Source organism: Enterobacter sp. 3U4 (genome assembly GCF_057224565.1).
Genome location: NZ_CP136665.1, coordinates 2006465 through 2062543, shown reverse-complemented (window position 1 = coordinate 2062543; position 56079 = coordinate 2006465). Strand labels below are relative to the sequence as shown.

Annotated in this window: 57 protein-coding genes, 1 other RNA gene and 1 other annotated feature (2 of these 59 only partly in view); of the genes, 32 read left to right on the top strand and 26 right to left on the bottom strand. The window is 56.6% G+C overall.

The window, feature by feature from the left end:
* The 4 genes from astB to ves all read left to right on the top strand — a co-directional run.
* Positions 1–807, top strand: partial view of an N-succinylarginine dihydrolase gene (astB, locus tag RVY89_RS09755; protein WP_484827664.1) — the 3' portion only. 519 nt of this gene lie to the left of the window's left edge; only the last 807 of its 1326 coding nucleotides appear in the window; its start codon lies beyond the left edge, outside the window; it ends in the stop codon at positions 805–807.
* Between the two features lie 10 nt (positions 808–817).
* Positions 818–1783, top strand: coding sequence for a succinylglutamate desuccinylase (gene astE, locus RVY89_RS09750; RefSeq protein WP_484827663.1), 966 nt, complete (start codon positions 818–820; stop codon positions 1781–1783).
* 338 nt (positions 1784–2121) lie between these two features.
* Positions 2122–2616, top strand: coding sequence for an ATP-independent periplasmic protein-refolding chaperone Spy (gene spy / locus RVY89_RS09745; protein WP_023311279.1), 495 nt, complete (start codon positions 2122–2124; stop codon positions 2614–2616).
* Between the two features lie 297 nt (positions 2617–2913).
* A complete protein-coding gene (ves, locus tag RVY89_RS09740) occupies positions 2914–3471 on the top strand; it encodes an environmental stress-induced protein Ves (protein WP_371897696.1) in 558 nt (185 codons plus the stop codon).
* On the opposite strand, the gene cho is transcribed toward ves, so the two are convergent.
* Positions 3449–4327: an excinuclease Cho gene (gene cho, locus RVY89_RS09735; protein WP_484827662.1), complete on the bottom strand. Its 879-nt coding sequence runs from the start codon at positions 4325–4327 to the stop codon at positions 3449–3451. The two genes, ves and cho, sit on opposite strands and share 23 nt — an antisense overlap.
* Positions 4328–4508: 181 nt before the next feature.
* Positions 4509–5336: an ammonia-dependent NAD(+) synthetase gene (nadE, locus tag RVY89_RS09730; RefSeq protein ID WP_484827661.1), complete on the bottom strand. Its 828-nt coding sequence runs from the start codon at positions 5334–5336 to the stop codon at positions 4509–4511.
* 232 nt (positions 5337–5568) lie between these two features.
* Between nadE and osmE the strand changes: the two genes are divergently transcribed.
* The 7 genes from osmE to chbG all read left to right on the top strand — a co-directional run bounded on the left by osmE (position 5569) and on the right by chbG (position 11419).
* On the top strand, positions 5569–5913 hold the full coding sequence (gene osmE / locus RVY89_RS09725; RefSeq protein WP_014069881.1) for an osmotically-inducible lipoprotein OsmE: 345 nt from the start codon (positions 5569–5571) through the stop codon (positions 5911–5913).
* 281 nt (positions 5914–6194) lie between these two features.
* A complete protein-coding gene (gene chbB, locus RVY89_RS09720; protein WP_008500676.1) occupies positions 6195–6512 on the top strand; it encodes a PTS N,N'-diacetylchitobiose transporter subunit IIB in 318 nt (105 codons plus the stop codon).
* Positions 6513–6591: 79 nt separating this feature from the next.
* Positions 6592–7950, top strand: a complete 1359-nt coding sequence (chbC, locus tag RVY89_RS09715) for a PTS N,N'-diacetylchitobiose transporter subunit IIC (RefSeq protein WP_371897691.1) — start codon at positions 6592–6594, stop codon at positions 7948–7950.
* A gap of 47 nt (positions 7951–7997) precedes the next feature.
* Positions 7998–8345, top strand: a complete 348-nt coding sequence (gene chbA, locus RVY89_RS09710; RefSeq protein WP_023335359.1) for a PTS N,N'-diacetylchitobiose transporter subunit IIA — start codon at positions 7998–8000, stop codon at positions 8343–8345.
* 29 nt (positions 8346–8374) lie between these two features.
* Complete coding sequence (chbR, locus tag RVY89_RS09705) at positions 8375–9193, top strand: transcriptional regulator ChbR (protein ID WP_029740446.1); 819 nt, start codon at positions 8375–8377, stop codon at positions 9191–9193.
* A gap of 109 nt (positions 9194–9302) precedes the next feature.
* Positions 9303–10658: a 6-phospho-beta-glucosidase gene (locus RVY89_RS09700; RefSeq protein WP_484827660.1), complete on the top strand. Its 1356-nt coding sequence runs from the start codon at positions 9303–9305 to the stop codon at positions 10656–10658.
* An 11-nt stretch (positions 10659–10669) separates the two neighbouring features.
* The gene (chbG, locus tag RVY89_RS09695) at positions 10670–11419 is read left to right on the top strand and encodes a chitin disaccharide deacetylase (protein ID WP_484827659.1); all 750 of its coding nucleotides are present in this window, start codon (positions 10670–10672) and stop codon (positions 11417–11419) included.
* Positions 11420–11542: 123 nt separating this feature from the next.
* On the opposite strand, the gene katE is transcribed toward chbG, so the two are convergent.
* Positions 11543–13792, bottom strand: coding sequence for a catalase HPII (gene katE / locus RVY89_RS09690; protein ID WP_484827658.1), 2250 nt, complete (start codon positions 13790–13792; stop codon positions 11543–11545).
* A 203-nt stretch (positions 13793–13995) separates the two neighbouring features.
* On the opposite strand from katE, the gene cedA reads away from it, so the two are divergent.
* Positions 13996–14235 carry a cell division activator CedA gene (gene cedA, locus RVY89_RS09685; RefSeq protein WP_008500668.1) on the top strand — a complete coding sequence of 80 codons (240 nt, stop codon included), beginning with the start codon at positions 13996–13998 and terminating at the stop codon, positions 14233–14235.
* A gap of 48 nt (positions 14236–14283) precedes the next feature.
* On the opposite strand, the gene RVY89_RS09680 is transcribed toward cedA, so the two are convergent.
* The 3 genes from RVY89_RS09680 to hxpB form a co-directional block, all read right to left on the bottom strand.
* Positions 14284–15675 (bottom strand): L-cystine transporter, encoded by a 1392-nt coding sequence (locus RVY89_RS09680; protein ID WP_045336125.1) that lies wholly within the window; start codon positions 15673–15675, stop codon positions 14284–14286.
* Positions 15676–15802: 127 nt separating this feature from the next.
* Positions 15803–16393, bottom strand: coding sequence for a metal-dependent hydrolase (locus RVY89_RS09675; protein ID WP_014883483.1), 591 nt, complete (start codon positions 16391–16393; stop codon positions 15803–15805).
* A 101-nt stretch (positions 16394–16494) separates the two neighbouring features.
* The gene (gene hxpB / locus RVY89_RS09670) at positions 16495–17166 is read right to left on the bottom strand and encodes a hexitol phosphatase HxpB (RefSeq protein ID WP_484827657.1); all 672 of its coding nucleotides are present in this window, start codon (positions 17164–17166) and stop codon (positions 16495–16497) included.
* A gap of 147 nt (positions 17167–17313) precedes the next feature.
* On the opposite strand from hxpB, the gene RVY89_RS09665 reads away from it, so the two are divergent.
* Entirely contained in the window at positions 17314–17850 is a 537-nt protein-coding gene (locus RVY89_RS09665; protein WP_484827656.1) for a YniB family protein, read from the top strand.
* 36 nt (positions 17851–17886) lie between these two features.
* Here the strand turns inward: RVY89_RS09665 and RVY89_RS09660 are convergent, their stop codons facing one another.
* The 3 genes from RVY89_RS09660 to pfkB all read right to left on the bottom strand — a co-directional run bounded on the left by RVY89_RS09660 (position 17887) and on the right by pfkB (position 20182).
* Positions 17887–18747, bottom strand: a complete 861-nt coding sequence (locus tag RVY89_RS09660; protein WP_484827655.1) for a fructosamine kinase family protein — start codon at positions 18745–18747, stop codon at positions 17887–17889.
* 105 nt (positions 18748–18852) lie between these two features.
* Positions 18853–19143 carry a type V toxin-antitoxin system endoribonuclease antitoxin GhoS gene (gene ghoS, locus RVY89_RS09655; RefSeq protein WP_484827654.1) on the bottom strand — a complete coding sequence of 97 codons (291 nt, stop codon included), beginning with the start codon at positions 19141–19143 and terminating at the stop codon, positions 18853–18855.
* Positions 19144–19249: 106 nt separating this feature from the next.
* Positions 19250–20182, bottom strand: coding sequence for a 6-phosphofructokinase II (gene pfkB, locus RVY89_RS09650; RefSeq protein WP_484827925.1), 933 nt, complete (start codon positions 20180–20182; stop codon positions 19250–19252).
* A gap of 295 nt (positions 20183–20477) precedes the next feature.
* Here pfkB and RVY89_RS09645 point away from each other — a divergent pair, with 295 nt between their 5' ends.
* Complete coding sequence (locus RVY89_RS09645; RefSeq protein ID WP_032639869.1) at positions 20478–21236, top strand: DUF481 domain-containing protein; 759 nt, start codon at positions 20478–20480, stop codon at positions 21234–21236.
* A gap of 80 nt (positions 21237–21316) precedes the next feature.
* Here RVY89_RS09645 and yniD read toward each other — a convergent pair whose 3' ends face one another.
* Positions 21317–21424 (bottom strand): small membrane protein YniD, encoded by a 108-nt coding sequence (gene yniD, locus RVY89_RS09640; RefSeq protein WP_008500658.1) that lies wholly within the window; start codon positions 21422–21424, stop codon positions 21317–21319.
* Positions 21425–21521: 97 nt separating this feature from the next.
* Positions 21522–21614 carry a stress response membrane protein YncL gene (yncL, locus tag RVY89_RS09635; RefSeq protein WP_071886547.1) on the bottom strand — a complete coding sequence of 31 codons (93 nt, stop codon included), beginning with the start codon at positions 21612–21614 and terminating at the stop codon, positions 21522–21524.
* A gap of 322 nt (positions 21615–21936) precedes the next feature.
* On the opposite strand from yncL, the gene thrS reads away from it, so the two are divergent.
* From thrS to selO, 14 genes are all read left to right on the top strand, one after another.
* Positions 21937–23865: a threonine--tRNA ligase gene (thrS, locus tag RVY89_RS09630; protein ID WP_484827653.1), complete on the top strand. Its 1929-nt coding sequence runs from the start codon at positions 21937–21939 to the stop codon at positions 23863–23865.
* A gap of 3 nt (positions 23866–23868) precedes the next feature.
* Positions 23869–24411 (top strand): translation initiation factor IF-3, encoded by a 543-nt coding sequence (infC, locus tag RVY89_RS09625; RefSeq protein WP_014069901.1) that lies wholly within the window; start codon positions 23869–23871, stop codon positions 24409–24411.
* Between the two features lie 97 nt (positions 24412–24508).
* Positions 24509–24706: a 50S ribosomal protein L35 gene (gene rpmI, locus RVY89_RS09620; protein ID WP_003030583.1), complete on the top strand. Its 198-nt coding sequence runs from the start codon at positions 24509–24511 to the stop codon at positions 24704–24706.
* A 51-nt stretch (positions 24707–24757) separates the two neighbouring features.
* Positions 24758–25114 (top strand): 50S ribosomal protein L20, encoded by a 357-nt coding sequence (rplT, locus tag RVY89_RS09615; RefSeq protein WP_000124850.1) that lies wholly within the window; start codon positions 24758–24760, stop codon positions 25112–25114.
* Positions 25115–25231: 117 nt separating this feature from the next.
* Positions 25232–25356 (top strand) — a sequence feature (Phe leader region).
* Positions 25237–25281 carry a pheST operon leader peptide PheM gene (gene pheM / locus RVY89_RS09610; protein ID WP_001386830.1) on the top strand — a complete coding sequence of 15 codons (45 nt, stop codon included), beginning with the start codon at positions 25237–25239 and terminating at the stop codon, positions 25279–25281. Its footprint overlaps the feature before it by 45 nt.
* A gap of 62 nt (positions 25357–25418) precedes the next feature.
* Positions 25419–26402: a phenylalanine--tRNA ligase subunit alpha gene (pheS, locus tag RVY89_RS09605; protein ID WP_020884406.1), complete on the top strand. Its 984-nt coding sequence runs from the start codon at positions 25419–25421 to the stop codon at positions 26400–26402.
* A 15-nt stretch (positions 26403–26417) separates the two neighbouring features.
* On the top strand, positions 26418–28805 hold the full coding sequence (pheT, locus tag RVY89_RS09600) for a phenylalanine--tRNA ligase subunit beta (protein ID WP_484827652.1): 2388 nt from the start codon (positions 26418–26420) through the stop codon (positions 28803–28805).
* 4 nt (positions 28806–28809) lie between these two features.
* Positions 28810–29109: an integration host factor subunit alpha gene (ihfA, locus tag RVY89_RS09595; RefSeq protein ID WP_003857805.1), complete on the top strand. Its 300-nt coding sequence runs from the start codon at positions 28810–28812 to the stop codon at positions 29107–29109.
* Between the two features lie 103 nt (positions 29110–29212).
* The gene (gene btuC / locus RVY89_RS09590; protein WP_484827651.1) at positions 29213–30193 is read left to right on the top strand and encodes a vitamin B12 ABC transporter permease BtuC; all 981 of its coding nucleotides are present in this window, start codon (positions 29213–29215) and stop codon (positions 30191–30193) included.
* Positions 30194–30215: 22 nt separating this feature from the next.
* Complete coding sequence (locus RVY89_RS09585) at positions 30216–30767, top strand: glutathione peroxidase (protein ID WP_371897680.1); 552 nt, start codon at positions 30216–30218, stop codon at positions 30765–30767.
* Complete coding sequence (gene btuD, locus RVY89_RS09580) at positions 30767–31522, top strand: vitamin B12 ABC transporter ATP-binding protein BtuD (protein ID WP_484827650.1); 756 nt, start codon at positions 30767–30769, stop codon at positions 31520–31522. Before RVY89_RS09585 ends, btuD begins: the two co-directional genes overlap by 1 nt.
* Before the next feature lie 74 nt (positions 31523–31596).
* Positions 31597–32061, top strand: a complete 465-nt coding sequence (locus tag RVY89_RS09575; RefSeq protein WP_028017229.1) for an NlpC/P60 family protein — start codon at positions 31597–31599, stop codon at positions 32059–32061.
* 294 nt (positions 32062–32355) lie between these two features.
* Positions 32356–33072 carry an EAL domain-containing protein gene (locus tag RVY89_RS09570; RefSeq protein WP_484827649.1) on the top strand — a complete coding sequence of 239 codons (717 nt, stop codon included), beginning with the start codon at positions 32356–32358 and terminating at the stop codon, positions 33070–33072.
* Between the two features lie 61 nt (positions 33073–33133).
* A complete protein-coding gene (gene selO / locus RVY89_RS09565) occupies positions 33134–34576 on the top strand; it encodes a protein adenylyltransferase SelO (RefSeq protein WP_484827648.1) in 1443 nt (480 codons plus the stop codon).
* A gap of 42 nt (positions 34577–34618) precedes the next feature.
* On the opposite strand, the gene RVY89_RS09560 is transcribed toward selO, so the two are convergent.
* From RVY89_RS09560 to RVY89_RS09540, 5 genes are read right to left on the bottom strand one after another with little or no spacing between them, the layout of a single operon-like run.
* The gene (locus tag RVY89_RS09560; RefSeq protein WP_484827647.1) at positions 34619–35389 is read right to left on the bottom strand and encodes a 3-hydroxybutyrate dehydrogenase; all 771 of its coding nucleotides are present in this window, start codon (positions 35387–35389) and stop codon (positions 34619–34621) included.
* Positions 35390–35399: 10 nt separating this feature from the next.
* Positions 35400–36791, bottom strand: a complete 1392-nt coding sequence (locus tag RVY89_RS09555; RefSeq protein ID WP_484827646.1) for a GntP family permease — start codon at positions 36789–36791, stop codon at positions 35400–35402.
* A 44-nt stretch (positions 36792–36835) separates the two neighbouring features.
* On the bottom strand, positions 36836–38017 hold the full coding sequence (locus RVY89_RS09550; RefSeq protein ID WP_484827645.1) for an acetyl-CoA C-acetyltransferase: 1182 nt from the start codon (positions 38015–38017) through the stop codon (positions 36836–36838).
* Between the two features lie 9 nt (positions 38018–38026).
* Complete coding sequence (locus RVY89_RS09545) at positions 38027–38683, bottom strand: CoA transferase subunit B (RefSeq protein WP_484827644.1); 657 nt, start codon at positions 38681–38683, stop codon at positions 38027–38029.
* Positions 38684–38685: 2 nt separating this feature from the next.
* Entirely contained in the window at positions 38686–39393 is a 708-nt protein-coding gene (locus RVY89_RS09540) for a CoA transferase subunit A (RefSeq protein WP_484827643.1), read from the bottom strand.
* 141 nt (positions 39394–39534) lie between these two features.
* Here RVY89_RS09540 and RVY89_RS09535 point away from each other — a divergent pair, with 141 nt between their 5' ends.
* Positions 39535–40479, top strand: a complete 945-nt coding sequence (locus tag RVY89_RS09535; protein ID WP_484827642.1) for a LysR family transcriptional regulator — start codon at positions 39535–39537, stop codon at positions 40477–40479.
* Here RVY89_RS09535 and RVY89_RS09530 read toward each other — a convergent pair.
* The 8 genes from RVY89_RS09530 to ppsR all read right to left on the bottom strand — a co-directional run bounded on the left by RVY89_RS09530 (position 40425) and on the right by ppsR (position 48542).
* Positions 40425–41204, bottom strand: a complete 780-nt coding sequence (locus tag RVY89_RS09530; RefSeq protein ID WP_484827641.1) for a heme ABC transporter ATP-binding protein — start codon at positions 41202–41204, stop codon at positions 40425–40427. The two genes, RVY89_RS09535 and RVY89_RS09530, sit on opposite strands and share 55 nt — an antisense overlap.
* Positions 41197–42189: a FecCD family ABC transporter permease gene (locus RVY89_RS09525; protein WP_484827640.1), complete on the bottom strand. Its 993-nt coding sequence runs from the start codon at positions 42187–42189 to the stop codon at positions 41197–41199. Before RVY89_RS09525 ends, RVY89_RS09530 begins: the two co-directional genes overlap by 8 nt.
* On the bottom strand, positions 42189–43010 hold the full coding sequence (locus RVY89_RS09520) for a heme/hemin ABC transporter substrate-binding protein (RefSeq protein WP_484827639.1): 822 nt from the start codon (positions 43008–43010) through the stop codon (positions 42189–42191). Before RVY89_RS09520 ends, RVY89_RS09525 begins: the two co-directional genes overlap by 1 nt.
* Positions 43007–44035 (bottom strand): hematinate-forming heme oxygenase ChuS, encoded by a 1029-nt coding sequence (gene chuS, locus RVY89_RS09515; protein ID WP_484827638.1) that lies wholly within the window; start codon positions 44033–44035, stop codon positions 43007–43009. Before chuS ends, RVY89_RS09520 begins: the two co-directional genes overlap by 4 nt.
* Before the next feature lie 35 nt (positions 44036–44070).
* Complete coding sequence (locus tag RVY89_RS09510) at positions 44071–46053, bottom strand: TonB-dependent hemoglobin/transferrin/lactoferrin family receptor (RefSeq protein ID WP_484827637.1); 1983 nt, start codon at positions 46051–46053, stop codon at positions 44071–44073.
* Between the two features lie 77 nt (positions 46054–46130).
* Positions 46131–46313: a hemin uptake protein HemP gene (gene hemP, locus RVY89_RS09505; protein ID WP_252031239.1), complete on the bottom strand. Its 183-nt coding sequence runs from the start codon at positions 46311–46313 to the stop codon at positions 46131–46133.
* Positions 46314–46509: 196 nt separating this feature from the next.
* Complete coding sequence (gene aroH, locus RVY89_RS09500) at positions 46510–47556, bottom strand: 3-deoxy-7-phosphoheptulonate synthase AroH (protein WP_126786165.1); 1047 nt, start codon at positions 47554–47556, stop codon at positions 46510–46512.
* A gap of 152 nt (positions 47557–47708) precedes the next feature.
* Entirely contained in the window at positions 47709–48542 is an 834-nt protein-coding gene (gene ppsR / locus RVY89_RS09495; RefSeq protein ID WP_023311315.1) for a posphoenolpyruvate synthetase regulatory kinase/phosphorylase PpsR, read from the bottom strand.
* A gap of 335 nt (positions 48543–48877) precedes the next feature.
* On the opposite strand from ppsR, the gene ppsA reads away from it, so the two are divergent.
* The 3 genes from ppsA (at position 48878) to RVY89_RS09480 (ending at position 55269) form a co-directional block, all read left to right on the top strand.
* Positions 48878–51256, top strand: coding sequence for a phosphoenolpyruvate synthase (ppsA, locus tag RVY89_RS09490; protein WP_420278147.1), 2379 nt, complete (start codon positions 48878–48880; stop codon positions 51254–51256).
* 233 nt (positions 51257–51489) lie between these two features.
* Positions 51490–52890 carry an MFS transporter gene (locus RVY89_RS09485; protein WP_484827636.1) on the top strand — a complete coding sequence of 467 codons (1401 nt, stop codon included), beginning with the start codon at positions 51490–51492 and terminating at the stop codon, positions 52888–52890.
* 3 nt (positions 52891–52893) lie between these two features.
* The gene (locus RVY89_RS09480; protein ID WP_484827635.1) at positions 52894–55269 is read left to right on the top strand and encodes a glycoside hydrolase family 3 N-terminal domain-containing protein; all 2376 of its coding nucleotides are present in this window, start codon (positions 52894–52896) and stop codon (positions 55267–55269) included.
* Positions 55270–55274: 5 nt separating this feature from the next.
* On the opposite strand, the gene rprA is transcribed toward RVY89_RS09480, so the two are convergent.
* Together rprA and ydiK are read right to left on the bottom strand one after the other, a co-directional pair.
* Positions 55275–55382: antisense sRNA RprA (gene rprA, locus RVY89_RS09475), an RNA gene on the bottom strand.
* A 209-nt stretch (positions 55383–55591) separates the two neighbouring features.
* Positions 55592–56079: the final stretch of an AI-2E family transporter YdiK gene (gene ydiK, locus RVY89_RS09470; protein WP_045910283.1), read on the bottom strand. 628 nt of this gene lie beyond the right edge of the window; the window shows 488 of its 1116 coding nt (coding positions 629–1116); its start codon lies beyond the right edge, outside the window — the gene reads right to left on this strand; its stop codon occupies positions 55592–55594.

Genomic DNA, 56079 nt, shown 5'->3' with positions numbered 1-56079 from the left:
GAAGGCGCGGCCAACCATAACCGCCTGGGGGGCGATTATGGCGACCCGGGCCTGCAGCTGTTTATCTACGGGCGAGAAGAGGGGGGCCACGCCGCGCCAACCCGCTATCCTGCGCGTCAGACGCTGGCGGCCAGCCAGGCGGTTGCCCGCCTGAACCAGGTCAATCCTTCCCAGGTGATTTTTGCCCAGCAAAACCCGCATGTGATCGACCAGGGCGTGTTCCACAACGACGTGATTGCCGTTTCCAACCGCCAGGTGCTGTTCTGCCACGAGCAGGCGTTTGCCCATCAGGAGAAGCTGCTCGCCACGCTGCATGAACGCGTGCGCGGCTTCACGCCAATTCAGGTGCCAACGGAGGCGGTGAGTGTGCAGGATGCGGTCGAAACGTATCTGTTCAATAGCCAGCTGCTGAGCCGCGATGACGGCAGCATGATGCTGGTTCTGCCGCAGGAGTCCCGGGATCATCAGGGCGTGTGGCGCTACCTGACCGAGCTGGTGAAGGCCGATAACCCGATTGACGAACTGCGCGTGTTTGACCTGCGCGAAAGCATGGCCAACGGCGGCGGTCCCGCCTGTTTGCGTCTGCGCGTGGTCTTGACCCAGGACGAAATGCAGGCGGTGAACCCGGCGGTCATGATGAACGATACGCTCTTTACGCGGCTGAATGAATGGGTCGATCGCTACTATCGCGATCGTCTGACGCAGGCGGATCTGGTTGACCCTCAGCTTCTGCGTGAAGGACGCGAGGCGCTGGACGCGTTATCGACAATCCTGCAGCTGGGATCGGTTTATCCGTTCCAGCGCTAAAGGAGTGGATATGGAAAATTTACTGGCGCTGACCCTGGCCGATGAAACGCCGGAACAGAAAGAGGGGGATGGCCCCTCATTTCGCTGGCGGTGGCTGGGGCGCGGGGTGCTTGAGCTGACGCCGACAGCAAAGAGCGATCTCTCGCTGCTACTTTCAACGGGCATTCACGGGAATGAAACCGCACCCGTTGAGATTGTCGATCTGCTGCTGCGTGCGCTGTACCGCAATGAGATCGCCCTGAAGTGCCGCGTGCTGGTGGTGCTCGGCAATCCCCCTGCGCTGGCGCAAAACAAACGGTATCTGGTGAGCGACATTAACCGCATGTTCGGCGGCCGCTGGTCGCAGTTTCCGCAGAGTGACGAAACGGCGCGGGCAGCGTGGCTGGAGAAAGTGGTGACCGCGTTTTTTGCCGCTGCGGGACCGGCGCGCTGGCATCTGGATCTGCATACGGCCATCCGCGCGTCCTACCATGTCCGCTTCGGCGTTCTGCCGCAGCGCAATCAGCCGTGGGAGGAAGATTTCCTGAGCTGGCTGGGTGACGCCGGGCTGGAGGCGCTGGTGTTTCACCAGTCGCCGGGCGGAACCTTTACGCACTTTACCTGTGAGCACTTTGGTGCGTTGTCCTGTACGCTGGAGCTGGGGAAAGCGCTGCCGTTTGGGCAAAACGATTTATCCCGCTTTGCACCCACTCATCTCGCCCTGCGGGCGCTGCTGGGCGGGTCGGCTCCCGAGCCTGCGCATCAGCCCGTCGAGCGGTATCGGGTCGTACAGCAAATCACGCGCCGCAGCGATGCCTTCCTGCTCCATATGGCCGCGCATACCCTGAATTTCACCCCGTTCCGCAAAGGGGCGCTGCTGGCCGAGGATGGTGAGGAGCGTTACGAGGTGCAGAAATCCACCGAGTATGTTTTATTCCCTAACCCCACGGTCGCGTTTGGCCTGCGGGCCGGTCTGATGCTGGAAAAAATATCCTGAACCTTTCCCCTCTCTTCATACGGGAGGGGAAGTCAAATACCTTTTCTTAACGATTAAAGCACCTGCACCTGTTTTGCAGAATATTCCTGGTGAATTGCTTTATTATTGTTCTTCACTCCGTTATACTTTTTCTAAATCGCTTTAAAATCATCACATTGAATATTTTTCGTTGCAACTCTCCACGCTTTATCCTTATTTCCTCCACATTTGGCGAAAATTTGTTTTTTACACTTTCATTGTTTTACCGTTGCTCTGACTAATTGACGATAAACCCCGTAAAGTTAATCTCGTCAACACGGCATAGCGCCGAAGAATAACTGAAAGAAAGGAAATAAATTATGCGTAAGTTTACTGCACTGTTTGTTGCTTCTACCCTGGCTCTGGGCGCTACCAGCATGGCGTTCGCCGCAGATACTGCGACCACTACGACTGCCGCGCCTGCTGAAGGCAAAATGATGATGCATCATAAAGGTCCGGGTATGCACAACGAGATGATGATGTTTAAGGATCTCAACCTGACGGATGCGCAGAAGCAGCAGATCCGCGATATCCGTAAAGGCGAACGCGACCAGATGAAACGTCCTCCGCTTGAAGAGCGTCGTGCGATGCATGACATCATCGCCAGCGACAGCTTCGATAAGGCGAAAGCCGAAGCGCAGATCGACAAAATGGCCGAGCAGCACAAAGCCCGCATGCTGGCTCACATGGAAACCCAGAACAAGATCTACAACATTCTGACCCCGGAACAGAAAAAGCAATTTAATGCGAATTTTGAGAAGCGTCTGACAGAACGTCCGGCGATGGAAGGTAAAATGCCAGCACCAACCGAATAATCGGTTCACACTCTTAAGACCGCCGGGATCCTGTCCACAAAAGCGCAAACGCTGTGGACAGGACCGGCGGTTTTTCTTTCCTGCCCTCTTGTCTGCCGCCGCCAGCGCGGTATGCTCCTGTAGTCGCATCAGAGAATGTTTGTAGAGTCATGGCGTTAGCATTTTTATTAACGTTGCGCTAAGGCCTGCTCGCTCTGCTGCCGATACTGTGTCTGTGAATACCTAACGATAACAAACAAGACAGCAACGATAGCGATATCCTTGCCCTGGCACGGGTTGTGCCATTCAGGAGTGGTGATGGAGTTCTTTGATATCCGTAAGATGCCGGTCAGCCTGTGGCGCAATGGTGCGGGCGAAACGCGTGAGATTTGCTGTTTCCCTCCCGCAACGCGTGATTTTCACTGGCGTGCCAGTATCGCGACTATCGCCAGCAACGGCGAATTCTCCTCTTTCCCCGGCGTCGATCGGGTGATTACCTTGCTGGAAGGAGGGGAGGTGACGCTGGATGCCGGTCAGGCGTTCATCCATACCCTAAAGCACCATCAGCCCTACAGTTTTGCCGGCGATTTACCGGTGAAAGCGCTGCTGTCCGATGGACGGATGGCGATGGACTTCAACATCATGACCCGGCGCGACTGCTGCAAGGCGAAGGTACGGGTTGCTGACCGTACTTTTACCACCTTTGGTTCAAGCGGGGGCGTGGTATTTGTGTTAAGCGGCGCGTGGCAGCTGGGTGATAAATTGCTGACGGCCAATCAGGGTGCCAGCTGGCAGGAGGGAACCCATACTCTGCGTCTGCTGGAGACGCAGGGCACCTTATTGTTCAGCGAAATCACGTGGCTGCCAGGTCATTGAGAACAATGATCTCAAACTTACCGGCTAATACCGGTTTACAGAGAATTTTATAGCCATCGTGGTCAAATCCGGCGGGCGTGCGCAGCAGGGTTGCCGCGTCGTTGATGTCATCGACAGCGCCCAGCCAGAGCCAGTTATTGACGATGTGATACTGGGTCATTGCCTCGCCCACTTCTTTTAGCGCAACGGCGCTTTCCCAGGGCCAGCAGTTAACGCTGATGGCCGCCAGACCGGAGAGGAGCCGGACGTGATGCGCCTCAGCGCTCTCTTTCCCACAGCAGGCACCGGCACAGCGCTTCAGCGCGGATCGAAAACAGGCGCGTCCGCGGGTGGTCGCCTCCAGACCCAAAAGGCTGTAGCAAAGCTGGAGCTCGTCCGCCAGCGTCTGCAGCGCCTGGAGCGCGGCACGTTTATTGGCGAACAGTCCGTAGAGATTCGGAGCATGAGAAAAATCGACGTCGCGCGCGTAGACGACCTGCGGCTTGCCCTCGTTGATCTGCAGGGAGCAGAGCTGACGGTTGCGGCGCAGGCGCTTGTTGAACAGCGGCTGCTGCTCTTTAATCAAACGCGCTTCCAGCAATAGCGCGCCCATTTCTCCGGCCGTCTGGAACCAGGTAATGCGTCGCGACTGGCGCAGCATGGCGGCCTCGTCCGGGGTGCGAAGATGGGATAACACCCGACTGCGAATGTTAACGCTCTTGCCGATGTAAAGCGGCAGGGTGTCGCTCTCACCGTGAAAAATGTACACGCCCGGCTGTTTAGGCAATGCTTCTAGCCAGGGGCGAAGGTGCTCGGGATATTCGTAGATAGCCGCCGCTTCAAACTCAAGACGCGGGGCAGATTGACGCCTGCTCACATACTGCTCCATATACTGTTCAGGTATACAGTGTAGCAGGAGTGTGGTGGTTAAAAAAGAGCCGGGTGGTGGATACACCTTACCCGGCCATGACGTGCGGCCTGATGCCCTCACCCCAACCCTCTCCCACGGGAGAGGGCGCAAACACTAAAAACGGTAGCCTGGGGTTACCGTTTTGCTTTTATTTCTTCCAGAAGTCGTCAAACACCGTAATTGGCGTGTGGCGCTTGTGCTCGGTTTTCAGATACCAGCCTTCGATGATCTTCGCGGTGCCTTCATCCAGCTTTTTGCCTTCCAGATAATCATCAATGTTGTCATAGGTGACGCCAAGGGCCGCTTCATCCGGCATGGAAGGGCGATCGTCTTCAAGGTCCGCCGTTGGCGCTTTCTTATAAAGATGCTCAGGACAGCCCAGCGCGGCAAGCAGCTGCTTACCCTGACGCTTGTTCAGGCGGAAGATCGGGTTAATGTCGGTGCCGCCGTCGCCATATTTGGTGAAGAAGCCGGTGATCGCTTCGGCCGCATGGTCGGTGCCGACCACGACGCCTTTGGTCATCCCGGCGATGCTGTACTGCGCTTTCATGCGCTCGCGTGCCTTTTCATTGCCGCGAACGAAATCGCTCAGCTCAATGCCCGCTTCGCGTAACGCCTGCTCGCTTGCCAGCACCGAGCCTTTAATATTCACGGTCAGCACGCGGTCAGGCTGAATGAAGGCAATGGCATCCTGGCAATCCTGCTCGTCTGCCTGTACGCCGTAAGGAAGGCGCACAGCGATAAACTGCAGCGTCTCGTCGCCCGTCTCTTCGCGAAGCTCTGAAATCGCCATCTGGCAGAGTTTACCGGTCAGGGTAGAGTCCTGACCGCCGCTGATGCCCAGCACCAGGGATTTCAGGAAAGCGTTCTTTTTTAAGTACGATTTTAAAAAATCCACGCTGCGGCGGATCTCTTCATGTGCATCTACCGTAGGCTTCGCGCCCAGTGCCTGAATAATCTCTTGTTGCAGAGCCATCACGCCCTCCATATGCAGTACAGAAACAGAATGTGTTAACTGTTAAAACTAACCCTTTGGGCGAGAAACGACAAGGATCACAGTTTCGAGTGCGCTAATTTGCGCCGTTTTAGCAGCTTATCGTTGTTTTATTAGAATTTTCCGAAATTCGTCTGGCGTAACTCACAAAGTTGAACAATAGTACTTTTTATCCCATGCTTAGATAACACGCTGATAAACAAGAGGACGGAATATGAACAAGAACGTAGCAGGAATTCTTAGCGCAGCGGCGGTACTGACTATGCTGGCAGGGTGTACGGCTTACGATCGCACCAAGGATCAGTTTACGCAGCCCGTAGTAAAAGACGTTAAAAAGGGGATGACCCGTTCGCAGGTGGCTGCGATTGCCGGTAAACCTTCTTCTGAAATCACCATGATTCACGCGAAAGGGACCTGCCAGACCTATATTCTGGGTCAACGTGATGGTAAGGCGGAAACCTACTTTGTCGCCCTGGATGATACCGGTCATGTGATCAACTCCGGCTATCAGACCTGTGCTGAATACGACACCGATCCGCAGGCACCTAAGGCGCAATAACCCTCTTTGCCTGAGAATGTTAACAAACCGGCCCGTGGGCCGGTTTTTTTATGCATCAGAAAATCTTATTTCTTTGCGCGAATTATTTGCCCGAAATGTGAAGGGAGTCAACAAGCCAGGTCAATGAGAGACAATTTGTGTCTATCCAGAATTATCCCCTGTCTGTACCATTGCGTATACTCACTCCAACGATAAACAACAGTACGCAAGCTACCTGTCTGCCGGGACAGCGAGTCGAGTGATAGCGCGATGGCAGGTAGTCATACAAGAGGGAAATCACGATGGAAAAGAAACATATCTACCTGTTCTGCTCAGCGGGCATGTCTACGTCGCTTCTGGTATCAAAGATGCGTGCGCAGGCTGAAAAGTATGAAGTCCCTGTGGTGATTGAAGCGTTTCCCGAGACGCTGGCGGGCGAAAAAGGCCAGACAGCCGATGTCGTTTTACTGGGGCCGCAAATTGCCTATATGTTGCCCGAAATTCAACGACTGTTACCGAATAAACCGGTCGAAGTGATTGACTCGGGACTGTACGGCAAAATTGATGGTTTAGGTGTTCTTAAAGCTGCTGTGGCAGCAATTAAAAAAGCTGCTAATTAATTTTTATTTTTCCCGTCAAAGAGTTATTTCACACACAATACGCCGTAACATGCGTTACGGCATTTAAGGGTATTTTCCTATGAGTAAAGTCATCGCTTCACTTGAAAAGGTACTCCTTCCTTTTGCTGTTAAAATAGGAAAGCAGCCTCACGTTAACGCCATCAAAAACGGCTTTATTAAATTAATGCCGTTGACGCTGGCCGGGGCCATGTTCGTTTTAATTAACAACGTTTTTCTGAGCTTTGGTGAAGGTTCCTTCTTTTATTCATTAGGAATTCGGTTAGACGCTTCCACTATTGAAACCCTTAATGGTTTTAAAGCCATCGGCGGCAACGTCTATAACGGTACGTTGGGGATTATGTCGCTGATGGCGCCTTTCTTTATTGGGATGGCGCTGGCAGAAGAGCGAAAAGTAGATCCGCTGGCTGCCGGGTTATTATCCGTCGCTGCCTTTATGACCGTAACGCCTTACAGCGTGGGTGAAGCCTATGCCGTTGGCGCCAACTGGCTGGGCGGGGCCAACATCATCTCCGGTATTGTTATCGGTCTGGTGGTGGCAGAAATGTTCACCTTTATTATCCGTCGCAACTGGGTGATCCGCCTGCCGGATAGCGTACCGGCTTCCGTATCCCGTTCATTTTCCGCGTTGATTCCAGGCTTCATTATTCTCTCCATCATGGGGATTATCGCCTGGGCGCTCTCCCACTGGGGCACAAACTTCCACCAGATCATCATGGACTCTATCTCTACGCCGCTGGCGTCGATGGGTGGCGTGGTCGGTTGGGCGTATGTGATTTTCACCTCTCTGCTGTGGTTCTTTGGCGTGCATGGTTCACTGGCACTGGCCGCGCTGGACAGCGGAATTATGACCCCATGGGCACTGGAAAACGTTGCGCTTTACCAGCAGTACGGCTCCGTTGACGCGGCGCTGGCAGCGGGTAAAACCTTCCATGTGTGGGCGAAGCCGATGCTTGACTCCTATATCTTCCTGGGCGGTACCGGGGCGACCTTGGGTCTGATCATCGCGGTCTTTATTGTCTCTCGTCGTGCTGACTACCGTCAGGTCGCGAAGCTGGCGCTGCCATCAGGCATCTTCCAGATTAACGAACCGATTCTTTTCGGTCTGCCAATCATCATGAACCCGGTAATGTTCATTCCGTTCATCCTGATTCAGCCGCTGCTGGCCGCCATTACCCTGACGGCGTATTACCTGGGCATCATTCCACCGGTCACCAACATTGCACCGTGGACCATGCCGGCGGGTCTGGGCGCCTTCTTCAACACCAACGGGAGCGTCGCGGCCTTCCTGCTGGCGATATTCAACCTCGGGGTTGCCACCCTGCTGTACATGCCGTTCGTGGCGATTGCGAACAAAGCCGCCACCATCATTGATGAAGAAGAGAGCGAAGAGGATATCGCCCTCTCACTGAAATTCTAAGATTGACCGGCGCGGGGAAGCCCGCGCCAGCCACAAGGAGCTTAAACATGTTAGATTTGGATAGTATTGTCGCAGACGAAGCCGTCGAGAACGATCTCGAAGAAGTGGTGATGGGGCTTATCATCAACTCCGGACAGGCCCGCAGTCTGGCCTATGCCGCACTGAAGCAGGCCAAGCAGGGGGATTTCGCCGCCGCGAAAACCATGATGGAACAGTCCCGCACGGCGCTGAACGAAGCGCATCTGGTGCAGACAAAGCTGATTGAAAGCGATCAGGGCGAAGGGAAGATGAAGGTCAGCCTGGTGCTGGTTCACGCACAGGATCACCTGATGACCTCGATGCTGGCGCGTGAGCTGGTGGCGGAGCTCATTGAGCTTCACGAGAAGATGCAGTAAGTCAGACTGAGTAGCAGGAGGTCAGCACGATGGAAATTAAAACCGCACTTGAACAGCAGCTGTTTAATGGCAAAAATTTTCACGTGGTTATCTACAACAAGACGGAGAGCGCCAGCGGTCTGCACCAGCATGACTACTACGAGTTCACGATTGTTCTGACCGGCCGCTACTACCAGGAGATTAACGGTAAGCGCGTCCTGCTTGAACGAGGGGATTTCGTCTTCCTGCCGATGGGGTCTTATCACCAGAGCTTTTACGAATTTGGTGCCACCCGCATTCTGAACGTGGGCGTCAGCAGACGTTTCTTCGAGAAGCATTATCTGCCGCTGGTGCCGTTCTGCTTTGTGGCCTCCCAGGTCTATCGGGTCAAAAACGAGTTCATGACCTGGATTGAAACGGTTATCGCCTCGCTTAACTTCCGCGACAATGAATTTGATGAGTTTATTGAAACGGTGACCTTCTACGTGATGAACCGACTGCGCCACCATCGTGAAGAGCAGCAGGTGACGGATGATATTCCGCAATGGCTGCGCAGCACCGTTGAGCTGATGCACGATAAGGGCCAGTTCAGCGAAAATGCGCTGGAAAATATGGTCTCCCTGTCGGGCAAATCCCAGGAATATCTGACCCGTGCGACGCAGCGTTATTATCGTAAAACGCCCGTGCAAATTATTAATGAAATCCGCATTAATTTTGCTAAAAAACAGCTGGAAATTACCAACTATTCTGTCACCGATATTGCTTACGAGTCAGGATACAGCAGTCCCAGCCTGTTTATTAAAACCTTTAAGAAATTGACGTCATTCACACCGAACAGTTACCGGAAAAATTTGACGGTAATTAATTAACTTTCGGCGGATTACCCGCCACGAATATTGCTTTAATGGCTTGCCCAAATAGCGGGAAGAGTACGCTATACCTTGCAGGCGATTAACCTGATACGCTAAGGGAGATATTATGCAGAAGAAATTAAAAGTCGTAACCATTGGTGGCGGCAGCAGCTATACCCCGGAATTACTGGAAGGTTTTCTGAAACGTTACCATGAATTACCGGTCAGCGAATTATGGCTGGTAGACGTTGAGGAAGGTCAGGAAAAGCTGAATATTATTTTCGACCTGTGCAAGCGCATGGTAGAGAAAGCCGGCGTGCCTCTGACCGTGCATAAAACCCTGGACCGTCGTCTGGCGCTGAAAGATGCGGATTTCGTCACCACCCAGCTGCGCGTTGGCCAGCTGAAAGCGCGCGAGCTGGACGAGCGTATTCCACTGAGCCACGGCTATCTCGGGCAGGAGACCAACGGCGCGGGCGGCCTGTTTAAAGGCCTGCGTACCATCCCGGTCATTTTCGACATCGTCAAGGACGTGCAGGAGATCTGCCCGAACGCGTGGGTGATTAACTTCACCAACCCGGCCGGCATGGTCACTGAAGCGGTCTATCGTCATACCGGCTTCAAACGCTTTATAGGCGTCTGCAACATTCCGATCGGCATGAAGATGTTTATCCGCGACGTGCTGGCGCTGACCGACAGCGACGATCTCTCCATCGATCTGTTCGGCCTGAACCACATGGTGTTCATTAAAGACGTTATCGTGAACGGAAAATCGCGCTTTGCCGAACTGCTGGACGGCGTGGCTTCCGGCCGCCTGACCGCGGCATCGGTAAAAAACATCTTTGACCTGCCGTTCAGCGAAGGGCTGATCCGCTCGCTGAACCTGCTGCCTTGCTCGTACCTGCTTTACTACTTCAAGCAGAAAGAGATGCTGGCCATCGAAATGGGCGAGTATTATAAGGGCGGCGCACGCGCGCAGATCGTTCAGAAGGTCGAGAAGCAGCTGTTCGATTTGTATAAAGATCCGAACCTGAACGTCAAACCGAAAGAGCTGGAGCAGCGCGGCGGGGCCTACTACTCCGACGCGGCGTGTGAAGTGATAAACGCCATCTACAACGACAAGCAGGCGGAGCATTATGTCAACGTGCCGCATCACGGCCATATCGACAATATCCCGGCTGACTGGGCGGTTGAGATGACCTGCATCCTGGGACGCGATGGCGCTAAACCGCATCCACGCATCACCCACTTCGATGACAAGGTCATGGGCCTGATCCACACCATCAAAGGCTTTGAAGTGGCGGCAAGCAACGCGGCGCTGAGCGGCGAGCTCAATGACGTGCTGCTGGCGCTGAACCTCAGCCCGCTGGTGCATTCTGACCGCGACGCGGAGCAGCTGGCCAGCGAGATGATCCTGGCGCATGAAAAATGGTTGCCAAACTTTGCCGCCACGATCGAGAAGCTGAAGTTCAAACAGCAATAAGAGGACGCACAATGGAAAACCTGCTGATCGTTAATGCTGATGATTTTGGCCTCTCGAAAGGTCAGAACTACGGCATTATTGAAGCCTGTCGCCGGGGGGTTGTGACCTCTACAACGGCACTGGTTAATGGTGAGGCGGTTGAACACGCGGCGCAGCTGAGCCGCGAGGTGCCGGAGCTGGGCGTCGGCATGCATTTTGTGCTGACGCTCGGGGTGCCGCTTTCGCCAATGCCGGGCCTGACGCGCGATGGCCAGCTGGGGAAATGGATTTGGGAACTGGCGGAGCAGGGGGCTCTGTCGCTCGAAGAGATTGTCCGCGAGCTGGACTGTCAGTTCAACCGCTTCGTTGATGTGTTTGGTAGGGCGCCGACGCACATCGACAGCCATCACCACGTGCATATGATCCCGGCGATTTTCCCGATTGTCGCCGGATTTGCACAGCGCAAAGGCGTGGCGATGCGCGTGGATCGCGAGGTGCGCGGATTACCGGACTGCGCTGTCACCACCTCAGAGGGGTTCAGCAGCGCGTTTTACGGCGACGAGATCGACGATGCGCTGTTCCTGAAGGTGCTGGATGATTCTGCCGCGCGGGGGGAACGGTCGCTGGAGGTCATGGCGCATCCTGCCTTTGTCGATAACACCGTGCGTAAAAGCGCCTACTGCTGGCCGCGTCTTGCGGAGCTGGATGTCCTGACGTCGCCGTCGCTGAAATACGCGATTGCCGAGCGTGGGTATCGGTTGGGGACGTTCGGGGATCTGTAAGAGGTGCCGGGTGGCGAGGTAAAAGCAAAACGGTAACCTGGGTTACCGTTTTAATTGTTTTCTCCCTCTCCCGTGGGAGAGGGGCGGGGTGAGGGCATCAGGCCGCACAACCGGGAATGGATTTTACGCCGGAATCTGGTCAATCTTGCTGCTTCGCGACCACACGCGGTGCGCGGCGAGCAAATCAAACAGCTTCGTCATAAAGGCATCGTCAACGTTATCGCCCTCGACAATGCCGTCCTCACCCTGATCTGCCACCTTCAGCTGCGCTTTGAACTGCCGCGCGTCGCCGGAAAGCGCGATCGGCTTCAGGTGCTTATAGGCCTCCAGCAGATAATAGACGGCGTCGCCGTTGGTCAGCAGGCTGGCAATATCCCCGCCCGGCACGATCGCCGCATCGACGGTCAGCGATGGCGCACCGGCAAAGGTCGCCGCGACCGGCAGCACAGAACCATCGTCGGCCGTCACTTCACCCATGCGGGAATAGAGCAGTTTGGCATGCACGCCCTGGGTTTTCAGCGCCTGCATAATCCCCAGCACGTCGCTGGCGCGGGTTTTGTCGTTCAGCAGAATGGCGACCACGCGGCCTTTAATCGAGCCGCCCGGCACGGCATAAAGGCTTAGCGAAGGATCTTTCTTCACGCCGTTAACCTCTTTCGGCGGAGCAAGGTTGCGTTGCTCGTCGGTCAGCGTAATGCCCAGGTTATCCGCAACGCTCTGGGCAAGCTGAATATCAATATGCGCCAGCTGATCGACCACGCGCTCGCGGATGTAGGTGCGCACCACTTTACTCAGCTCAAAGCTGAAGCCGCCGATAATGTGCTGTTGCTCAATCGGCGTCTGGCTGTTCCAGAACAGGCGAGGGTGAGCGTAATACTCGCCAAACGACGGGCTGCGCTCGCGAATTTTGTTGCCGTCGACACGCTCCTGATACGATTCGAATCCACCGCGTTTCGGCCCGGGAGGGGTTTCACGCGGCCAGTTATCGTTGATGGAGTTCGGCTCATAGTTCGCCGGGTTGGTATCAATATCCTGACGATGCATCCCGTCGCGCTGGAAATTATGGTACGGGCAGGTTGGGCGGTTAATCGGAATTTCGTGGAAGTTCGGCCCGCCGAGTCGGCTGATCTGCGTATCGGTATAGGAGAACAGGCGTCCCTGCAGGAGCGGATCGTTGGTAAAGTCCAGCCCCGGCACGATATGGCCCGGGTGGAACGCGGCCTGCTCGTTTTCGGCAAAGAAATTATCCGGGTTGCGGTTGAGCACCATTTTACCCACCAGCTGCACCGGCACCAGCTCCTCCGGGATCAGCTTCGTCGGGTCAAGCAGGTCGAAATCGAACTTAAATTCGTCCTCTTCAGGAATAAGCTGCAGGCCCAGTTCGTATTCCGGGAAGTCGCCCGCTTCAATGGACTCCCACAGCTCGCGGCGATGGAAGTCCGGATCGCGCCCGGTCAGCTTCTGCGCCTCGTCCCACACCAGCGAGGCTTTACCCGCGACAGGCTTCCAGTGGAAGCGGACAAACGTGGCTTTACCTTCGGCGTTGATCAGCCGGAAGGTGTGGATGCCAAACCCTTCCATGGTGCGGTAGCTGCGCGGAATGCCGCGGTCTGACATCGCCCACATCACGTTGTGTAAGGTTTCAGGCTGCAGGGAAACATAGTCCCAGAAGGTGTCGTGCGCACTTTGTCCCTGCGGTATGGCCCAGTGGGGCTCCGGTTTTACCGCATGGACAAAGTCAGGAAATTTATGCGCGTCCTGAATGAAGAACACCGGGGTGTTGTTACCTACCAAATCGAAAATACCCTCTTCGGTATAAAACTTGGTGGCAAAGCCGCGGATATCACGGACGGTATCTGCCGAGCCCGCGCCGCCCTGCACGGTGGAGAAACGCACAAACACCGGGGTGATTTTATCCGGGTCGGAGAGGAAATCCGCTTTGGTGATCGCTTTCAGGCTCTTGTAGGGCTGGAAGTAGCCGTGCGCGGCGGAACCGCGCGCGTGGACGATGCGTTCCGGTATTCTTTCGTGGTCAAAATGGGTGATTTTTTCCCGCAGGATAAAGTCTTCCAGCAGGGTTGGCCCGCGCGCGCCTGCGCGAAGTGAGTTTTGATCGTCAGCAATGCGCACGCCCTGATTGGTGGTGAGCGCAAAACCTTCGCCACCTTTACGGTGTGGCTCAAGAGATTTCAGCTTCTCGTTTCCCGTGTCCGGCGATTTCATGCTTCCCGGTGCGGTAGGCTGTTCGCCCGGTGCGGAAGGGCCAGGGGAGGGGCGGTGAGAGCCGTCGGCAGGGGCGAGAGAGTCCATGCCCGGTTGAGATTCCTCAGTGCCATGAATCGGTGATTGATGTGTTTTATCTTTGTTCGACATTGCACGCTTCTCCTTTATCCATTGCTAAAAACCCTATTAAGGATAGAACAATGTCGCGAGATGGCTCGCGAACTAAGAGTTTTCACATGCCGTGATTAGCGAAAGGAGCCATCTCACCCACTCGGAGCGCGACGGAAGGCCGCAGGATCGGCTATCATAGAATTTTCCTGCTTCAAGAATTTGCTTTAGTGAACCAGTCGCTTATGAAACCTCTTCGTCAACAAAACCGCCAGGTTATTAGCTATGTGCCCCGCGTCGAGCCCGCGCCGCCTGACCATGCCCTGAAAGTGGAGGGCTTTCGCGATGTGTGGCAGCTGCGGGGGAAATACGTGGCCTTTGTGCTGATCGGTGAGCATTTCCGTCGCTCTCCCACCTTTACGGTGCCGGAGTCCGCACAGCGGTGGGCGATGCAGATCCGCCAGGATGAAGAGGTTGAAGAATAACAGCCATAAAAAAACCGCCATCAGGCGGTTTTTTTATTTCTAACGTAATTAGCGGTGCGCCAGCTCGGCGTCGTCTTCACTTTCCAGAATCGCTTTGTCGGTCTGCTTCAGCCACTGGCTGGTCAGCGTACCGGCGGTCATGGAGCCGCTCACGTTCAGCGCGGTACGACCCATGTCGATCAGCGGTTCAACAGAGATTAGCAGCGCGACCAGCGTCACGGGCAGACCCAGCGCAGGCAGCACAATCAGCGCGGCGAAGGTTGCGCCGCCGCCAACGCCCGCAACGCCTGCGGAGCTTACGGTGACAATCCCGACCAGCGTGGCGATCCAGACCGGATCCAGCGGGTTGATACCCACCGTCGGCGCGACCATTACGGCCAGCATCGCCGGGTACAGACCCGCACAGCCGTTCTGACCAATGGTGGCACCAAAGGAGGCAGAGAAGCTGGCGATAGATTCCGGCACGCCCAGACGACGGGTTTGCGCTTCCACGTTCAGCGGAATAGACGCGGCGCTGGAGCGGCTGGTGAAGGCAAAGGTCAGCACCGGCCAGACCTTACGGAAGTATTTCAGCGGGCTGACGCCGTTCACGCCCAGCAGGATGCCGTGCACCACGAACATAATGCCCAGGCCCAGATAAGAGGCGACAACGAAGCTGCCCAGCTTAATGATGTCCTGCAGGTTTGAGCCGGCAACCACTTTGGTCATCAGCGCCAGCACGCCGTAAGGGGTGAGCTGCATAACCAGACGAACCAGCTTCATCACCCAGCTTTGCAGGGTGTCAATCGCGGTCAGCACGCGTTCGCCTTTTGGCGCGTCGTCTTTTAGCAGCTTCAGCGCCGCTACGCCCAGGAACGCGGCGAAAATAACCACGCTGATGATCGAGGTTGGGCTCGCGCCGGTCAGGTCAGCAAACGGGTTCTTCGGAATGAAGGAGAGCACCATCTGCGGCACGGTCAGGTCAGCCACTTTACCGACGTAGTTGGTCTGAATCGCGGTCAGACGCGCCGTTTCTGCGGTCCCCTGAACCAGACCTTCTGCGGTCAGGCCAAACAGGTTAGTGACCAGCACACCCACCAGCGCGGCAATTAGCGTGGTGAACAGCAGCGTACCAATGGTCAGGAAACTGATTTTTCCCAACTGGGTCGCGTTATGCAGGCGGGCCACGGCGCTCAGAATAGAGGCGAACACCAGCGGCATAACGATCATCTGCAGCAGCTGGACATAGCCGTTACCGACAATGTTGAACCACTGAATGGAATCTTTCAGAACTGGATTATCGGAGCCATAAATTGCCTGTAATGCCAGACCGAATACAACACCCATGGCCAGACCAACCAGCACCTTTTTCGCCAGGCTCCACTGTTTGTGGCGCGCCTGCGCGAGAAGCAATAGCAATACAGCGAACACAACGACGTTCGCGATGAGTGGAAAATTCATCCCCGTTCTCCTGATTTATTATCGGGTCGGTTTTTACCGATCCTGTTGGCGGAAGGTTAGCAGAAGTGTGATGTAGCGCTTATATCCAAATGGAATGGTTTATGACAAACGGGATAATTTTGTTGGTTTACTGTTCAATCTGGTGATGAATAAAGCGATTGAACTGAAATTGCAGCGAATTAATCATCTGAGAAGACCACCGGACTGCACTGTTTTCGGGCAACGTTTGCGGCATCCAGACGGCGTAAGCAAACAGCGCCATGCACAAGACGCGCTCAAGCTGGTTACCTTTCTGCGGTGCGAGGATAGGAAAACGGAAGCGCCAGCGGCAGGGCCACAGCAGCGGTACGCCCGCGGGCGTCAGCATATCGGCCAGAATATGGCTTAAATAGCCCAGCACCATCCCCTGAATGGCATCAGCGGGGACGATCCAGCTTTCGGGCACTTTTAAATAGAAAAGCGTCAGCAGGCCAAACACGGCCAGCAGGCTGTGCGTAAACCCACGGTGGCCGAACGCGCGGGCGATAGGTTTCGACACCCACTTCAGGCGTTGTCCGAGGAAGGACTTAGGGTGATCGATGTCCGGCAGCAGGCAGGTCAGTACGGCGGAAGGGACGATATGCCACCAGTCCCCCTGTGCCAGCACGGGGGTGAGTTCAGCGTTTTTGGCAAATACTGCGCACGCGATAGAAAAAAGCAGGTGGCCTTCCGCCGTCATGATAAAACCCACAAAACTGTCAATTCATACAGTATAGGGTTTTTATACAGTAGGCGGAAGAGGTGACGGTGTAACTGTTTGTCACAAACCGGAGGAGGGCGTTAGCCGCCCTGCAGGTGGTGCGCCGTAAGTTCTGCCAGTGACTGTAACTTCACATCGGCAAGCGCAAACCGGGGGTCGTGGCGGCCTTCTTCCGCAGGCACCACAATGGAGCGCATCCGCGCGGCTTTAGAGGCCACCATGCCGTTAACGGAATCTTCCAGCGCAACGCAGTTGAGGGGATCCAGGCCGAGCTTAGCGGCACAGTCCAGATAGACCTGCGGGTGCGGCTTGCTGTAAGGCAATTTCTCAGCGGATGCCAGCGCGTCGAAACTGTCGCGCAGTTCAAACATGACGAGCACTTTTTCCAGCATATGCAGCGGTGACGCCGAGGCCAGGCCGACCTTCAGCCCCTGGGCTTTACACAGCGCGACGGCCTCACGTACGCCGGGCAGCAGCGGCTTGCTCTCTTCAACCAGCGAAATGGCGCGGCTGATAATGCGCGCGGTCACTTCATCACGACCCGGTCCAGCCCACGGCTGTTGGGCAAACCACAGGTCAACCACCATATCGATGCGCAGGCCCAGCGTATCGGGAAGTTCATTACGGCGGCTGATATCCACGCCCAGGCTGGCCATGACGTCCAGTTCAGCGCGATCCCACAACGGTTCGGAATCGATCAGTAATCCATCCATGTCAAAAATTGCGGCAAGAATTTGGCGCGGTGTCGACATCACAACGTCTCCTTATCCAGGTGTTCGACAGACGATACGTGCTAAGCACAATCTGCAATTTAGCATATTGCTTTCAAAGATCGGGCGAAATTGATGACCAGCAGGTAGACTTAGGCACAAATAACGCGTCTTTATGAAGAGGAACTGATGACGTATCAACAAGCTGGACGCATTGCGGTCTTAAAACGTATTGCTGGCTGGGTGATTTTTATTCCTGCCGTCATCTCTACGCTGATTTCTGTACTCAAATTTATGTACGATCACAGCGAGAAAGAGCCGGGTATCAATGCGGTAATGCTTGATTTTGCGCATGTGATGATTGAGATGATGCGTTTCAATACGCCATTTTTGAATGTATTCTGGTTTAACTCACCCACCCCGGATTTTCATCAACACCTGAATATCGGCTTTTGGGTGATATACGCCCTGATCTTTGTCGCGCTGGCGCTGCAGGCCTCTGGCGCGCGAATGAGCCGTCAGACGCGCTTTTTACGCGAAGGCGTTGAGGATCAGTTGATTCTGGAGCAGGCTAAAGGCCCGGAAGGCATGAGCCGGGAGCAGATTGAATCCCGCATTGTTGTGCCGCGTCACACCATATTCCTGCAAATTTTCCCGCTCTATATTCTTCCCGTGATTATCATTGTGGCGGGATACTTCTTCTTCTCACTGCTCGGTTTTCTGTAAGCGATACGGGTGGCGGCATAGCCACCCGTTCTCTTCTCACGCGGCAAGCATGCGCTCAAGCGCCCGCTGCGCGTTAACCAGATGTTCCCCGCCAAAAAGAATGGCACGGTTCATCAGCGTATAAAGCTGATACACCGGCTGGCGGTCGAGGAAACCGGGAGGCAGGGGAGAAACAGACTGGTATCCGTCGTATATCTGCGGTGGCTGCTCAGGATGAAGCGGCAGCATCGCAAGATCGCACTCTCGGTCACCCCAGTAGCAGGCCGGGTCGAAGATGTAGGGGCCGTTGGGACCGAGCGCGCAGTTATCGGACCACAAATCGCCGTGAAGCAGAGACGCCTGAGGCTGGTGGGATGCCAGACGCTGTTGAACGTGCTCGACGATGGCATCAATATTGCCAAATTCCAGCCCTTTCTCGGCGGCCAGCTCTAGCTGCCAGCCAATGCGCTGCTCGGCAAAAAACGTCGACCAGCGACGCTGCCAGGCATTGGGCTGTGGCGTGGTGGAGAGATCGTTGTCAAAATCGAGACCAAACTGCGGCTGGTCGCTCCATTGATGCAGGCGCGCTAACTGTTGGCCGAGAATGAATGCATTATGGGCATCCAGCGGCCGGGCGGGGAGATACTCCATCACCAGGAAGCTGTAGTCGCGGTCGCTACCGACGGCCAGCACCTGCGGGACCGTCACCGTTTTACTGCGCGACAACAGCTCAAGCTGATCGGCTTCGGCGGTAAATATTGAAAGCAGCTCTCGCTCATCGCACTTAACGAAAAGATCGCGTCCTGCGTAGCGTAAATGCCACGCGGCGTGGATCTCTCCGCCTGGCAGTTCGTTACGCAGTTCAATTTCACCTTCACCCAGCTGCTCACGTAAAAGATGACTGATAGCCTGCCACATGTTGTCTCTCCCATGTTGTCTGCCAGATCATAAAGTTAGCGCAAAACTGCGGTAAAAAAATACGAACTAACGCACACCTGAGCGGTTTAAATTCATGCAGCGCACTTATTGTTCTTTTTGCCGCCAGCTTTCCCAGGTATCCACGTCAATTTCAGCAGGCTTGTCGGTCACGCTCTCTACCAGACTGGCGGCCAGCGCATGAACCTCTTCCTTGCTCAGGGCGCCGATCAGACCAAATGCCAGAGTGCCTAAATCATGAATGTTGCCCTCGTCATCCGTCAGCGTGAGGAGAAAATTAGCCCGGGTGAAAGCATTGTTGAGCTCATTCAGCTCGGTCAGCGATGCCTCATGAAGGTTGATGGTCACGACGTAGCGTGTGATGTCACCACTGCTCATAATTCACCTCATTGTTATCATGGAAGTTTTCTTAGCATAGTCGATAGTTTGCGTTTGGCGACTCGGTGATGACATTCCCCTCCGTAAAAACGAAGGGGAACAGGGGTTAATTTCGGGACAGGTAATCGACGATTTTTTGCGTATCGGCAAGTGAACAGAGACGCGTGCCCTGGTTGATGGTGGCGGCGCTACCCGCCGCCACGCCGTAGCGCGTCATCTCCAGCAGTGACGCTCCCTGCGCCAGTTTTAGCGTCATCGCGCCCACCATGCTATCACCCGCGCCAACCGTGCTCTGGCTCTTCATCGGCGGCGGGACAACCTGAACGGACGACGATTCATCGACTGCCAGCGCCCCCTGAGGGCCAAGGGATACGACTATGCGCCGCGCTTTGCCGCTGCGTACCAGCTCCTGCGCGGCGGTGCGAACATCATCAGGCTGCGTCAGTTCGCGGTTGACCAGCGCGCTTAGCTCTTTCTGGTTGGGTTTGACCAGCTCAAGATTGCCCGGCACCAGGGCCGCCTGCAGGGCCTCGCCGCTGCTGTCGACAATGCAGCGGATGCCGCGCTGCTGTGCCGCCTGAATCAGCGCCGTTAATTTTTCCGTGCTGACGCCGGGCGGCAGACTGCCGCTTACCACCAGCAGCGCGCCACTTTCTATCGTCAGCACTTTCTCTTCAAGCTGACGAAACTCGTCATCGCTGAGCTTCGCCCCCGGCATGACAAAACGGTACTGCTCGCCGCTGGATCCCACGTGGACATGCAGGTTTTGCCGCGTCCAGTCTTTGGCCTCGACGGTCTCTACGGCCACCTGTTCATCTGCCAGCAGAGAGACCAGGTGTTCACCGGTGGCACCGCCAATGGGGAAAATGGCCGTGGCTTTGCCGCCGAGGTGGGTAATAGCGCGCGCCACGTTGATCCCGCCGCCGCCGGGCTCAAAGACCGGGGCGCTACAGCGCAATTTACCTTCCGGGTAAATCTGCGGCGTCTGGGTGGCGGAATCCAGGGAAGGGGAGAGCGTCAGGGTATAGATAGAAACCATCATTACCTCCTTTTAGCATGGGTTCTTATTAGTCTGGCACCATTTGTCAGGAAGGCAATGTAAATAACAGTATGATTTTAAATATGAATACTGACAAAAAGTGAGGCGGGGGATATATAAAATAAAACGCTTTTTGAGATCGTTCTTATTCAAAAAATGAAATAAGAAAACATTGCTATGTTATTTGCGGCTTTTTATAATTTGTTACCTTTCTCTGGACGCCTTGTCATTGATCCTCAAGAAAGATTCCGGGACCGTGTGGTCTCTTTTTTTGTTGTACGGACTCCTTAATAAAATGAAGCTTTTAAAGACAGTGCCCGCTGCACTGATGCTGGCGGGTGGCGTGTTTGCGGCTATGAACGCGACCGCTGATGATTCCGTTTTTACTGTCATGGACGATCCTTCCTCCGCGAAAAAACCGTTTGAAGGTAACCTGAACGCCGGATATCTGGCACAATCCGGTAACACGAAAAGCTCTTCTCTGACGGCGGACAGTACGCTCACCTGGTACGGAAATACCACCGCCTGGTCGCTGTGGGGTAATGCCAGCAACACTTCCGCTAATGACGAACGTTCTTCCGAGAAATATGCGGTAGGCGGACGTAGCCGTTACAACATGACCGACTATGACTATTTGTTTGGACAGGCAAGCTGGTTAACCGACCGTTACAACGGTTATCGCCAGCGCGACGTGTTCACCGCCGGTTATGGTCGCCAGTTCCTGAACGGTCCGGTGCACAGCCTCCGTTTTGAATTCGGTCCGGGTGTGCGTTATGACGAGTACACCAATGGCGATACCAAAACCCAACCGCTCGGTTACGCTTCCGGTACTTATGCCTGGCAGATGACTGACAACACCAAATTTACCCAGGGTGTTTCTGTATTTGGTGCCGACGACACGACGCTGAACTCTGAAACGGCGCTGAACGTGGCTATCAACGAACACTTTGGTCTGAAAGTCGCCTACAACGTGACCTGGAACTCTTCACCACCAGAATCTGCGCCGGATCATACCGACCGCAGAACCACGGTTTCACTGGGTTATAGAATGTAATAAAAGCGGGCCGACATTATCATCGGCCCGCTTATTGTCTGTGGCTTTTTGACGTCCCTTCTGAAGACTTGTTTTCGCCCCTAGCCCCAAATCATTGCCGCCCAACGGAGTAGCAGCATTGCGCCGCAGATGGCAATCAGCACCAGCACCATTTTCCAGTGTTTTACGGCAAATCGTTTTGTCGGCATAACCTAATCCTTATTGGTTGATATCCCCAGTCTACCAAACAGGGCCGAAATATGCCCCTTTTCAGGATCGATTAGGTTATGCCAGCGCAGGGGCGGTTCAGAACCAGTGGAATCGTTCGGCGAGAATCAACAATAAACCTGTGGCGGAAAGGACATTCAATATCACAACCGTTCTGCTGGATACGTTCATGGTATGCACCTTTGGGTTTAAAGACCTGTTCAAGAGTAGCCCAGCATCTTCGAAATGCGAGCGCAGGGGAGAAGCAACCTGCAAATTCGTATGAAAGTGCCAGCCCATCAATCTGGCCGCAGAGGGTGCAATCTCCTTTGCGTTAGTGTTAACATTACGTCGCTTGCCGTAAATCCGAATTAATCTGAATTCGGCAGGTGAATGATGACGAACCAATTTGACGATTGTTGGTCAGATGGTGTCGTAATCTATTGTCAAATCACGATTATTTTCTTTGTATATGCTCTTATGTGTGGGGCATCACTGCAAATAAGGATATAAAATGCCTGTAATTACTCTTCCTGATGGCAGCCAACGCCATTTCGACCGTGCTGTTAGCCCAATGGATGTTGCCCTGGACATTGGTCCTGGTCTCGCGAAAGCGACTATCGCTGGCCGCGTTAACGGTGAGCTGGTGGATGCTTCCGATCTGATCGAAAACGATGCGACGCTTGCAATCATCACCGCGAAAGACGAAGAAGGTCTGGAGATCATTCGTCACTCCTGCGCGCACCTGTTAGGCCATGCCATCAAACAGCTGTGGCCAAACACCAAAATGGCGATCGGTCCGGTTATCGACAACGGTTTCTACTACGACGTTGACCTTGACCACACCCTGACTCAGGAAGATATCGACGCGCTCGAAAAACGTATGCACGAGCTCGCCGAAACGAACTATGACGTCATCAAGAAGAAAGTCAGCTGGCACGAAGCGCGTGAAACCTTCGTGAAGCGCGGCGAGAGCTACAAGGTCTCTATTCTTGACGAAAATATTTCCCATGATGACAAGCCTGGCTTGTACCATCACGAAGAATACGTCGACATGTGCCGTGGACCGCACGTGCCGAACATGCGCTTCTGTCATCACTTTAAGCTGATGAAGATCGCGGGCGCCTACTGGCGTGGCGACAGCAACAACAAAATGTTGCAGCGTATTTATGGTACCGCATGGGCCGATAAAAAAGCCCTGAACGCGTACCTGCTGCGCCTGGAAGAAGCGGCGAAGCGCGATCACCGTAAAATCGGTAAGCAGCTTGACCTGTACCACATGCAGGAAGAAGCGCCGGGTATGGTGTTCTGGCATAACGACGGGTGGACTATCTTCCGTGAACTGGAAACTTTCGTACGCTCCAAGCTGAAAGAGTACCAGTATCAGGAAGTGAAAGGCCCGTTCATGATGGACCGTGTGCTGTGGGAAAAAACCGGCCACTGGGACAACTACAAAGATGCGATGTTCACCACCTCGTCTGAGAACCGTGAATATTGCATCAAGCCAATGAACTGCCCGGGCCACGTTCAGATCTTCAACCAGGGTCTGAAATCCTACCGCGACCTGCCGCTGCGTATGGCGGAGTTCGGTAGCTGCCACCGTAACGAACCATCAGGTGCGCTGCACGGTCTGATGCGTGTTCGTGGCTTTACTCAGGATGATGCACATATTTTCTGTACTGAAGAGCAGGTCCGTGACGAAGTTAACGCCTGTATTCGTATGGTCTACGATATGTACAGCACCTTTGGCTTCGAGAAGATCGTGGTCAAACTCTCAACGCGTCCGGAAAAACGTATCGGTAGCGATGAGACCTGGGATCGCGCAGAAGCGGATCTCGCCGTGGCGCTGGAAGAGAACGGCATTCCGTTCGAATACCAGCTGGGCGAGGGCGCATTCTACGGTCCGAAAATTGAATTTACCCTGTATGACTGCCTCGATCGCGCATGGCAGTGCGGTACTGTACAGCTGGACTTCTCTCTGCCGCAGCGTTTAAGCGCCTCTTATGTTGGCGAAGACAACGAGCGTCAGGTACCGGTAATGATTCACCGCGCAATTCTTGGTTCACTGGAGCGCTTCATCGGCATCCTGACCGAAGAGTTCGCCGGCTTCTTCCCAACCTGGCTTGCGCCAGTGCAGGTCGTGGTGATGAACATTACCGATTCTCAGGCAGATTACGTTAAAGAATTGACGCAGAAACTACAAAATGCGGGCATTCGCGTAAAAGCAGACTTGAGAAATGAGAAGATTGGCTTTAAAATCCGCGAGCACACTTTACGTCGTGTCCCGTATATGTTGGTCTGTGGTGATAAAGAGGTGGAAGCAGGCAAAGTTGCCGTTCGCACCCGCCGTGGTAAAGACCTGGGCAGCCTGGACGTAAGTGAAGTGATTGAGAAGCTGCAACAAGAGATTCGCAGCCGCAGTCTTCAACAACTGGAGGAATAAGGTATTAAAGGCGGAAAACGAGTTCAAACGGCACGTCCGAATCGTATCAATGGCGAGATTCGCGCCCAGGAAGTTCGCTTAACAGATCTTGAAGGTGAACCACTGGGGATTGTGAGTCTGAGAGAAGCGATCGAAAAAGCTGAAGAAGCTGGAGTAGATTTAGTTGAAATCAGCCCTAACGCCGAACCGCCAGTTTGTCGTATCATGGACTACGGCAAGTTCCTTTATGAAAAGAGTAAGTCTTCTAAGGAACAGAAGAAGAAGCAAAAAGTTATCCAGGTTAAGGAAATCAAGTTCCGTCCTGGTACCGACGATGGCGATTATCAGGTAAAACTCCGCAGCCTGATTCGCTTTCTGGAAGATGGCGATAAGGCCAAGATCACACTGCGTTTCCGCGGTCGTGAGATGGCCCACCAACAGATTGGTATGGAAGTGCTTAACCGCGTCCGTGACGATCTGAGTGAACTGGCAGTAGTCGAATCCTTCCCTACGAAGATCGAAGGCCGCCAGATGATCATGGTGCTCGCTCCTAAGAAGAAACAGTAAGGCCTTCAAGCAGCAAAATCTGTGGAGCCTTCGGGTTTCATAGGTTTTGTTCGCCTATGTTTCGTTTATTTAACAATGCGAAGTGGAAGTTATTAAGATGCCAAAAATTAAGACCGTACGCGGTGCTGCTAAGCGCTTCAAAAAAACCGGTGGTGGTGGATTTAAGCGTAAGCACGCAAACCTGCGTCATATTCTGACCAAAAAATCTACTAAGCGTAAACGTCACCTGCGTCCAAAAGGCCTCGTTTCTAAAGGCGATCTGGGTCTGGTTATCGCGTGCCTGCCGTACGCATAAGCCGTTAACGTTTAATTTTTTTACTAAGAATATAGATACAGGAGAGCACACATGGCTCGCGTAAAACGTGGTGTAATTGCACGTGCACGTCACAAGAAAATTTTGAAACAAGCTAAAGGCTACTACGGTGCGCGTTCACGCGTTTACCGCGTTGCCTTCCAGGCTGTTATCAAAGCAGGTCAGTACGCTTACCGTGACCGTCGTCAGCGTAAGCGTCAGTTCCGTCAACTGTGGATTGCGCGTATCAACGCAGCAGCACGTCAGAACGGTATTTCTTACAGCAAATTCATCAACGGCCTGAAAAAAGCCTCTGTTGAAATCGACCGTAAGATCCTGGCTGACATCGCAGTATTCGACAAAGTAGCGTTCACCGCTCTGGTCGAAAAAGCGAAAGCAGCACTGGCATAAGCCAGTTGAGAGAGGGGGCCTGGCTCCCTCTTTTCATATAACCCTGTAAGAAGATTGACATTTACCCGTGCAGGCTTTTCAATAAGGTCTCAACGGTTTTTACCCAACAAGGTAACGCAAGCATGAATGCTGCTATTTTCCGCTTCTTCTTTTACTTTAGCACCTGACTTCAGGAGGCTAGCGCGTGAAAGATGAAACGAAAAACAGCGCCAGATAAGCCTCCCGATGGAGGCTTTTTTTGTGCCTGAATTTGAGAGAATAACTCCACCAAATCGGTGTCTGCACCGACATAATGAGGAAAATCATGTCACATCTCGCAGAGCTGGTTGCCAGTGCAACAGCCGCCATTAATCAGGCCTCAGATGTTGCCGCGTTAGACAATGTCCGCGTCGAATATCTTGGGAAGAAAGGGCACCTGACCCTTCAAATGACAACCCTGCGTGAGCTGCCGCCAGAAGAGCGCCCGGCAGCGGGGGCGGTGATTAACGAAGCCAAAGAGCAGGTACAGCAGGCGCTGAACGCACGCAAAGCCGAGCTGGAAAGCGCGGTGCTGAATGCGCGTCTGGCCGCGGAGACGATCGACGTTTCTCTGCCGGGTCGCCGCATCGAAAACGGCGGTCTGCACCCGGTTACCCGTACCATCGATCGCATTGAAAGTTTCTTCGGTGAGCTCGGCTTTACCGTGGCGACTGGCCCGGAAATCGAAGATGATTACCATAACTTCGACGCCCTGAACATTCCTGGCCATCATCCGGCACGCGCTGACCACGACACTTTCTGGTTCGACGCTACGCGTCTGCTGCGTACCCAGACCTCCGGCGTTCAGATCCGTACCATGAAGGAGCAGGAGCCACCAATTCGTATTATCGCGCCGGGCCGCGTCTATCGTAACGACTACGATCAGACCCACACCCCAATGTTCCACCAGATGGAAGGCCTGATTGTTGATAAAAACATCAGCTTCACCAACCTGAAGGGCACGCTGCACGATTTCCTGAACAACTTCTTTGAGGAAGATCTGCAGGTTCGTTTCCGTCCGTCCTACTTCCCGTTCACCGAACCGTCTGCGGAAGTTGACGTGATGGGCAAAAACGGCAAGTGGCTGGAAGTGCTGGGCTGCGGCATGGTGCATCCAAACGTGCTGCGCAACGTGGGTATCGATCCGGAAGTTTACTCCGGCTTTGCCTTCGGTATGGGCATGGAGCGTCTGACCATGCTGCGCTACGGCGTAACCGACTTACGTGCATTCTTCGAAAACGATCTGCGTTTCCTCAAACAGTTTAAATAAGGGCAGGACAGAACAATGAAATTCAGTGAACTGTGGTTACGCGAGTGGGTGAACACCACGCTGGACAGCGACGCGCTTTCTAACCAGATCACCATGGCGGGTCTGGAAGTGGACGGCGTTGAGCCGGTTTCCGGTGCATTCAACGGCGTGGTCGTCGGCGAAGTGGTAGAGTGCGGCCAGCACCCTAACGCTGACAAACTGCGCGTGACAAAAGTAAACGTGGGCGGTGACCGTCTGCTGGATATCGTCTGCGGCGCGCCAAACTGCCGTCAGGGCCTGAAGGTGGCCGTGGCGACCGTCGGTGCAGTGCTGCCGGGCGATTTCAAAATCAAAGCGGCTAAGCTGCGCGGCGAGCCGTCTGAAGGCATGCTGTGCTCCTTCTCCGAGCTGGGTATTTCCGATGACCACAACGGCATCATTGAGCTGCCGCTGGACGCGCCAGTCGGCACCGATATCCGTGAATACCTGAAGCTTGACGACAACACCATCGAAATCAGCGTCACGCCAAACCGTGCTGACTGCTTAGGGATCATCGGCGTGGCGCGCGACGTGGCCGTGTTGAACCAGACCGAACTGAACGCGCCGGACATTGCGCCGGTTGAAGCGACCATCAGTGACGTGCTGCCTATTCAGGTTGACGCTGCGGATGCTTGCCCGCGCTACCTCGGTCGCGTGGTGAAAGGCATCAACGTGAAAGCGCCAACCCCGCTGTGGATGAAAGAGAAGCTGCGCCGCTGCGGTATCCGCTCTATCGACGCCGTGGTTGACGTGACTAACTACGTTCTGCTGGAGCTGGGCCAGCCAATGCACGCGTTCGATAAAGATCGTATCGACGGCGGCATCGTTGTGCGCATGGCGAAAGAGGGCGAAACCCTGGTTCTGCTGGACGGCAGTGAAGCGAAACTGAACGCCGATACCCTGGTGATTGCTGACCACAGCAAAGCGCTGGCTATGGGCGGTATCTTCGGGGGCGAGCATTCAGGCGTAAACGACGAGACGCAAAATGTCCTGCTGGAATGCGCATTCTTCAGCCCGCTCTCCATTACCGGTCGCGCACGCCGTCACGGCCTGCATACCGATGCCTCTCACCGCTACGAGCGCGGCGTTGACCCGGCGCTGCAGTACAAAGCGATGGAACGTGCTACCCGCCTGCTGATCGACATCTGCGGCGGTGAAGCGGGCCCGGTTATCGACGTCACCAACGACGCGACGCTGCCGAAGCGTGCGACCATCACCCTGCGCCGCAGCAAGCTGGATCGCCTGATTGGTCACCACGTTGCCGATGCGCAGGTGACCGACATCCTGAAGCGTCTGGGCTGTGAAGTGACCGAAGGCCAGGACGAGTGGAAAGCCGTTGCGCCATCATGGCGTTTCGACATGGAAATTGAAGAAGATCTGGTGGAAGAAGTGGCCCGCGTTTACGGCTACAACAATATCCCTGACGAGCCTGTCCAGGCAGGTCTGGTGATGGGCACCCACCGTGAAGCCGACCTGTCCCTGAAGCGTGTGAAAACCATGCTGAACGACAAAGGCTACCAGGAAGTGATCACCTACAGCTTTGTTGATCCAAAACTGCAGCAGCTGATCCACCCGGGCCAGGAAGCGCTGATCCTGCCAAGCCCAATCTCCAGCGAAATGTCCGCGATGCGTCTGTCCCTGTGGACGGGCCTGCTGGGCACTGTCGTTTATAACCAGAATCGCCAGCAAAACCGCGTGCGAATTTTCGAAAGCGGTTTGCGCTTTGTACCGGATAATCAGGCAAATTTAGGCATCCGTCAGGATCTCATGCTGGCTGGCGCCATCAGCGGCAACCGCTATGAAGAGCACTGGGACCTGGCAAAAGGCACGGTTGATTTCTACGATATGAAGGGCGATCTGGAAGCGATTCTGGATCTGACCGGTAAATTATCTGAAATTGAATTCCGCGCAGAAGCCATCCCGGCACTGCATCCGGGCCAGAGCGCAGCTATCTATTTAGACGGCAAACGCGTTGGTTTTATTGGGGTTGTTCACCCTGAGCTGGAGCGTAAGCTGGACCTGAACGGCCGTACCATCGTGTTCGAGCTGGAATGGAGCCCGGTGGCTGACCGCGTTATTCCCCAGGCTCAGGACGTCTCCCGCTTCCCGGCAAACCGCCGTGATATCGCGGTTGTAGTCGCGGAAAATGTGCCTGCAGCAGATATTTTGGCCGAATGTAAGAAAGTTGGCGTAAATCAGGTAGTTGGCGTAAACTTATTTGACGTGTACCGCGGCAAGGGCGTAGCAGAAGGTTTCAAGAGCCTCGCTATTAGCCTTATCCTTCAGGATACCAGCCGTACACTCGAAGAAGAGGAGATTGCCGCTACCGTCGCCAAATGTGTAGAGGCATTAAAAGAGCGATTCCAGGCATCATTGAGGGATTGAACCTATGGCGCTTACAAAAGCTGAAATGTCAGAATATCTGTTTGATAAGCTTGGGCTTAGCAAACGGGATGCCAAAGAGCTGGTAGAGCTGTTTTTCGAAGAGATCCGTCGTGCTCTGGAAAATGGTGAGCAGGTAAAACTCTCCGGTTTTGGCAATTTTGATTTGCGAGACAAAAACCAACGTCCGGGCCGCAACCCGAAGACGGGGGAAGATATTCCCATTACAGCCCGCCGCGTGGTGACCTTCAGACCCGGCCAGAAGTTAAAAAGCCGTGTCGAAAACGCAACGCCCAAAGCAGAGTAATATGAACTAACTAAAAAGGCCGCCCACGCGGCCTTTTTTCTTTGCGCTCTCCGGCAAACCCGCCGTAAAATCAATTACATCTCACGCTACTAAAACCTAACACATGCTTGATTATGCCCATCACCAGCACCGTTCCGATAAGCGTCGCCTGCTTTTGCTGGTGCTGCTGCTCATTGTCGCCGCGGGCGTGAGCCTCTGCGCGGGAGACCGATGGATTGGGCCTGAAAGCTGGTGGGGTCCGGACGGGCAGCTCTTCGTCTGGCAAATTCGCCTGCCGCGCACCGTTGCGGTGGTTCTGGTGGGCGCCGCGCTGGCGCTGTGCGGCACCATAATGCAGGCATTGTTTGATAACCCGCTGGCGGAGCCTGGGCTGCTCGGCGTGTCGAACGGAGCTGGCGTAGGCCTGATTGCGGCGGTGATGCTGGGCGGGGGAGAACTCACCGGATGGAGTATTAGCCTGAGTGCGATTCTCGGCGCATTACTGATAACGCTCATCCTGCTTCGTTTTGCCAGAAGGCACTTATCGACCAGTCGTCTGCTGCTTGCCGGCGTGGCGCTGGGGATCATCTGTAGCGCGTTGATGACCTGGGCGGTCTACTTTTCAACATCCTTTGACCTGCGACAGCTCATGTACTGGATGATGGGCGGCTTTGGCGGCGTTGACTGGCACCAGGGCTGGCTGATGGCGCTGCTGGTACCGGTCATCGTGTGGGCCGCCCTGCAGGCGCAGCCGCTGAATATGCTCGCGCTGGGTGAAACCTCTGCCCGCCAGCTGGGCATGCCGATTGGGTTCTGGCGTAATGTGCTGGTAATTGCCATTGGCTGGCTGGTCGGCGTCAGCGTGGCCCTGGCGGGTGCGATTGGCTTTATTGGCCTGGTGATTCCACACATGCTCCGTCTGTACGGCCTCACGGACCATCGAACCTTGCTTCCGGCCTCGGCGATTGCCGGAGCAGTCACGCTGCTGGTGGCTGACATCATCGCCCGGCTTGCCCTGACGGCTGCAGAGCTGCCCATCGGCGTGGTGACCGCCACGCTGGGCGCGCCGGTCTTTATCTGGCTACTATTAAAAGCTGGACGTTAAATCGACAATCTGAGGAAATGCTATGCAGTCAGATATCCTGAATACTGAAGTGACCACCATTGACGGCGAGAAAACCACGCTGGAAGGCTACAGAGGCAACGTGTTGCTGATCGTCAACGTGGCATCCAAATGTGGCCTGACGCCGCAGTACGAGCAGCTGGAAAACATTCAGAAGGCCTGGGAGAAAGACGGTTTCACCGTGCTGGGCTTCCCCTGCAACCAGTTCCTGGGCCAGGAGCCGGGCAGCGAAGAGGAGATTAAAACCTTCTGCAGCACGACCTACGGCGTGACGTTCCCGCTGTTCAGCAAAATCGATGTCAACGGTGAAGACCGCCATCCGCTGTATGCGAAGCTTATCGCTGCCGCGCCGAAGGCCGTTGCGCCGGAAGGCAGTGGTTTTTATGAACGCATGGCCAGCAAAGGCCGCGCGCCGCTTTACCCGGACGACATTCTCTGGAACTTCGAAAAATTCCTGATTGGTCGCGACGGCCAGGTGGTTCAACGCTTTTCGCCGGATATGACCCCTGAGGATCCAATCGTTATGGAATCGATCAAGCTGGCGCTGGCGAAATAATGTCGTTGCTGATGCAGCTCACGGACGTTGCCGAGAGGGGACGTCTGGAGCCGATAACCGGTACCATCAATGCGGGAGAAATCCTGCATCTTGTCGGGCCAAACGGTGCGGGGAAGAGCACGCTGCTGGCACGGATGGCAGGCATGACCGACGGAGAAGGGCAGATAACGCTGCTGGAGCATACGCTCGCCGACTGGTCACCGGCCTCGCTGGCGCATCGGCGCAGTTACCTCGTGCAGCAGCAGGTGCCGCCCTTTGCGATGCCGGTCTGGCACTATCTGACGCTGCATTTGCACGATAAACAACAGACGGCACTACTGACGGACGTGGCCGCGGCCCTGGGGCTTGAAGATAAACTTTCCCGGCATGCCAGCCAGCTTTCCGGTGGAGAGTGGCAGCGGGTGCGCCTGGCGGCCGTCATCCTTCAGATCCACCCGGGCGGCAATTCTCACGGGCGGATGCTGCTTCTCGATGAGCCCATGAGCGGTCTGGACGTAGCGCAGCAGGCGGCACTGGATACGCTACTCAGCGCCCTGAGCCGACAAGGTATTGCCGTGGTGATGAGCAGCCATGATCTCAACCACAGCCTGCGTCATGCCCACCGGGTGTGGCTGCTGTCGAAGGGAAAGATGATTGCCAGCGGTGCGCGGGATCGGGTTCTTACGCCGCCCAATCTTGCCCGTGCGTACAACATGTCGTTCCGCAGGCTGGATATAGAGGGACATAAGATGCTGATTTCTACCGGGCAGACGTAACCGTTTCTTGCCTGTGAGCACAATTGCACGCTAAATTACGAAAAGAACAAAAAAAGCAGAGGATTCGTCTGAAAATGCGATTCTGGTTTCTCCTGATGGCCGCACTTTTTCTTGCGGGATGCAGTAGCCATCGTGCGCCGCCGCCTAACCCACGGCTTTCAGATTCGATCACCGTGATTGCCAGCCTTAACGATCAGCTGAGCAACTGGCGCGGCACGCCTTATCGCTACGGCGGCATGAGCCGCGGTGGCGTAGATTGCTCCGGCTTCGTTCTGATGACGTTTCGCGATAAGTTTGATTTACAGCTTCCGCGCGAAACGCGCAAACAGGCAGAAATTGGCACTGAAATTGATAAAGACGAGCTTCTGCCCGGTGACCTGGTTTTCTTCAAAACCGGATCGGGTGAAAGCGGTCTTCATGTGGGTATATATGATACAGACAATCAGTTCATTCACGCTTCGACCAGCCGCGGCGTGATGCGCTCTTCTCTTGATAATGTTTACTGGCGTAAAAATTTCTGGCAGGCACGGCGTATATAGTCTTTGTCGGATGCTTCTCTTATGACGGCATGGTAAGTAATAAATCATGCCGTTTTTTCTCAAATAAGATGCTTAAAGTTAAATTTGCCTAAAATTAGCGAATCCTGCATGTGTCTGTTTTATCTAAAACTGGCTATTATTCAGCAACCAGGATAAAATTATTTAAGATTCAGGGATAAATCTGAAAATAAATACGGAACTAATGAAATTAATCTTATTAAAATCAAGACAGTGGAATTGTGTCGGCAATTGCTCCAGGATGTCCTCTTTCATCTTTAATGCGGGGCGAGTGCAATGATTATTACGCTAGATAATGCTTACCAGTCTGAACTGATGCTTCTGCCAGCCCGTAATAGCGCAGGGGAGCTTAAAGGTTTAGAAATTCTGGTTAACTTTACTGGCGTCGGCAGCGAGGTGCGGATCCCCACTGAGCTTGTTATCCCACGACTTTCAGCAGCCGAAGAGTTAGCGCTGTTTAACGAAAAACTGCAATTGCTTGATACCTGTAAACTGTTTTTTATTCAGCATCAGTTAATTGCATGGATCAATATTACACCTGCAATAGTTGAGTTTTTATTAAGTAATGGAAACGCTGTTTCAATCCTTGAGCGTTATCCGTTTCTTGAGTTTACTGTTAATGAGAATTATCCAGGTTTAAATAACGGAAAGGACGATCTGCAGCTGGCGAGAATGGCAATCCATTTCCCGTTGGTGCTGGCAAACTTTGGCGCAGGCGCCGCATCGCTCAAAGCGGTCTATGATGGATTATTTAAACGGGTCATCCTTGATAAAGGATTCATTCAGCAGCGTGCTCCGGAGCTCTCTTTTGAGCCTTTTATGCGCGCCATCCTCTGGCAAATCACGCCGCACTGCCAGTCTGTGATTGTCTCAGGCATTGATGACCACGGCCTGTTGCAACGCGTTTTGTCCTTCAATTTTGGCGCCATGCAGGGGGCACTCTGGCCTGCCGTCTCCGCAGAACACGTCACTACGCTGGTTCAGCAGCGATAACCCTTGCTTTCGCCCGTGTTTAAGTGCGGGTAAACCCTCTACACTAAAAGCAGGAGGACTTATGACCCTGTCTTTTACTGCTCACTGGCATGACGAGTTGCCTGGCTTTTACACCGCACTCAAACCAACACCGTTACAAAATTCACGCCTTATCTGGCATAACGATTTACTGGCAGAAGAGCTGGCCATTCCGCCTGAGCTGTTTCAGCATTCAGAGGGCGCAGGCGTCTGGGGCGGTGAAACGCTTCTCGCCGGTATGCAACCTCTGGCTCAGGTCTATAGCGGACATCAGTTTGGCGTCTGGGCGGGACAGCTGGGCGACGGCAGGGGGATCCTGCTCGGTGAACAACAGCTTCCCAACGGGGAGACGGTTGACTGGCACCTCAAAGGCGCGGGCCTGACGCCGTATTCGCGGATGGGCGACGGGCGTGCGGTTCTGCGTTCAACGATTCGCGAGTGCCTGGGCTCCGAGGCGATGCATGCCCTGGGTATTCCCACTACCCGCGCGCTGTCGATCGTTACCAGCGATACGCCGGTAGCGCGCGAAACGGTAGAAAAAGGGGCAATGCTGATGCGTATTGCGCAAAGCCATTTGCGCTTCGGCCATTTTGAGCACTTTTACTATCGCCGCGAGCCGGACAGCGTTCGCCAGCTGGCTGACTTTGCCATTCGTCACCACTGGGCGCATTTGCAGGACGAGGCGGATAAATACGTTCTCTGGTTCAGGGATGTGGTTGCCCGAACCGCAGCCCTGATTGCCCGCTGGCAAACGGTAGGCTTTGCCCACGGCGTTATGAATACGGACAACATGTCGCTTCTCGGGTTGACCTTTGACTACGGCCCGTTCGGTTTCCTGGACGATTACCAGCCTGGCTATATCTGCAACCACTCCGACTATCAGGGGCGCTACAGTTTTGACAATCAGCCCGCGGTGGGCCTGTGGAATCTGCAGCGGCTAGCGCAAACCCTGTCGCCGTTTATTGACGTTGACGCCCTCAACGATGCGCTCGACAGCTATCAGGAGATCTTACTGCGGGAATATGGCTCGCTGATGCGCAACAAGCTGGGGCTGGTGACGCAGGAGAGGGGCGATAACGACATCCTCAATGGCCTGTTTGCCCTGATGGCGCGCGAGGGCAGCGATTACACGCGCACCTTCCGGATGCTGGGGCAGACGGAGCAGCGCAGCGCCGCCTCGCCGCTGCGCGATGAGTTTATTGACAGGCAGGCGTTTGACGACTGGTTTGCATCCTACCGCGCGCGGCTGCAGCAGGAGCAGGTGGATGACGCGACCCGCCAGACGCAGATGAACGCGACGAACCCGGCGATGGTGTTGCGCAACTGGCTGGCGCAGCGGGCGATTGAGCAGGCAGAGCAGGGCGAGTACGACGAGCTACACCGTCTGCACGTGGCGTTGCGCACGCCGTTTGCCGACCGGGATGATGACTACGTCAACCGCCCGCCTGACTGGGGCAAGCGGCTGGAGGTCAGCTGCTCAAGCTAGTCTTTTGGCCGGGGGGCGGATTCGCCTTACCCGGCCTCAACGTCACTGCGCGACCCAGCCGCCGTCCATATTCCACGCGGCGCCGCGAACGTTAACGGCGCTGTCGCTGCACAAAAACAGCGCCAGTTCACCCAGCTGATCCGGGGTAACAAACTCGCCCGAAGGCTGTTTCTCCGCCAGAAGCTGTTCCCGAGCCTGCTCCGGCGGTACGCCGTCAGCGATACGTTGGTCGATTTGCTGCTGCACCAGCGGGGTCAGCACCCAGCCGGGACAGATGGTATTGGCGGTAACACCGGTGCGAGCGGTTTCCAGCGCCAGCGATTTCGTAAAGCCCACCACGCCATGCTTGGCGGCAACGTAGGCCGATTTCTCTTTTGACGCGACCAGCCCGTGAACGGAGGCGATATTAATGATACGCCCCCAGTTTTTCTCGCGCATGGCAGGCAGCGCCAGCCGGCTGGTATGAAACACCGAAGAGAGGTTAATGGCGATAATGTCGTTCCATTTCTCCACCGGAAACGCGTCAACCGGCGCCACATGCTGTATCCCGGCGTTGTTGACGAGAATGTCTACGCCGCCAAACTGCGATTCGGCGTAGCGCATCAGGTCTTCAATTTGCAGGACGTCTCGCAGGTCCGCATCGTGATACCCCGGCTTTTTGCCCAGTTGCGCAATCTCTTCTATTGCTGATTCGCTGTCGCCGAAACCGTTAAGGATCAGCTGCGCCCCGGCCTTCGCCAGCACGCGGGCGATCCCAAGTCCAATGCCGCTGGTCGAGCCCGTCACCAGGGCGGTTTTTCCGTTCAGATTCATCTTTCTCTCCTTACACAATGCCGGTCAGATAGAACACGGCAATGACAAAAAGCACTGCCAGACTTTTAATGATGGTGATAGCAAAAATGCCGCCGTAGGCCTGGCGATGGCTCAGGCCGGTAATCGCCAGCAGGGTAATCACCGCGCCGTTATGGGGAAGGGTATCCATTCCTCCGCTCGCCATTGACGCCACGCGGTGCAGCACCTCAAGCGGGATGTTGGCGGCGTGGGCGGCGGCGACAAACGTGTCGGACATGGCGGCGAGCGCAATACTCATCCCGCCTGACGCCGAGCCGGTGATCCCCGCAAGCACCGTCACGCTGATAGCTTCATTCAGCAGCGGATTCGGAATGGCCGCCAGCGCGTGGGATAACACCAGAAAACCGGGCAGGGCGGCGATAACCGCGCCGAAACCGTACTCCGAGGCGGTATTCATCGCCGCAAGAATTGCGCCGCTCACCGCGGTCCGGCTGCCTTCAGCCAGACGCCCCCGGATGTTGTGAAAGCCAAAAACCAGCACCAGCACGATACCTGAGATCAGCGCCGCTTCAACGGCCCAGATGGCGGTGATCTTGCCCACCTCGGTCACGATCGGTTTCGCCAGACCGGGCAGGGTCAGCTCGTGGGTCGTGCCGTACCAGCCGGGGATCCAGCGGGTAAACAGCAGGTTCAGTATGCCCACCACCAGCAGCGGGGCGATGGCAATCAGCGGGTGAGGGAGGTTAATGTTGTCCGGCGTTTCCGGTTCATTTTTCAGATCCGTGCCGTAACCTTCATTGTTATTGAGCGCCTTACGCCGCTGCCGCTCCAGCCAGAGCAGGCCAAAGACAATGATAAACAGGGAGCCGATAAGCCCCAGCCACGGCGCGGCCCAGGCGTTGGTACCAAAGAAGCTGGTGGGGATAATGTTCTGGATCTGCGGCGTGCCCGGTAGGGCATCCATGGTAAACGAGAATGCCCCGAGCGCCACCGTGGCCGGGATCAGCCGTTTAGGGATGCCGCTCTGGCGGAACAGTTCGGCGGCAAACGGATAAACCGCAAACGCCACCACAAACAGCGACACGCCGCCGTAGGTTAACAGCGCGCACACCAGAACAATCACCGGGATCGCGTGGCGACGGCCGAGGATCTGAATCGCGGCGGCGACGATGGAGCGTGAGAAGCCGGAAAGCTCAATCAGTTTGCCAAACACCGCCCCCAGCAGGAACACCGGGAAGTAGAGCTTGACGAAGCCCACCATCTTTTCCATGAACAGGCCGGTAAACGTCGGGCCGACGGCGCCCGGGTCGGTCAGCAGCACGGCGCCGAGCGCCGCAATCGGCGCAAACAAAATCACGCTATATCCGCGATAGGCCGCCAGCATCAGCAGCGCCAGCGCCGCCAGGGCAATTAACACGCTCATTACGACTCCTCACTTTAATTATTATTCGGGTACCAACGAGATGCTTAACGCTCGACGGTCAGAGCAATGCCTTGCCCGCCGCCTACGCAAAGGGTGACGAGCCCTTTTTTAACGTCACGGCGCTGCATTTCGTGCAGCAGCGTCACGAGGATGCGGCAGCCGGAGGCTCCAATCGGATGACCGAGGGCGATAGCGCCGCCGTTAACGTTCACCCTGCGTTCATCCCAGCCGAGCTGCTGGCCCACCGCCAGCGCCTGCGCGGCAAAGGCTTCATTGGCTTCAATGAGATCCACGTCATCGAGCGTCCAGCCCGCCCGCGCCAGCGCGGTCTGGCAGGCGCTGACCGGACCGATGCCCATCACCGACGGGTCAACGCCCGTCACGGTGTAACTCACGATGCGACCGAGGATCGGCAAACCGCTCTCCCGCGCTCTTTCGCCGCTCATCAGCAGTACCGCAGCGGCGCCGTCGTTGAGCGTGGAGGCATTTCCCGCCGTGACCGTGCCTTCCACTGGCAAAAAGGCGGGGCGCAGCTGCGCCAGCTGCTCGGCGGTGGTCCCAGGCCGGGGCTGTTCGTCACGGCTGACGACAAGCGGCGGTTTTTTACCCTGTTTCACCGTCACCGGCGCTATCTCAGCATCAAACCGGCCCGCTTCGATGGCGGCGGCCGCTTTTTGCTGCGACCGGGCAGCGAAGGCGTCCTGCTGTTCGCGGGAAATGCCGTACTGCCGGGCGACGTTTTCAGCGGTGATCCCCATGTGATAATCGTTGAACGCGTCCCACAGACCGTCGGTAATCATGCTGTCCTGCAGGCCCGTATGGCCAAAACGCAGCCCTGAACGAGCGCCGTCCAGCAGATAGGGGGCGTTGCTCATGCTCTCCTGACCGCCTGCGATCGATACCTCCGCGTCGCCGCAGCGGATCGCCTGCGCGGCGAGCTGCACCGCTTTCAAGCCCGCGCCACAGACCAGGTTGACCGTTGTCGCTGGCGTGCTGACGGGCAATCCGGCGGCGATGGCCGTCTGGCGCGCAGGGTTTTGTCCGCATCCCGCCGTCAGCACCTGGCCGAAAATCACCTCGTCTATCGTCTCTGCTGGAAGACCGCTGCTTTCAAGCAGACGATGAACCGCGACGGCCCCCAGCTCGGCCGCAGAGAGGGGCGCGAGCGATCCGCGAAAACTGCCAATAGGGGTTCGCGTTGCCCCGACAATCATGACCTCTTTCATCGTGAGTCCTCAGCTAAAGCGCATCTCGCGAACGTCGTCCGCCACAATCATTTTTCCGGCCGTCTTAGCCGCAATTTCGTCGATACTGACGCCGGGGGCGTATTCCCGCAGGACGAACGCGCCGTCCTCTATCTCCAGCAATGCGAGATCGGTTAAGACCCGGCGGATGCAGCCCGCGCCCGTAAGCGGCAGCGTGCAGCGCGACAGCAGCTTTGACTCGCCGCTTTTTGACGCGTGGGTCATCACCACAATGATGTTCTGCGCCCCGGCGACGAGATCCATCGCGCCGCCCATGCCCTTAACCATCTTTCCGGGGATCATCCACGAGGCGATATTGCCCTCGACGTCCACTTCAAACGCGCCCAGTACCGTCAGGTCGACATGGCCGCCGCGGATCATGGCAAACGACTCGGCCGAGTCGAAAATGGCCGCGCCTGTCCGCGCGGTCACGGTCTGTTTACCGGCGTTGATCATGTCGGCGTCGAGGCTCTGCTCGTCAGGAAACGCGCCCATCCCCAGCAGCCCGTTTTCCGACTGCAGCATCACGTCCATTCCTTCCGGAATGTAGTTCGCCACCAGGGTAGGAATGCCTATCCCCAGGTTGACGTAATATCCGTCGCGCAACTCCCGGGCGACGCGCATGGCCATCTGTTCACGGGTTAACATCGTCACACTCCTTCCGCGCGCAGCGTGCGCTGTTCAATGCGTTTTTCAAACTGGCCGACAATCAGCCTGTCGACGTAAATGCCCGGGGTATGAATGGCCGACGGGGGCAGCTCGCCCGGCGCAACAATCTCTTCCACCTCGACGACCGTTATCCGGCCCGCCGTGGCCATCAGCGGATTAAAGTTTTGCGCGGTATGCCGATAGACAACGTTGCCGTACCAGTCCGCTTTCCAACCCTTAATGAGCGCGAAATCACCGGTAATGGCTTCTTCAAGGATGTAGTGCTTCCCTGCAAACTGGCGCACGTCTTTACCGTCTGCCACGGGCGTGCCGTAGCCGGTGGCCGTGTAAAATGCCGGAATGCCCGCGCCGCCCGCGCGCACCTTTTCCGCCAGCGTGCCCTGAGGAGTGAGTTCAATCTCCAGTTCGCCGCTCAGCACCTGCTGCTCGAACAGCGCGTTTTCGCCGACGTAAGAGGCCACCACTTTGCGAACCTGCCGCGTTTCGAGCAGAAGCCCGAGACCGAAACCGTCCACGCCGCAGTTGTTTGATACCACCGTCAGGTCTTTCACCTGACGGCGTCTGACCTCTGCAATCAGGTTCTCCGGAATACCGCACAGGCCGAAGCCGCCCGCCAGCAAAGTCATCCCGTCCGTCAGCCCATCCAGCGCCTGCGCATAGCTGTCGACGCGCTTATCCAGTCCCGCCATCGTCATTCCTCCTCTTAACCGTGGCGGTATCATTAGGGGAGGCAACTCATTTGTTAATTTTGAATTTGTGACCCACTCATTTGGTTTTTTTATTAATTTCCTGTTAACTAAATTTTTTTCAATTAGTTAACAGGGTGAAAAATGAGAATGAGTGTCAAACAGTTACGCGCGTTTTTAGCGGTAGCTCACACTCTCAATTTCGCGCACGCCAGCGAACGTCTGAATCTCTCCCAGCCGGCCCTGAGCCTGACGATTAAAGCGCTGGAGGACGCGCTCGGCGGACCGCTGCTGCAGCGGAGCACGCGCAAGGTCGCGCTGACGCAGGAGGGCGAGACGTTTTTACCTATGGCGCGCCAGCTGCTTGCCGACTGGGATAACGTCGAAGAGGCGATGCACCAGTGCTTTACGCTTCAGCGCGGTAAAATCTCGGTCGCGGCCATGCCGTCGTTTGCCGCGAACGTCTTGCCCGAGGTGCTGAAAGCGTTTCGCGATCGCCATGCCGGAATCAACGTCACCGTGCATGACGTGATTAACGAGCAGGTGATTGAGATGGTGCGGGAAGGGCGGGTCGAGATGGGCATTGCCTTTGAGCCCGCGCCCACGCACAACCTGCTGTTTACCCCGCTGGGCCTCGACCGGTTTGTTGCCATTGTGCCGAAAGATTCCCCGCTGGCGGGCAAAAAGCGTCTGACATGGGAAGAGCTGCTGACGCTGGATTTCATCACCCTCCAGCGCCCCTCAGCGGTGCGTCTGATGATGGAAGAAGAGCTGGCGCGAAGCGGCAGAAAGCTGGACGTGGCGCTGGAGAGTCATCAGCTGGTGACGGTCGGGCGAATGGTCGCGAGCGGGCTGGGCGGCAGCGCCGTTCCGGCGCTCTGCGAGGAGCAGATGACGGCGCTGGGCGCGGTCTGTATCCCGCTGGATAGCCCGCGGATTGAAAAGTGCATCGGGGCGATCCATCCAGGGCACACGCAGCTCTCTAAAGCGGCGCATGCCCTGCTGGAAACGCTGAAAGATTTTTACCAGCCCGATCAGGGGGCTAGAAACACCTGCGGCACGGCGCGAGCCGGATGCCTGCCGACGTGAACCTGCGCGCCGTACCAGCGCGCCAGCGCATCGGCGTGCAAAACGGCTTCCGGTTCTCCCTGGGAGACGATCCTGCCGCTGTGCAGCAGCAGGATGCGGTCCGCCCACAGCGCCGCCAGATTGAGGTCGTGCAGCACCACGCAAACGTGCAGATGTCCCCGGCCGGTCAGGGATTTCAGTAGACGCAGCAGATGCTGCTGGTGATAAAGATCCAGCGCAGACGTGGGTTCATCAAGGAACAGCCAGCCGCGCGGCGCGCCGTCGCACCAGAGCTGAGCCAGCGCGCGGGCAAGCTGAACGCGCTGCTGCTCGCCGCCGGAGAGCGCGGCAAACTGCCTGCCCGCCAGCGGTAAACAGCCGGTGACGGCCATAACCTCTTCGATAACCGACGCTTCAGGCGTGCGGGTCCAGGGCGCACGCCCCATACCGATGACCGCCTCAACCGGCCAGTCAAATCCGAGCTGCGTGTTCTGGCGCATCACCGCCCGGTAGCGTGAGAGCGTTTCCGGCTGCCAGGCCGCAAGCGGTGTACCCGCCAGGCTGCACCGTCCGTCCGCAGGTTTAAGATAGCCGGTCAGCAGCCGCAACAGCGTCGATTTCCCGGCGCCGTTGGGGCCAATCAGCGCCACCAGCTCGCCCTGGGATAAGGTCAGCGACACGTCGTGAATCAGCGTGCGTTGCCCGGCGCGAAAAACAAGGTTTTCTGCACAGTAGCGTTCAGCCATGCGCACCTCCGCGACGAAAGATAAGCCACAGGAACCACGGCGCGCCGAGAAGGCTGCTCAATAAGCCGACCGGCATTTCCGCCGGGGCGACCAGGCTGCGCGCCAGCGTATCGGCCACCAGCAGGAGCAGCGCACCGGCCAGCACCGAGCCGGGGAGCACGGCCCGATGGTCGGCTCCCAGCCACATGCGCACCAGGTGCGGCACCACCAGGCCGACAAAGCCGATCACGCCGCTGACCGCAACGGCGGCAGCCACCAGCAGGGCGCTGCACAACAGCAGGATCCGCTGCACGGCGGCAACTTCCACGCCGAGGTAATGCGCCTCTTCGTCCCCCAGCTGCAGCAGGTTGAGGGCGCCTGCCAGACGCCAGATAACCAGCGCGGTGGGGACCATCAGCGACGCGACGGCCAGCAGCGTTGACCACTGCGCCTGGCCGAGGCTGCCCATTCCCCAGAGCGACAGCTGGCGAAGCTGGGCATCATTGCTGAGCCACGACAGGACGCCTACGGCGGCGCCGCACAGGGCGTTGATGGCAATGCCCACCAGCAGCAGGCGCGACAGGGATGCGTCGCGCTGCCGGCTGAGCAGAAAAATGACGACGGTGGCGGCCAGCGCGCCGAGAAACGCCGCCAGCATTGGGGCATACAGCATCATCAGGGCAGGCAGCGAGAGCGGAATCACCACCCACAGCGCAACGGCAAGCGCAGCGCCGCTGCTGATGCCGAGCAGGCCCGGATCCGCCAGCGGGTTGCGAAACAGCCCCTGCATCACGCAGCCCGCCAGCGCCAGCGAACCGCCGATCGCCAGCGCCAGCAGCACGCGAGGCAGGCGGATCGTCAGCCAGATTTGACGCAGCGCCTCGTCCGTGCCGTTCCACAGCAGGCTGACCGGCAGGTGTAATGCCCCAACCCCGCTAGCTGCGAGCGTCATGATGGTCAGGATCGCGGCCAGCATCCATAGCGATAAGGCTATCCGCCGGGACATCAGGGCAGCTGCTCCGCTCTGGCACGCAGCTGCTGGATGGCTTGCGGCGTTCGCACGCTGAAGCCCAGCAGCGCCATATCGTCAATCGCCAGCACCTGCCTGTTGCGTCCTGCCGGGGTTTGCGCCAGGCCGGGCAGCGTCCACAGATTCGCTTCACCGCCAAGGGCGTTGATGCCGTCCTGAGAAATCACCACCAGGTCGGGTCGGCTGGCAATCACGCCTTCCTGAGACAGCGGCTGATAGCGGGTGAACCCCTGCATCGCGTTTTTGAGCCCCGCCGCACGAATGGCCGCGTCCGCACCGGTCTGTTGTCCGGCTGCCATGGCGGTCATCCCGCCGTGGTTGAGAATAAACAGCACCCGCTTATTGAGCGGTGAGGCGGGAAGCGCCGACAGCGCCTGACGCAGCGTCTTGCGCAGGGCTTCCCCCTCGGCCTCGCGGTGCGTCGCTTCAGCGACGATCCGCACCTTTTCGTCAATGACGTTCAGATCGTTACCGGCAGGAACAACGATTACCCTGACGTGGCTTTGCTCAACCTGCTTTAGCGCCAGAGACGGCTGCGCCTGGGCGCTGGCCAGCACCAGCGTGGGGCGCATGGATAAGATCCCTTCCGCGTTGAGCTGGCGCAGATAGCCCACGTCAGGCAGGTCGTTCGCCGCCTGCGGCCACTGGCTGGTGCTGTCGCGGGCCACCAGCGAAGACGCGGCGCCGAGAGCGTAGACAATCTCGGTAACGTCGCCGCCGAGGGTAACGATTTTCTCCTGCGGCGCAGCAAACGCCAGCAGGGGCAGGGCGCTGAGCAGGGCAAGCCACCGTTTCATGCGGCCAGCCCTTTCGCCGTTAAGGCGTCAATCTGGCTGCGCCACTGGCTCTGCTCCGGTTCGCCTTCCGTGCGCTGGCCGTACAGCTGGGCGATTTGCGTTCCGTCGGCGGCAAACAGCTCCAGGCTGGTAACATGCCCGTCAGCCGTCGGCTTGCGCGTGACCCACGTTTCCGCAATGGATCCTTCAAGCAGATGCAGGGTAAAGGTTGGGTTAAAGATGTTCAGCCAGCCTTTCATCGGCGTCAGCTTTTCCACCGCGCCGGTGAAGATCTGCACGCAGCCGCGGTTGCCGACGAAGACCATGATTTCGTTACCGTCCCGGCACGCCGTCTCCAGGAGCTGCGCCAGCGCGGTGTTTTCTACCCGACAGGCCAGATCGTCACCCACCAGGCGAAACGCCTGCTGGCGGCTGAGGTTATGGCGTTTGAGCAGGCTGAAGAACTGATGAACGTCGGTCATGGCGCGCCACTCTTTGTCCACAAGCGCGGCATCCGCGTTTTCAGCGTGAGCCGGTGCATCGGCCATCTTCAACGCCAGCGGCGGGTTGTCGGCAAAGATAAAGCGGGTCAGCACGTCGCCCCAGGCGGAAACGTCAGTGTTGTCCGTGGCGTAGACCTTCAGCAGAGCATCGCCCTGGTGGTCGAAGAACTGAATGCTCTGCCGCTCGCCGCGGGCGGTGGCTTCACTGATGTGAAACACGCTCGCCCACTGGTTGAGGAACAGGCGCAGATCCAGCGCGCGCGGGTTCAGCACCAGCCCGGCATGGCCGTTCAGGTGCTGGTTGGTGAAGGTCCCGACCTGCTCGTGAACGGCGAAGTCGTTGCGGCAGATGCATTTGGTTTCGCCCACCGCCTCCAGCGCGCTCAGGATCTCGCGGATTTCACCGCGCAGTCGCCAGGCGTCGTGGCCCACGCGGGCAAAGGTCAGCTCTGCTTCACTGATGTTCATTAACCCTGCGAGGTCGCGCGCGTACTTACCCGGATTGGCTTCTTTTAGCTCAAGCCAGCGCGTGTAGTGATTCATTGTCTCTTCCTTCTGAATAGTTGCCCCGAAGGGAATTACCACTGATAGCTTACGAAAATCTTGCCGTTACGACCGTCCTGCGGAATGCCCTGAGGTGACCAGTACGCTTTGTCAAAGGCATTGCCCAGCACCAGAGTGGTGGTCACGCCTTTGAGTCGCTCCTGGCCTTTGTAGCTCACGTAGAAATCGTTGACCGCATAGCCCGGCTGCTCGCTGTAGCTGCTGCTGATATGCGTTGAGCGATCGACAAAGGTGCCAATCCAGCCGACGGAGAACCCGCTTTGCGCCACCGGAACGTCCAGCTTGCTGGTAACGGTATCCGGATTAATGCTGGAGATATACTCGCCCGACTCGGTGTCTTTCCCGCGCGTGCGGTTATAGGCCAGATCGAGGCTGAAGAGGTCGGCCGAGTATTTTGCCATCATGTCCCAGCCCCAGATTTTGGCGTTCGGGACGTTGTACGACATGGTGGTTGCGGCGGCAAAATCGACGGTGGTGGAGATATAGTCTTTGGCTTTGGTATCGAAATAGCTGGCTTTAAACTCCAGCGCATCGTTGGCAAGCATCAGATCGTCAAAGCGCAGGCCAAAACCAAACTCCTGCGTTTCGTTGGTTTCCGGGCGCAGGTTCGGGTTTGGCACCCAGTAGTTGGTATAGAAGCGGCCAATGGAGAAGTGTTTGGCGTCGTTGTACATCTCACCCATGGTGGGCGCGCGGAACGCCTGCGCGTAAGAGCCAAACAGCATCAGCCAGTCGGTTGGGCTAACGGTTAACCCGGCGCGGGAAGACCACTTGTCGGCATCCACATCGTTGTAGCCGTCGCTGCTGCCGCGGTAGTTGTCATAGCGCGTGCCGCCCAGCAGGGTAACAGGCAGATCGCGCAGGGTGATCTCATCCTGCAGCCAGCCGGAGCTGAAGTCGATTTTCGCGTCCGGGAAGCCGGTGGTTGCTCCGCCCGGATGCTGCTCCTGACGATAGTATTCCCCGCCGTAGGTCAGAAGGTGTGCTGCAAAGGTGTCGCTGAACAGGCGGGTGCGGTTTTCCACCTTGCCGCCTTTGGTGGTCTGCTTGCGGAACTCACCGCTGCCGTCGATGTTCTGGGCATTAATGCGCGCTTCGGACCAGTAGACCTTCGCGTCGGCGTTCAGCCAGTCGTTACCTTCCGGGGCGATGCGGTAGCCCACCTGCGCGTCGCGCTGGATGGTGGAGCGATCGGTCATCGGGTTGCTGCTGTCCGTTCCGGCAGTTTGCGGGTTTTTCGGCTCCTGAGCGGCGTTGTTGTAGTAGCGCAGGGAGCCGCTCAGGGTCTGGGCCGGGTCGAGTTTCCAGCTACCTTTCGCCAGCATGTTGTTGATGGATTCGTCGTTAGGCGCGGATGCACCGTCGCTTTGGCGGATATCACCCCGATCCCGGCTGGACCAGGAGACCAGACCGTCCAGCGTATCGGTGCGGCCATAGGCGCTCGCCCCCATCCCGAGGCTGCGATCGCCCGTCGCGCCCGTTCCAAACACGCGGTAACCGCTGTTTTTACCCGGTTCGAGCAGATCTATCGCATCAGCGGTGTCATAGGAAATCACGCCGCCCAGCGCGCCGCTGCCGTACAGCAGGGCCGACGGGCCGCGAACCACTTCGATACGCTTAATTAGCGCCGGATCGAGGAACGTACTGTTCAGGTGGCCGGTATCGGTGCCCTGACGTACGCCGTCAACCAGCACCAGCACGCCGCGACGGTCATAGCCGCGCAGGTTCACGTCCTGCCCGTTGGTGCGCCCGGTGCCGTCCAGAGTCAGACCGGGGACGTTACGCAGCAGGTCGGCCGCCGAGCTGGCGGTTTGTTTCTCCGGCGCGCTGGCGTCAATCACGCTTACCATCATGGGCGCTTCAAAGGTGCTGCGGGCGTTGCCCGTGGCGGTGACGGTAATGTCGTCTGTGGCGGCGAACGCGACGCCCGGCAGGGTACTGACAATCGCCAGCGCCAGAAGTGACGGACGTAAAGATGCGGAAGGCAGGTGTGGCATAGCAACTCTCCATAAGAAGTGAAAAGCGCTGGCTGCCTGGGTGTTACCTGGGTGGCTGGCGAATTTTTAGGTGTTGTTTATTTTGTGAGGATCAGTTTTCCGGCATGGGTCTGGCGCAGAAGATAGCGCTGGCCGTCATGCTCGATAATGACCCGGCCCTCATCGCCGAGCAGGGTTTTGCTGTCTATCCGACGCTCGGCGGGGGCTGGTGCTGTGTGTTTTTTTGCTGGCGTTGCCGCGCTGTTATCCGTACGTGACATAATGTTTATAAATAGCAATCAATGTAACAATGATAATCATTATCAATAAACTGCAAATTCACGGCAAGCGTTTTTGTGAAAAAAGGGTGAGGGGATCAATATTGTGCAATAAAAAGCCCGGTGGCGGCTTCGCCTTACCGGGCCTACAACGGCAAGAAACGTAGGCCGGGTAAGCGCAGCGCCACCCGGCAGGATTTTAAAAGCGTGTGTCAACCGCAGCAGCCAGCTTCTCCAGCAGCAGCTCGCTGTCTTCCCAGCTCAGGCACGGGTCGGTGATCGACTGGCCGTACGCCATCTGCTGTCCGGCAACGATTTTCTGCGTGCCTTCTTTGATAAAGCTCTCCGCCATAATCCCTGCAACGGCGGTTGAACCGCTGCGGATCTGCTGGCAGATCTCATCGCAGACGTCCAGCTGGCGGCGATGCTGCTTCTGGCAGTTGCCGTGGCTGAAGTCCACCACCAGATGTTCCGGCAGGTCGAACTCGGCCAGGGTTTCACAGGCCGCCGCAATATCTTGTGCATGGTAATTGGGTTTCTTGCCGCCGCGCATAATGATGTGCCCGTACGGGTTACCGCTGGTCTGGTAGATGGTCATATGACCGCTTTTATCCGGCGACAGGAACATGTGGCTGGCACGGGCAGCGCGGATGGCATCAACCGCAATACGGGTATTGCCATCGGTCCCGTTTTTAAAGCCGACCGGACAGGAGAGGGCGGAGGCCATCTCGCGGTGGATTTGGCTTTCGGTAGTGCGTGCGCCAATCGCGCCCCAGCTGATCAGATCGGCGATAAACTGCCCGGTCACCATATCAAGAAACTCGGTCGCCGTCGGCACGCCCAGCTCGTTGACCTGCAAAAGCAGCTTCCGCGCCAGCTCGATACCGTGATTCACGCGATAGCTGCCGTTGAGGTCAGGATCGGAAATCAGCCCTTTCCAGCCCACCACGGTCCGCGGTTTTTCAAAGTAGGTGCGCATCACGATCTCAAGGCGATGCTGGTACTTATCCCGCAGGCCCTGAAGCCGTTTTGCATAGTCCATCGCGGCATCCAGATCGTGGATGGAGCAGGGACCAATCACCACCAGAAGACGCTTGTCTTCACCATTAAGGATTTTTTCAATGCGGCGGCGGGAGGCCGTCACGTGTTCCGCAACGGCAGCGGAAACAGGATGCCGCTGGGCCAGTTCAGCCGGCGTGACCAGGCTGTCAATGCGCGCAGTGCGGAGTTCATCGGTTTTATTCATGGAATGTCTCAGAAAATTTTTGCTTCATCGGCAGACTACCGGGAAGTGATGGGCATCACCTTAAACCAATCCCTGCTGATTTCAAGTTCGGGGCGACACCGCCCCGTGGTTGCCGATGATGATACCTGAATCTGAGTTAATGTACTAGCATGTTAGTACATGCGGCGGTTAAGTCCCATGATGTCGAGAATTTTGGTGGCAATTTCTTCCACCGAATAGTTGGTGCTGTTCAGCCATGGGATCTGATTTTTGCGGTACAGGGCTTCCACTTCGGAGACCTCCATTCGGCACTGGCGCATGGAGGCGTAGCGGCTGTTCTCGCGTCGCTCTTCGCGGATGGCCGCAAGGCGTTCCGGGTTGATCGTCAGGCCGAACAGCTTGTGCTGCAGCGGCTTAAGGGCGGCAGGCAGGACCAGGTTATCCATGTCATCAGCGATAAACGGGTAGTTTGCGGCGCGAATGCCAAACTGCATCGCCAGGTAGAGGCTGGTCGGCGTTTTGCCGCAGCGCGACACGCCAAGCAGGATCACCTGCGCCTGGTCGAGATTACGCAGAGAGATACCGTCGTCGTGCGCGAGGGTATAATCGATGGCGGCGATACGCGCGTCGTACTTGGTCAGGTTGCCGGGGTTCAGCCCGTGGGTACGGTGGGCGATAGGCGTTGGGTCGAGCTTAAGTTCGCTTTGCAGCGGAGCTACAAGCGCCTGCACGATATCCTGGCAGAAGCCTTCACTCTGCAAAATGATGGAGCGAATTTCGGGGATCACGATGGAGTAGAACACCAGCGGGCGGACGCCGGTCTGCTGGTAAATGGCGTCAATTTGATCCTTCACCGCTTTGGCACGGCTCTCATTTTCGACAAACGGCAGCGTAATGCTGTTGATCGATACGGGAAACTGCGACATCACCGCGTGGCCCAGCACCTCGGCGGTGATCGCCGTACCATCAGAAATATAAAAAACGTGACGATCGACAGCACTATCCATTTTACCCACCCTGAATATCAGACGTAATTGTCTGAAAGCATAAATTAAAAAAGTAATTTACACAGCAAAGAACTTATCCTAATTATGAATGAAACGCTGTTTTTGATTTTCCTGAAAAGTGGATTTCATTTTTCAAATAGCGACTTTATTTTTGGGATTTCTGGCTGAATATAGAGGAATCATCGGGTTAATCGTTGATGGGAAAGTATCCGAAAAGTTGAATTTTTAAATTGCTTACACGATTCACCGTTTTTTTAGCGGAAATAAATATGCCAGTATAAATACGTAGTCAGGTGTTACTTACTCCGATCAAATATCACAAAAGGATTGTTTCGATGTCCAACAATGGCTCGTCACCGCTGGTGCTTTGGTATAACCAACTCGGCATGAATGATGTAGACAGAGTTGGGGGCAAAAATGCCTCCCTGGGTGAAATGATTACAAATCTGTCGGGTATGGGTGTCTCCGTACCGAACGGGTTTGCCACCACCGCCGATGCCTTTAACCTGTTTTTAGACCAGAGCGGTGTTAACCAGCGCATTTACGACCTGCTGGATAAAACGGATATTGATGACGTCACCGAGCTTGCCAAAGCCGGGGCGCAGATCCGCCAGTGGATCATCGACACACCTTTCCAGCCGGAACTGGAAAAAGCCATTCACGACGCGTACAACCAGCTCTCTGCTGACGATGCGCAGGCCTCCTTTGCCGTGCGTTCCTCTGCAACCGCAGAAGATATGCCGGACGCCTCGTTTGCCGGGCAGCAGGAAACCTTCCTGAACGTCCAGGGTTACGATGCGGTGCTGGTGGCGGTGAAGCACGTGTTTGCTTCCCTGTTCAACGACCGTGCCATCTCCTATCGCGTGCACCAGGGCTACGACCATCGCGGCGTGGCGCTCTCCGCTGGCGTGCAGCGCATGGTGCGCTCGGACGTGGGCTCATCCGGCGTGATGTTCTCCATTGATACTGAATCCGGCTTCGACCAGGTGGTGTTTATCACCTCCGCGTGGGGGCTGGGTGAGATGGTCGTGCAGGGCGCGGTAAACCCTGACGAATTCTACGTCCACAAGCCTACGCTGGCCGCTGGCCGTCCGTCGGTGGTGCGCCGCACCATGGGCTCGAAAAAAATCCGCATGATCTATGCCCCGACCCAGGAGCATGGCAAGCAGGTTAAAATTGAAGATGTACCGCAGGAGCAGCGCGACCGCTTCTCTCTGACCGATGCCGAAGTGCAGGAGCTGGCGAAGCAGGCGGTGCAGATTGAAAAACACTACGGCCGTCCGATGGATATCGAATGGGCGAAAGACGGGAACACCGGCAAGCTGTTTATCGTGCAGGCGCGCCCGGAAACCGTCCGCTCACGCGGTCAGGTGATGGAGCGTTATACGCTGCACGCGCAGGGAAAAATCGTCGCGGAAGGCCGTGCTATCGGTCACCGCATCGGTGCCGGCCCGGTTAAAGTGATCCACGACATCAGCGAGATGAACCGTATTGAGCCGGGCGACGTGCTGGTAACCGACATGACCGACCCGGACTGGGAACCGATCATGAAGAAAGCGGCGGCTATCGTCACCAACCGCGGCGGTCGTACCTGTCATGCGGCGATCATTGCCCGCGAGCTGGGTATCCCTGCGGTTGTCGGCTGCGGTGACGCTACCGAGCGCATGAAGGACGGACAGAACGTGACCGTCTCCTGTGCCGAAGGCGATACCGGCTACGTGTATGCCGATATTCTCGACTTCAGCGTGAAGAGCTCCAGCGTGGATACCATGCCGGACCTGCCGCTGAAGATCATGATGAACGTCGGTAACCCGGACCGCGCGTTCGACTTCGCCTGCCTGCCGAACGAAGGCGTAGGCTTGGCGCGCCTGGAGTTTATCATCAACCGTATGATCGGCGTTCACCCGCGTGCGCTGCTGGAGTTTGACGACCAGGAGCCGAAGCTGCAGAACGAAATCCGCGAGATGATGAAAGGCTACGACTCGCCGAAAGAGTTCTACGTCGGCCGTCTGACCGAAGGGATCGCGACGCTGGGTGCCGCCTTCTATCCGAAACGCGTGATCGTACGTCTGTCTGACTTTAAGTCTAACGAATACGCCAACCTGGTCGGCGGCGAGCGCTACGAGCCGGAAGAAGAGAACCCGATGCTGGGCTTCCGCGGGGCCGGACGCTACGTGTCTGACAGCTTCCGCGACTGCTTCGCGCTGGAGTGTGAGGCGGTGAAGCGCGTGCGCAACGACATGGGGCTGACCAACGTCGAAATTATGATCCCGTTCGTGCGTACCGTGGATCAGGCGAAAGCCGTTGTGGACGAGCTGGCGCGTCAGGGGCTGAAGCGCGGCGAGAACGGGCTGAAGATTATTATGATGTGTGAGATCCCGTCCAACGCCCTGCTGGCCGAGCAGTTCCTCGAGCACTTCGACGGCTTCTCTATCGGTTCGAACGACATGACGCAGCTGACGCTGGGTCTGGACCGCGACTCCGGCGTGGTCTCCGAGCTGTTCGACGAGCGCAACGAGGCGGTGAAAGCGCTGCTCTCCATGTCCATCCGCGCCGCGAAGAAGCAGGGTAAATACGTCGGGATCTGCGGTCAGGGTCCATCCGACCATGAAGACTTTGCCGCATGGCTGATGGAAGAGGGGATCGATAGCCTGTCCCTGAACCCGGACACCGTGGTGCAAACCTGGCTGAGCCTGGCGGAACTTAATAAATAACCGCTTAAAAGCGGATAAAGGCGAGGAGATATCTTCTCGCCTTTTTTATTTCCTCCCGAATATGCTCCCCATCACAAATAAAGTAAAAAACCAAATATCATAATTTGTCTGTCAATTTAGACAATTGTTAGCGCGCAACGCGTTGCTAATACTTGAGCCTTACTGCGCATTTCCCTTCAGATGATGCGCAACTGGTTGAAATACGTTTTAACCTGATAAAAAGGCAAATAACAATGACACTCTCCTCTGTATTGCGTACCAAAGATAAAATAGGTTATGGCTTAGGTGATATGGCCAGCGCGCTGGTCTGGCAAACGGCAACGTTATTTCTCGCTTATTTCTATACGGACGTTTTTGGGCTGCCCGCCGCGATTATGGGCACCATGTTTTTAGTGGTGCGCGTGGTTGATGCGTTTGTCGACCCGTGCATTGGCGCCCTGGTGGATCGCACTCAGACGCGTCACGGACGCTTCCGTCCCTGGCTGCTGTGGTTTGCCATCCCGTTTGGCGTGAGCTGCCTCATTACCTTCTATGTGCCGGACGTTGGGCCGACGGCGAAAATCGTTTATGCCTGCCTGACCTACGCGATTTTAAGCCTGATTTATTCCGCCATTAACGTGCCTTACTGCGCCATGCCCGGCGCGCTGACGCTGGATCCGCGCGAGCGTCACTCCCTGCAGTCGTGGCGCTTTGGCCTGTCGTTTATCGGCGGGTTGATTGTGACGGTGATTGCCCTGCCGCTGGTCTCACTGTTAGGCCAGGGCAACGTGCAGAAAGGCTATTTCTATGCCATGAGCCTGATGGGGCTGCTGGGCATTGTGCTCTTTTTCTGCTGTTTCCTCATGACCCGCGAGCGTTATTCCCCACGCAATGATACCTCCGGCTCGATGCTCACCGATTTAAAACTGCTGGCCGGCAACAGCCAGTGGCGCATTGTTTTCCTGTTTAATATTTTGCTGTTAACGGCGGTGGTGACGCGCGGTTCCGCCACCATGTATTACGTGAACTACGTGCTGTTGCGCCCGGAGCTGGTTTTTGCCTTTATTGTTTCCGGAATGGTGGCCTCCTTAAGCGGCGCATTATTATCTGAACGGCTGCTGGGGAAATTTGACCGCGTGCGCGCCTACCAGTGGACCATTATTTCCTTCGTGATTTTCGGCGCGCTGATTTTCTTCCTGCCGCCTTCGCAGGTGTGGCTGATTTTTGGCCTCAACATCGTCTTTAGCTTTGTACAAAATCTCACCACGCCGCTGCAGTGGACCATGTTCTCCGATGTGGTCGACTACGAAGAACATCGCAGCGGCCGTCGTCTGGACGGGCTGGTCTTTTCCACCGCGCTGTTTGCCATCAAATTCGGCCTGGCGCTGGGCGGCGCGGTGGTCGGCTGGGTGCTTGGCATGGTGGACTACGCCCCGGGACAGGCAACCCAGGCACCCCACGTACTCTCTACGATTAACGCGCTGTTCACCCTTATCCCTTGCGCGCTGTTCCTCTGCATGGTCGCGCTGCTTTCAATCTACAAGCTTAACAGCCGGCTGGTGGATTCCATCGCCCGGGAGCTGGCCAGCAAGCGTGAAGTCAGACCCGAAGCGGGGCAGCTCAGCCCGGCAACCCCTTCCGCACTACAGGAGTAAAACATGACAGCTATCTATAAGGACGCGGGACGTCCCGTGCACGAGCGCGTCGCCGATTTACTGGCGCGTATGACCCCGGAAGAGAAGTTCGCCCAGATGCATGCGTACTGGCTGATCCTCGATGAAAACGGCAACCACCGCGAGCGCAGCGACCTCAGCGATGAATTCGCCGGCGTGAGCGAGCAGGCTGCGCTGAGCGAACGGCTCAAGCTTGGCGTCGGACAGATCACCCGTCCTCTGGGTACCCACATTGTTGATGCAAAAACCGGCGTGCGCGCAGCGAACCGCCTGCAGCGCATGATGATGGAGGAGACGCGCCTCGGCATTCCGGCCTTGTTCCATGAAGAGTGTCTGGTGGGACTGCTGTGCAAAGACGCCACCCTGTTCCCGTCGTCGCTGAACTACGGATCGACCTGGGATCCGGAACTGGTGCAGCGCGCGGCAGAGCAGATCGGTAAAGAGGCGCGATCCGTAGGCTGCCAGCAGGGGCTGGCGCCGGTGCTGGACGTGTCCCGCGACGTGCGCTGGGGGCGGACCGAAGAGACCTTCGGCGAAGATCCGTGGCTGGTTGGGGTGATGGCAACCGCCTACGTGAAAGGATTGCAGGGCGATAAGCGCGACCTGCTGGCAACCCTGAAACATTACGTGGGCCATTCGTTCAGCGAAGGGGCGCGCAACCATGCCCCGGTGCACCTGGGGTTCAGCGAGCTGAACGACACCTTCCTGCTGCCGTTTGAAATGGCGGTGAAGCTGGCAAACGCCGGGTCGGTGATGCCGGCCTACCACGATATTGATAACCAGCCGGGGCACAGCGACAGCTTCCTGCTGACTACCGTCCTGCGCGAACAGTGGGGATTCGACGGGATTATTGTCGCGGATTACGGCGGCGTCAGCCTGCTGCACCAGCATCATGGAATTTCCCACGATGCGGCCGAATCAGCTGCGCTGGCGTTCAACGCCGGGCTGGACGTTGAGCTGCCGAAAGACGACTGCGCGCGCCATCTGGCGGAAGCGGTAGAGCGCGGGCTGATCTCTATGGCGAAAGTGGATGAGATCGTGGCGCGCGTGCTGACCGAAAAATTCCGCCTGGGCCTGTTTGAAAAGCCGTACGCGGATGAAAACGGTATCGATCTGCAAAATGACAACACACGGCAGGTTGCGCGGGAGGTGGCGACGAAATCGCTCACGCTGCTGGAAAACAACGGTATTTTACCGCTCGGCGGCAAACCTCGCGTGGCGGTAGTGGGGCCGACGGCAGACGATCCGCTGGCGTTACTCAGCGGCTACAGCTTCCCGGTGCATCTGATCATCAGCGATATGGTGGAAGAGACCTCGCAGGTCACGACCCCGCGCGTAGCGCTGGAGCATTACCTTGGCGCGTCTCAGGTCCGTTACGCCAAAGGATGTCACATCATCGAGAAGCGGATGGCGGGCGCGCCGGTCTTCCCGGGCGACAGCGGCGGCAAACCGATGCAGCAGTCGCCGGTTTCACTAAGCACCGCACTGATCCCCGAGGCGGTAAACGCCGCGCAGGAAAGTGACGTGGTGGTCGCCTGCGTGGGCGATCTTGCCGGGCTGTTCCAGAGCGGCACCGTGGGGGAAGGTTCCGATACCGATTCCCTGAACCTGCCGGGCGTGCAGCAACAGCTGCTGGAGGCGCTGGTGGCGACGGGCAAACCGGTGATCGTCGTGATGACCGGTGGGCGCCCGTATAACCTTCAGGGGCTGGAGGATAAGGTCGCGGCGCTGTTGGTGGCGTGGGCGCCGGGGCAGGAAGGGGGCTGGGCGATTGCGGACGTGTTAACCGGACGTGCGGAACCGCAGGGGCGTCTGGTAGTGAGCGTACCGAAAAGCGCCGGGGCAATGCCGTATTACTACAATCATAAGCTCAAAAGCGGCGGCACGCCGTTTGCGTTACACTTCGGTTCACGTTATCCGTTTGGCTTCGGCCTCGGCTGGACGACGTTTAGCTGGGGGGCTGCCCGCGTTGCAGAAAGCAGCGTGCCGGTCGACGGCGAGGTGACGCTGAGCGTAGATATCACCAATTCCGGAGAACGCAGCGGCAGTGAGGTGGTACAGGTTTACGTCAGGGATAGGGTCGCCACCCAGGTGCGACCGCTTCAGGAGCTGAAGGCCTTCCAGCGCGTCACGCTCTCGCCGGGCGAAACCGCCACGCTTAGCTTTACGCTACCGGTTGAGATGTTCAACTTTACCCGCCGGGACGGGAAACGCATCGTTGAGCCGGGCGAGTTTGAACTGCAGGTTGGCGCATCGTCGGCGGATATCCGCGAGGCGTTGACGGTTAATGTGACAGGGGAAACGCGGGTGCTGCCTGCCGAGTGGCGAATGCTCAGTACCTGTGAGGTTAAGCGCGCGTAGTCAGGATAAAAAAAAGCCCATCGTGGGAGATGGGCAAAGACTACACACAGCAATTCGTTGTTTCACTCAGGGGATTTCCATGCTTATAAATCAAGGTGTTGATCTATAACCGTGTCCTAATAGTAGGCATGTCCTCTTTTAGCGTCGATCGGATTCGTCTCAATAGTTAAAGAGACGTAAAGATTTTTTAAGGTGAATAGCGGACTTAGAGCAATAAAGGCGGGTCTGACCAGTGTGCAACGAATAAATACTTTAGCAGCGTTAAAGTATTGTGAGGGGGAATGTAGGCCGGGTAAGCGTTCGCGCCACCCGGCAAAAAAACTTAATGCGTGTTCTTCTCTTCCAGCTCTTCCAGTTCGCTCAAAATCACGTCCGGGTCTGTTCCCGGAGGCGGAATTTCATGCACCCAGGCAGAGAACAGACGCCAGGTGACGGCGAGCAGCACCGGGCCAATAAACAGGCCTATCATGCCAAAGGCAATCAATCCGCCAATGACCCCGGAGAGGATCAGAATCAGCGGCAGGTCTGCACCCATGCGGATGAGTATCGGACGAATGACGTTATCCATGGTGCCGACCACGCAGCTCCAGACCAGCAGCACCGTTCCCCACGTGGTATCACCCGTCCAGTACAGCCAGATAATACTAGGGACCAGAACCAGCAGCGGTCCCAGTTGCGCAAGACAGGTCATCAGCATGACAACGGTGAACACGGTGGCGTACGGTACGCCGGAAATCGCCAGACCAATACCGCCCAGCACCGCCTGCACCAGCGCGGTCACCACCACGCCCAGCGCCACCGCGCGCACGG

Coding starts and splice junctions, on each gene's coding strand:
- astE (WP_484827663.1), top strand. CDS start 818: ATGGAAAATTTACTGGCGCTGACCCTGGCCGATGAAACGCCGGAACAG.
- spy (WP_023311279.1), top strand. CDS start 2,122: ATGCGTAAGTTTACTGCACTGTTTGTTGCTTCTACCCTGGCTCTGGGC.
- ves (WP_371897696.1), top strand. CDS start 2,914: ATGGAGTTCTTTGATATCCGTAAGATGCCGGTCAGCCTGTGGCGCAAT.
- nadE (WP_484827661.1), bottom strand. CDS start 5,336: ATGGCTCTGCAACAAGAGATTATTCAGGCACTGGGCGCGAAGCCTACG.
- osmE (WP_014069881.1), top strand. CDS start 5,569: ATGAACAAGAACGTAGCAGGAATTCTTAGCGCAGCGGCGGTACTGACT.
- chbB (WP_008500676.1), top strand. CDS start 6,195: ATGGAAAAGAAACATATCTACCTGTTCTGCTCAGCGGGCATGTCTACG.
- chbC (WP_371897691.1), top strand. CDS start 6,592: ATGAGTAAAGTCATCGCTTCACTTGAAAAGGTACTCCTTCCTTTTGCT.
- chbA (WP_023335359.1), top strand. CDS start 7,998: ATGTTAGATTTGGATAGTATTGTCGCAGACGAAGCCGTCGAGAACGAT.
- chbR (WP_029740446.1), top strand. CDS start 8,375: ATGGAAATTAAAACCGCACTTGAACAGCAGCTGTTTAATGGCAAAAAT.
- RVY89_RS09700 (WP_484827660.1), top strand. CDS start 9,303: ATGCAGAAGAAATTAAAAGTCGTAACCATTGGTGGCGGCAGCAGCTAT.
- chbG (WP_484827659.1), top strand. CDS start 10,670: ATGGAAAACCTGCTGATCGTTAATGCTGATGATTTTGGCCTCTCGAAA.
- katE (WP_484827658.1), bottom strand. CDS start 13,792: ATGTCGAACAAAGATAAAACACATCAATCACCGATTCATGGCACTGAG.
- cedA (WP_008500668.1), top strand. CDS start 13,996: ATGAAACCTCTTCGTCAACAAAACCGCCAGGTTATTAGCTATGTGCCC.
- RVY89_RS09680 (WP_045336125.1), bottom strand. CDS start 15,675: ATGAATTTTCCACTCATCGCGAACGTCGTTGTGTTCGCTGTATTGCTA.
- RVY89_RS09675 (WP_014883483.1), bottom strand. CDS start 16,393: ATGACGGCGGAAGGCCACCTGCTTTTTTCTATCGCGTGCGCAGTATTT.
- hxpB (WP_484827657.1), bottom strand. CDS start 17,166: ATGTCGACACCGCGCCAAATTCTTGCCGCAATTTTTGACATGGATGGA.
- RVY89_RS09665 (WP_484827656.1), top strand. CDS start 17,314: ATGACGTATCAACAAGCTGGACGCATTGCGGTCTTAAAACGTATTGCT.
- RVY89_RS09660 (WP_484827655.1), bottom strand. CDS start 18,747: ATGTGGCAGGCTATCAGTCATCTTTTACGTGAGCAGCTGGGTGAAGGT.
- ghoS (WP_484827654.1), bottom strand. CDS start 19,143: ATGAGCAGTGGTGACATCACACGCTACGTCGTGACCATCAACCTTCAT.
- pfkB (WP_484827925.1), bottom strand. CDS start 20,182: ATGGTTTCTATCTATACCCTGACGCTCTCCCCTTCCCTGGATTCCGCC.
- RVY89_RS09645 (WP_032639869.1), top strand. CDS start 20,478: ATGAAGCTTTTAAAGACAGTGCCCGCTGCACTGATGCTGGCGGGTGGC.
- yniD (WP_008500658.1), bottom strand. CDS start 21,424: ATGCCGACAAAACGATTTGCCGTAAAACACTGGAAAATGGTGCTGGTG.
- yncL (WP_071886547.1), bottom strand. CDS start 21,614: ATGAACGTATCCAGCAGAACGGTTGTGATATTGAATGTCCTTTCCGCC.
- thrS (WP_484827653.1), top strand. CDS start 21,937: ATGCCTGTAATTACTCTTCCTGATGGCAGCCAACGCCATTTCGACCGT.
- rpmI (WP_003030583.1), top strand. CDS start 24,509: ATGCCAAAAATTAAGACCGTACGCGGTGCTGCTAAGCGCTTCAAAAAA.
- rplT (WP_000124850.1), top strand. CDS start 24,758: ATGGCTCGCGTAAAACGTGGTGTAATTGCACGTGCACGTCACAAGAAA.
- pheS (WP_020884406.1), top strand. CDS start 25,419: ATGTCACATCTCGCAGAGCTGGTTGCCAGTGCAACAGCCGCCATTAAT.
- pheT (WP_484827652.1), top strand. CDS start 26,418: ATGAAATTCAGTGAACTGTGGTTACGCGAGTGGGTGAACACCACGCTG.
- ihfA (WP_003857805.1), top strand. CDS start 28,810: ATGGCGCTTACAAAAGCTGAAATGTCAGAATATCTGTTTGATAAGCTT.
- btuC (WP_484827651.1), top strand. CDS start 29,213: ATGCTTGATTATGCCCATCACCAGCACCGTTCCGATAAGCGTCGCCTG.
- RVY89_RS09585 (WP_371897680.1), top strand. CDS start 30,216: ATGCAGTCAGATATCCTGAATACTGAAGTGACCACCATTGACGGCGAG.
- btuD (WP_484827650.1), top strand. CDS start 30,767: ATGTCGTTGCTGATGCAGCTCACGGACGTTGCCGAGAGGGGACGTCTG.
- RVY89_RS09575 (WP_028017229.1), top strand. CDS start 31,597: ATGCGATTCTGGTTTCTCCTGATGGCCGCACTTTTTCTTGCGGGATGC.
- RVY89_RS09570 (WP_484827649.1), top strand. CDS start 32,356: ATGATTATTACGCTAGATAATGCTTACCAGTCTGAACTGATGCTTCTG.
- selO (WP_484827648.1), top strand. CDS start 33,134: ATGACCCTGTCTTTTACTGCTCACTGGCATGACGAGTTGCCTGGCTTT.
- RVY89_RS09560 (WP_484827647.1), bottom strand. CDS start 35,389: ATGAATCTGAACGGAAAAACCGCCCTGGTGACGGGCTCGACCAGCGGC.
- RVY89_RS09555 (WP_484827646.1), bottom strand. CDS start 36,791: ATGAGCGTGTTAATTGCCCTGGCGGCGCTGGCGCTGCTGATGCTGGCG.
- RVY89_RS09550 (WP_484827645.1), bottom strand. CDS start 38,017: ATGAAAGAGGTCATGATTGTCGGGGCAACGCGAACCCCTATTGGCAGT.
- RVY89_RS09545 (WP_484827644.1), bottom strand. CDS start 38,683: ATGTTAACCCGTGAACAGATGGCCATGCGCGTCGCCCGGGAGTTGCGC.
- RVY89_RS09540 (WP_484827643.1), bottom strand. CDS start 39,393: ATGGCGGGACTGGATAAGCGCGTCGACAGCTATGCGCAGGCGCTGGAT.
- RVY89_RS09535 (WP_484827642.1), top strand. CDS start 39,535: ATGAGAATGAGTGTCAAACAGTTACGCGCGTTTTTAGCGGTAGCTCAC.
- RVY89_RS09530 (WP_484827641.1), bottom strand. CDS start 41,204: ATGGCTGAACGCTACTGTGCAGAAAACCTTGTTTTTCGCGCCGGGCAA.
- RVY89_RS09525 (WP_484827640.1), bottom strand. CDS start 42,189: ATGTCCCGGCGGATAGCCTTATCGCTATGGATGCTGGCCGCGATCCTG.
- RVY89_RS09520 (WP_484827639.1), bottom strand. CDS start 43,010: ATGAAACGGTGGCTTGCCCTGCTCAGCGCCCTGCCCCTGCTGGCGTTT.
- chuS (WP_484827638.1), bottom strand. CDS start 44,035: ATGAATCACTACACGCGCTGGCTTGAGCTAAAAGAAGCCAATCCGGGT.
- RVY89_RS09510 (WP_484827637.1), bottom strand. CDS start 46,053: ATGCCACACCTGCCTTCCGCATCTTTACGTCCGTCACTTCTGGCGCTG.
- hemP (WP_252031239.1), bottom strand. CDS start 46,313: ATGTCACGTACGGATAACAGCGCGGCAACGCCAGCAAAAAAACACACA.
- aroH (WP_126786165.1), bottom strand. CDS start 47,556: ATGAATAAAACCGATGAACTCCGCACTGCGCGCATTGACAGCCTGGTC.
- ppsR (WP_023311315.1), bottom strand. CDS start 48,542: ATGGATAGTGCTGTCGATCGTCACGTTTTTTATATTTCTGATGGTACG.
- ppsA (WP_420278147.1), top strand. CDS start 48,878: ATGTCCAACAATGGCTCGTCACCGCTGGTGCTTTGGTATAACCAACTC.
- RVY89_RS09485 (WP_484827636.1), top strand. CDS start 51,490: ATGACACTCTCCTCTGTATTGCGTACCAAAGATAAAATAGGTTATGGC.
- RVY89_RS09480 (WP_484827635.1), top strand. CDS start 52,894: ATGACAGCTATCTATAAGGACGCGGGACGTCCCGTGCACGAGCGCGTC.